60 protein-coding genes and 1 tRNA gene (2 of these 61 cut by a window edge) are annotated in these 54,273 nt (G+C 72.4%); 13 read left to right on the top strand and 48 right to left on the bottom strand.

Translation table 11 applies throughout. From position 1 onward, the window contains the following. From IEX99_RS14290 to IEX99_RS14270, 5 genes are all read right to left on the bottom strand, one after another. Positions 1–222, bottom strand: the 5' end (the start) of a protein-coding gene (locus tag IEX99_RS14290; protein WP_188901398.1) for a hypothetical protein. It extends 354 nt beyond the left edge of the window; the window shows 222 of its 576 coding nt (coding positions 1–222); the start codon lies at positions 220–222; the stop codon falls past the left edge of the window. Further along, positions 223–909 (bottom strand): hypothetical protein, encoded by a 687-nt coding sequence (locus IEX99_RS14285; protein ID WP_188901396.1) that lies wholly within the window; start codon positions 907–909, stop codon positions 223–225. Between the two features lie 5 nt (positions 910–914). Further along, positions 915–3,071: a tape measure protein gene (locus IEX99_RS14280; protein ID WP_188901394.1), complete on the bottom strand. Its 2,157-nt coding sequence runs from the start codon at positions 3,069–3,071 to the stop codon at positions 915–917. Position 3,072: 1 nt separating this feature from the next. Next, complete coding sequence (locus IEX99_RS14275; RefSeq protein ID WP_188901392.1) at positions 3,073–3,222, bottom strand: hypothetical protein; 150 nt, start codon at positions 3,220–3,222, stop codon at positions 3,073–3,075. A 164-nt stretch (positions 3,223–3,386) separates the two neighbouring features. Further along, positions 3,387–3,764 (bottom strand): hypothetical protein, encoded by a 378-nt coding sequence (locus tag IEX99_RS14270; RefSeq protein ID WP_141854903.1) that lies wholly within the window; start codon positions 3,762–3,764, stop codon positions 3,387–3,389. A gap of 71 nt (positions 3,765–3,835) precedes the next feature. Between IEX99_RS14270 and IEX99_RS14265 the strand changes: the two genes are divergently transcribed. Together IEX99_RS14265 and IEX99_RS14260 are read left to right on the top strand one after the other, a co-directional pair. After that, positions 3,836–4,108 carry a type II toxin-antitoxin system ParD family antitoxin gene (locus IEX99_RS14265; protein ID WP_135470735.1) on the top strand — a complete coding sequence of 91 codons (273 nt, stop codon included), beginning with the start codon at positions 3,836–3,838 and terminating at the stop codon, positions 4,106–4,108. Between the two features lie 30 nt (positions 4,109–4,138). Beyond that, positions 4,139–4,465, top strand: coding sequence for a type II toxin-antitoxin system RelE/ParE family toxin (locus IEX99_RS14260; RefSeq protein ID WP_141854901.1), 327 nt, complete (start codon positions 4,139–4,141; stop codon positions 4,463–4,465). Between the two features lie 3 nt (positions 4,466–4,468). Here IEX99_RS14260 and IEX99_RS14255 read toward each other — a convergent pair whose 3' ends face one another. The 16 genes from IEX99_RS14255 to IEX99_RS14185 form a co-directional block, all read right to left on the bottom strand. Next, on the bottom strand, positions 4,469–5,425 hold the full coding sequence (locus IEX99_RS14255) for a phage tail tube protein (RefSeq protein ID WP_188901390.1): 957 nt from the start codon (positions 5,423–5,425) through the stop codon (positions 4,469–4,471). Between the two features lie 34 nt (positions 5,426–5,459). Further along, positions 5,460–5,900 carry a hypothetical protein gene (locus IEX99_RS14250; RefSeq protein WP_229678037.1) on the bottom strand — a complete coding sequence of 147 codons (441 nt, stop codon included), beginning with the start codon at positions 5,898–5,900 and terminating at the stop codon, positions 5,460–5,462. A 2-nt stretch (positions 5,901–5,902) separates the two neighbouring features. Continuing rightward, positions 5,903–6,667 carry a DUF6441 family protein gene (locus IEX99_RS14245; protein ID WP_188901385.1) on the bottom strand — a complete coding sequence of 255 codons (765 nt, stop codon included), beginning with the start codon at positions 6,665–6,667 and terminating at the stop codon, positions 5,903–5,905. Beyond that, positions 6,664–6,984: a phage holin family protein gene (locus tag IEX99_RS14240; protein WP_188901383.1), complete on the bottom strand. Its 321-nt coding sequence runs from the start codon at positions 6,982–6,984 to the stop codon at positions 6,664–6,666. Before IEX99_RS14240 ends, IEX99_RS14245 begins: the two co-directional genes overlap by 4 nt. Positions 6,985–6,997: 13 nt before the next feature. Further along, a complete protein-coding gene (locus IEX99_RS14235; RefSeq protein ID WP_188901382.1) occupies positions 6,998–7,306 on the bottom strand; it encodes a head-tail joining protein in 309 nt (102 codons plus the stop codon). Further along, positions 7,303–7,437: a hypothetical protein gene (locus IEX99_RS22700; protein ID WP_268237492.1), complete on the bottom strand. Its 135-nt coding sequence runs from the start codon at positions 7,435–7,437 to the stop codon at positions 7,303–7,305. The genes IEX99_RS14235 and IEX99_RS22700 overlap by 4 nt, the downstream gene beginning before the upstream one ends. Before the next feature lie 31 nt (positions 7,438–7,468). Beyond that, on the bottom strand, positions 7,469–7,861 hold the full coding sequence (locus IEX99_RS14230) for a hypothetical protein (protein ID WP_188901379.1): 393 nt from the start codon (positions 7,859–7,861) through the stop codon (positions 7,469–7,471). Next, on the bottom strand, positions 7,858–8,256 hold the full coding sequence (locus tag IEX99_RS14225) for a M15 family metallopeptidase (protein ID WP_188901377.1): 399 nt from the start codon (positions 8,254–8,256) through the stop codon (positions 7,858–7,860). Before IEX99_RS14225 ends, IEX99_RS14230 begins: the two co-directional genes overlap by 4 nt. Next, positions 8,256–8,606 carry a DUF2190 family protein gene (locus tag IEX99_RS14220; RefSeq protein ID WP_188901375.1) on the bottom strand — a complete coding sequence of 117 codons (351 nt, stop codon included), beginning with the start codon at positions 8,604–8,606 and terminating at the stop codon, positions 8,256–8,258. The genes IEX99_RS14225 and IEX99_RS14220 overlap by 1 nt, the downstream gene beginning before the upstream one ends. Positions 8,607–8,695: 89 nt before the next feature. Beyond that, entirely contained in the window at positions 8,696–10,777 is a 2,082-nt protein-coding gene (locus IEX99_RS14215) for a prohead protease/major capsid protein fusion protein (protein WP_188901373.1), read from the bottom strand. A 49-nt stretch (positions 10,778–10,826) separates the two neighbouring features. Next, entirely contained in the window at positions 10,827–12,296 is a 1,470-nt protein-coding gene (locus IEX99_RS14210) for a phage portal protein (RefSeq protein ID WP_229678036.1), read from the bottom strand. An 8-nt stretch (positions 12,297–12,304) separates the two neighbouring features. Further along, positions 12,305–12,541: a phage head-tail joining protein gene (locus tag IEX99_RS14205; protein ID WP_188901371.1), complete on the bottom strand. Its 237-nt coding sequence runs from the start codon at positions 12,539–12,541 to the stop codon at positions 12,305–12,307. Next, positions 12,541–13,149, bottom strand: coding sequence for a hypothetical protein (locus IEX99_RS14200; RefSeq protein ID WP_188901369.1), 609 nt, complete (start codon positions 13,147–13,149; stop codon positions 12,541–12,543). The genes IEX99_RS14205 and IEX99_RS14200 overlap by 1 nt, the downstream gene beginning before the upstream one ends. Beyond that, on the bottom strand, positions 13,146–13,499 hold the full coding sequence (locus IEX99_RS14195) for a hypothetical protein (protein ID WP_188901366.1): 354 nt from the start codon (positions 13,497–13,499) through the stop codon (positions 13,146–13,148). Before IEX99_RS14195 ends, IEX99_RS14200 begins: the two co-directional genes overlap by 4 nt. Positions 13,500–13,513: 14 nt before the next feature. Next, positions 13,514–16,564 (bottom strand): terminase gpA endonuclease subunit, encoded by a 3,051-nt coding sequence (locus IEX99_RS14190; RefSeq protein WP_373285201.1) that lies wholly within the window; start codon positions 16,562–16,564, stop codon positions 13,514–13,516. Next, entirely contained in the window at positions 16,564–17,154 is a 591-nt protein-coding gene (locus IEX99_RS14185) for an elements of external origin (RefSeq protein WP_188901364.1), read from the bottom strand. Before IEX99_RS14185 ends, IEX99_RS14190 begins: the two co-directional genes overlap by 1 nt. A 128-nt stretch (positions 17,155–17,282) precedes the next feature. Between IEX99_RS14185 and IEX99_RS14180 the strand changes: the two genes are divergently transcribed. Together IEX99_RS14180 and IEX99_RS14175 are read left to right on the top strand one after the other, a co-directional pair. Continuing rightward, on the top strand, positions 17,283–17,519 hold the full coding sequence (locus IEX99_RS14180) for a hypothetical protein (RefSeq protein ID WP_188901363.1): 237 nt from the start codon (positions 17,283–17,285) through the stop codon (positions 17,517–17,519). Positions 17,520–17,616: 97 nt separating this feature from the next. After that, positions 17,617–18,486, top strand: coding sequence for a DUF3489 domain-containing protein (locus IEX99_RS14175; RefSeq protein ID WP_188901361.1), 870 nt, complete (start codon positions 17,617–17,619; stop codon positions 18,484–18,486). Between the two features lie 19 nt (positions 18,487–18,505). Here IEX99_RS14175 and IEX99_RS14170 read toward each other — a convergent pair whose 3' ends face one another. From IEX99_RS14170 to IEX99_RS14090, 17 genes are all read right to left on the bottom strand, one after another. After that, positions 18,506–19,774, bottom strand: coding sequence for a site-specific DNA-methyltransferase (locus IEX99_RS14170; RefSeq protein ID WP_188901359.1), 1,269 nt, complete (start codon positions 19,772–19,774; stop codon positions 18,506–18,508). Then, positions 19,764–21,251, bottom strand: a complete 1,488-nt coding sequence (locus IEX99_RS14165; protein ID WP_188901357.1) for a site-specific DNA-methyltransferase — start codon at positions 21,249–21,251, stop codon at positions 19,764–19,766. Before IEX99_RS14165 ends, IEX99_RS14170 begins: the two co-directional genes overlap by 11 nt. Positions 21,252–21,543: 292 nt before the next feature. Then, entirely contained in the window at positions 21,544–21,969 is a 426-nt protein-coding gene (locus IEX99_RS14160; RefSeq protein ID WP_188901355.1) for a PIN-like domain-containing protein, read from the bottom strand. After that, the gene (locus IEX99_RS14155; RefSeq protein ID WP_188901352.1) at positions 21,966–22,685 is read right to left on the bottom strand and encodes a hypothetical protein; all 720 of its coding nucleotides are present in this window, start codon (positions 22,683–22,685) and stop codon (positions 21,966–21,968) included. Before IEX99_RS14155 ends, IEX99_RS14160 begins: the two co-directional genes overlap by 4 nt. Positions 22,686–22,762: 77 nt before the next feature. Then, positions 22,763–23,308 carry a DUF6456 domain-containing protein gene (locus IEX99_RS14150; protein ID WP_188901350.1) on the bottom strand — a complete coding sequence of 182 codons (546 nt, stop codon included), beginning with the start codon at positions 23,306–23,308 and terminating at the stop codon, positions 22,763–22,765. Next, the gene (locus tag IEX99_RS14145; RefSeq protein WP_188901348.1) at positions 23,298–23,525 is read right to left on the bottom strand and encodes a hypothetical protein; all 228 of its coding nucleotides are present in this window, start codon (positions 23,523–23,525) and stop codon (positions 23,298–23,300) included. Before IEX99_RS14145 ends, IEX99_RS14150 begins: the two co-directional genes overlap by 11 nt. After that, positions 23,522–24,043: a hypothetical protein gene (locus IEX99_RS14140; protein ID WP_456304529.1), complete on the bottom strand. Its 522-nt coding sequence runs from the start codon at positions 24,041–24,043 to the stop codon at positions 23,522–23,524. The genes IEX99_RS14145 and IEX99_RS14140 overlap by 4 nt, the downstream gene beginning before the upstream one ends. 96 nt (positions 24,044–24,139) lie before the next feature. Beyond that, positions 24,140–26,572, bottom strand: a complete 2,433-nt coding sequence (locus IEX99_RS14135) for a phage/plasmid primase, P4 family (RefSeq protein WP_229678035.1) — start codon at positions 26,570–26,572, stop codon at positions 24,140–24,142. Next, the gene (locus IEX99_RS14130; protein WP_188901346.1) at positions 26,533–27,294 is read right to left on the bottom strand and encodes a hypothetical protein; all 762 of its coding nucleotides are present in this window, start codon (positions 27,292–27,294) and stop codon (positions 26,533–26,535) included. The genes IEX99_RS14135 and IEX99_RS14130 overlap by 40 nt, the downstream gene beginning before the upstream one ends. Then, on the bottom strand, positions 27,294–27,668 hold the full coding sequence (locus IEX99_RS22525) for a DUF6511 domain-containing protein (RefSeq protein WP_229678034.1): 375 nt from the start codon (positions 27,666–27,668) through the stop codon (positions 27,294–27,296). Before IEX99_RS22525 ends, IEX99_RS14130 begins: the two co-directional genes overlap by 1 nt. A gap of 15 nt (positions 27,669–27,683) precedes the next feature. Beyond that, positions 27,684–29,372 carry a DEAD/DEAH box helicase gene (locus IEX99_RS14120; protein WP_188901343.1) on the bottom strand — a complete coding sequence of 563 codons (1,689 nt, stop codon included), beginning with the start codon at positions 29,370–29,372 and terminating at the stop codon, positions 27,684–27,686. Between the two features lie 18 nt (positions 29,373–29,390). Further along, complete coding sequence (locus IEX99_RS14115; RefSeq protein WP_188901342.1) at positions 29,391–30,047, bottom strand: hypothetical protein; 657 nt, start codon at positions 30,045–30,047, stop codon at positions 29,391–29,393. 3 nt (positions 30,048–30,050) lie between these two features. Then, complete coding sequence (locus IEX99_RS14110) at positions 30,051–30,965, bottom strand: ATP-binding protein (protein WP_229678033.1); 915 nt, start codon at positions 30,963–30,965, stop codon at positions 30,051–30,053. Next, positions 30,962–31,261, bottom strand: a complete 300-nt coding sequence (locus IEX99_RS14105; RefSeq protein ID WP_188901340.1) for a hypothetical protein — start codon at positions 31,259–31,261, stop codon at positions 30,962–30,964. Before IEX99_RS14105 ends, IEX99_RS14110 begins: the two co-directional genes overlap by 4 nt. A gap of 149 nt (positions 31,262–31,410) precedes the next feature. After that, a complete protein-coding gene (locus tag IEX99_RS14100; protein ID WP_188901339.1) occupies positions 31,411–31,626 on the bottom strand; it encodes a helix-turn-helix transcriptional regulator in 216 nt (71 codons plus the stop codon). 204 nt (positions 31,627–31,830) lie between these two features. Continuing rightward, positions 31,831–33,633, bottom strand: a complete 1,803-nt coding sequence (locus IEX99_RS14095; RefSeq protein WP_188901337.1) for a 7-cyano-7-deazaguanine synthase — start codon at positions 33,631–33,633, stop codon at positions 31,831–31,833. Between the two features lie 56 nt (positions 33,634–33,689). Further along, positions 33,690–34,478, bottom strand: coding sequence for a hypothetical protein (locus IEX99_RS14090; protein ID WP_188901335.1), 789 nt, complete (start codon positions 34,476–34,478; stop codon positions 33,690–33,692). Between the two features lie 524 nt (positions 34,479–35,002). Between IEX99_RS14090 and IEX99_RS14085 the strand changes: the two genes are divergently transcribed. The 7 genes from IEX99_RS14085 to IEX99_RS14055 all read left to right on the top strand — a co-directional run bounded on the left by IEX99_RS14085 (position 35,003) and on the right by IEX99_RS14055 (position 44,026). Next, entirely contained in the window at positions 35,003–35,509 is a 507-nt protein-coding gene (locus tag IEX99_RS14085; protein WP_188901333.1) for a DUF2924 domain-containing protein, read from the top strand. Continuing rightward, positions 35,506–36,849, top strand: a complete 1,344-nt coding sequence (locus tag IEX99_RS14080; protein ID WP_188901331.1) for a recombinase family protein — start codon at positions 35,506–35,508, stop codon at positions 36,847–36,849. The genes IEX99_RS14085 and IEX99_RS14080 overlap by 4 nt, the downstream gene beginning before the upstream one ends. Beyond that, entirely contained in the window at positions 36,846–37,286 is a 441-nt protein-coding gene (locus IEX99_RS14075) for a hypothetical protein (protein ID WP_188901329.1), read from the top strand. The genes IEX99_RS14080 and IEX99_RS14075 overlap by 4 nt, the downstream gene beginning before the upstream one ends. 90 nt (positions 37,287–37,376) lie before the next feature. Beyond that, a complete protein-coding gene (locus IEX99_RS14070) occupies positions 37,377–39,212 on the top strand; it encodes a type I restriction-modification system subunit M (RefSeq protein WP_188901327.1) in 1,836 nt (611 codons plus the stop codon). Further along, entirely contained in the window at positions 39,209–39,526 is a 318-nt protein-coding gene (locus IEX99_RS14065) for a hypothetical protein (protein ID WP_188901325.1), read from the top strand. The genes IEX99_RS14070 and IEX99_RS14065 overlap by 4 nt, the downstream gene beginning before the upstream one ends. Beyond that, entirely contained in the window at positions 39,523–40,872 is a 1,350-nt protein-coding gene (locus tag IEX99_RS14060; protein WP_188901323.1) for a restriction endonuclease subunit S, read from the top strand. Before IEX99_RS14065 ends, IEX99_RS14060 begins: the two co-directional genes overlap by 4 nt. A gap of 25 nt (positions 40,873–40,897) precedes the next feature. Next, complete coding sequence (locus IEX99_RS14055) at positions 40,898–44,026, top strand: type I restriction endonuclease subunit R (RefSeq protein WP_188901321.1); 3,129 nt, start codon at positions 40,898–40,900, stop codon at positions 44,024–44,026. Positions 44,027–44,290: 264 nt separating this feature from the next. On the opposite strand, the gene IEX99_RS14050 is transcribed toward IEX99_RS14055, so the two are convergent. From IEX99_RS14050 to IEX99_RS14030, 5 genes are all read right to left on the bottom strand, one after another. Then, positions 44,291–44,366: transfer RNA gene (locus IEX99_RS14050), tRNA-Glu, on the bottom strand. Between the two features lie 265 nt (positions 44,367–44,631). Next, a protein-coding gene (locus IEX99_RS14045) for an IS5 family transposase (RefSeq protein ID WP_188901441.1) occupies positions 44,632–45,427 on the bottom strand; the annotation gives its coding sequence in 2 pieces (ribosomal slippage) (positions 44,632–45,079 and positions 45,078–45,427; 798 coding nt in all). A gap of 294 nt (positions 45,428–45,721) precedes the next feature. Beyond that, positions 45,722–46,975, bottom strand: coding sequence for a toxic anion resistance protein (locus IEX99_RS14040; protein WP_229678032.1), 1,254 nt, complete (start codon positions 46,973–46,975; stop codon positions 45,722–45,724). Continuing rightward, a complete protein-coding gene (locus IEX99_RS14035; RefSeq protein ID WP_188901319.1) occupies positions 46,972–47,769 on the bottom strand; it encodes a hypothetical protein in 798 nt (265 codons plus the stop codon). The genes IEX99_RS14040 and IEX99_RS14035 overlap by 4 nt, the downstream gene beginning before the upstream one ends. Further along, positions 47,769–47,966, bottom strand: a complete 198-nt coding sequence (locus IEX99_RS14030) for a hypothetical protein (RefSeq protein ID WP_188901317.1) — start codon at positions 47,964–47,966, stop codon at positions 47,769–47,771. Before IEX99_RS14030 ends, IEX99_RS14035 begins: the two co-directional genes overlap by 1 nt. Before the next feature lie 69 nt (positions 47,967–48,035). Here IEX99_RS14030 and IEX99_RS14025 point away from each other — a divergent pair, with 69 nt between their 5' ends. Both IEX99_RS14025 and IEX99_RS14020 read left to right on the top strand, forming a co-directional pair. Further along, entirely contained in the window at positions 48,036–48,989 is a 954-nt protein-coding gene (locus IEX99_RS14025) for a 3-hydroxyacyl-CoA dehydrogenase (protein WP_188901315.1), read from the top strand. Positions 48,990–49,148: 159 nt separating this feature from the next. Further along, the gene (locus IEX99_RS14020) at positions 49,149–49,739 is read left to right on the top strand and encodes a formyltetrahydrofolate deformylase (protein WP_188901313.1); all 591 of its coding nucleotides are present in this window, start codon (positions 49,149–49,151) and stop codon (positions 49,737–49,739) included. Here IEX99_RS14020 and IEX99_RS14015 read toward each other — a convergent pair. The 5 genes in view from IEX99_RS14015 to IEX99_RS13995 are tightly spaced (at most 9 nt apart) and all read right to left on the bottom strand, a layout consistent with a single transcriptional unit that may run on beyond the window. Further along, positions 49,736–50,620, bottom strand: a complete 885-nt coding sequence (locus IEX99_RS14015) for an ABC transporter permease (RefSeq protein ID WP_188901311.1) — start codon at positions 50,618–50,620, stop codon at positions 49,736–49,738. The genes IEX99_RS14020 and IEX99_RS14015 overlap by 4 nt on opposite strands. Continuing rightward, positions 50,617–51,564 carry an ABC transporter permease gene (locus IEX99_RS14010; RefSeq protein WP_188901309.1) on the bottom strand — a complete coding sequence of 316 codons (948 nt, stop codon included), beginning with the start codon at positions 51,562–51,564 and terminating at the stop codon, positions 50,617–50,619. Before IEX99_RS14010 ends, IEX99_RS14015 begins: the two co-directional genes overlap by 4 nt. 9 nt (positions 51,565–51,573) lie before the next feature. After that, complete coding sequence (locus tag IEX99_RS14005; protein WP_188901307.1) at positions 51,574–53,094, bottom strand: ABC transporter substrate-binding protein; 1,521 nt, start codon at positions 53,092–53,094, stop codon at positions 51,574–51,576. Further along, positions 53,091–54,203 (bottom strand): ABC transporter ATP-binding protein, encoded by a 1,113-nt coding sequence (locus IEX99_RS14000; protein ID WP_188901305.1) that lies wholly within the window; start codon positions 54,201–54,203, stop codon positions 53,091–53,093. Before IEX99_RS14000 ends, IEX99_RS14005 begins: the two co-directional genes overlap by 4 nt. After that, a protein-coding gene (locus IEX99_RS13995) for an ABC transporter ATP-binding protein (protein ID WP_188901303.1) crosses the window boundary here: on the bottom strand, positions 54,200–54,273 show its 3' portion. 922 nt of this gene lie beyond the right edge of the window; the window shows 74 of its 996 coding nt (coding positions 923–996); its start codon lies off the right edge, out of view; its stop codon occupies positions 54,200–54,202. The genes IEX99_RS14000 and IEX99_RS13995 overlap by 4 nt, the downstream gene beginning before the upstream one ends.

Below are 54,273 nucleotides of genomic sequence, written 5' to 3'. Positions count from 1 at the left end.
GGCGCGCAGCTCGACCGTCTCCTCGACCTCGGAGATGGCGCCGATCGCGCCCATCCCCTCGAAGACCATGCCGGCCCAGGAGAGCGGCCCGAGCCCGGTCCAGGCGCGGAAGGGGCCGGAGGCGAAGTCGAGCTCGACCAGCACGACGGGGGCGGCGGTCCGGGCGGTGGCGGCCGCGGCCGCCTGCGGGTGCAGCCGCGGCGTGGCGGTGATGCCGTCCATCTACAGGACTTCCTCGAGGCGGATCGTGATCGCGGTGAAGCGGCCGGGGCGGGTCGGATTGGCCGCCTCGTCGTCGGAGACGAGCCGCATCGGCACGGTGGGCTTGGTCAGCACCAGGGGCTCGGCGATCGACGCCGCGACGCGCAGCGGCGGGCCGATGGGGATGGTGGCGGTGCCGGTGCCGGACGCCACCACGTCCTCCGTGGCGATGTAGAGCCGGCCGTTCAGCCCAAGATAGTCGCCGGCGGCGAGGGCGAGCGCGTTCGGCCACCAGCCCTGGGTCTGGATGGCGAGCGCCCCGCGCGCGGCGCCGGCCGCGAGCGACGGATTGCCGGAGCCGACCACCAGGCCGGTGCCGTCGGTGAAGAGCGTGGCGTCGGAGAAGCTGTAGGGGCCCGAGGGCACCTGGCCCTGGCTCCGGGGATCGCCGGTGCGGTACTCCCGCCGCCAGTCCCAGATCCGCACCGTGTTCAGCGAGCCGGCGAGCGCCGCCAACAGGCCCTCCAGCAGCCCGGCGCGGGCCGGGCTCAGCGGGTCGAAGCTCGCCTCCGCCACCCAGCGTGCGCCCTCGCGCCGCAGCACCTGGGTCGCGCGGGTGACCGGCGAGACGAAGCGGGTGGTGTTGTGCTGCAGGTAGAAGACCAGCCGCGAGGGGCGCAGCACCTCCGGCCAGGCGTACTCGACCATCGCCGCTACCCCCGCACCGTCTCGTAGGCCGCGCCGCCGCGGCGGATGGCGTCCAGCGTCATGGCCGAGGCCTGGTAGGCGATCTGCCCGGCCAGCAGCCGCAGCCGCGCCTCGACGCCGGCATCGGCCCCGCGGGCGTCGATCGCGATGGAGGTGTTGATGGTGGTGCCGCCCGGCGCCACGCCGTTCGGCAGCACCACGCCCGACTGGCGAGGGACGAACCACTCCGGCCCGCGCTCGCCGACGATGTAGGGCTGCCCGGCGGTGACCGGGCCGCCCTCGGCGCGGAACAGTCCGCCAAGCCAGGAACCGATGCCGCTGAACATGCTGTCGAAGGAGAAGCCGGAGAGCGCGGAGGACACGGCGTTACCGAGCGGCTCGGTGATGGTCTTGCGGGCGATGATCCGGGTGATGTCCTGCAGCAGGCCCTGCAGGACCTTGGACAGCTTCTCACCCTTGACCACCGCATCCTCGAAGGCGCTGCTGAAGCTGAGCCCGAGCTCGCGCACCGTCTCGGAGGTCCGCTCGGCGCCCTCCGCGACCCGCCGCTCGGCCCGCTCGAGGTCCTCCAGGGCCCGCTCCGCCTCGCGCTGGATGGTGGCGTCGGGAACCGGACGGCCGATGCGCTCGGACCGGACCACCAGGTCGGAGAGCCGCGCCATCCGGCGCTGGTAGCGCTCATAGGCGGTCTCATTGTCCTGGATCAGCCGCTCGCGCTCGCGCAGCACCTCGTTCACCTCGCGCTCGGCGTCGCGGTTGTCGCGCTGCGCGGCGGCGACGCGGCGGACGGTGCCTTCGAGGCGGCGCAGCGCCTCGTCGCGCTCGCGGGTGGCGAGTGTCTCCAGGCGCTGGCGCTCGGCGGCGTCGATGGCGCCCGCAGCCTCGGCCTCGCGCAGGCGGCGGACGCGCTCCTCGTATTCCCGGTTGATCCGGAAACGGTCGTCGAGGTCGCGGGTGAGCTCCTGCACCTCCTGCGCCGCCCGGCGCCGGCGGGCATCGGCCGCGGCCTGACCGGCGCGCTCCTGCTCCTCCAGGCGGCGGTTGAGCGACTCCCGCTCGGCGGCGTCGATCTCGGCGAGGATGCCGAAATAGCTGCGGCGGAGTTCCTCGAGGCGCTGGGAGCGATCGACGCCGGCCTGCTGCTCGGCAACGCCGACCAGGCCGGGGCGGAGGCTGCCGCGGCGGACCGGGGCGCGCAGGCTGGCGCGGCCGTCCTGCTCGCTCTCCAGCCGGCCGATCTGCGCCGACAGCGCCTCCGCCTGGCGGCGCAGGCCGGCGAGGCGCTCCTCCTCGCTGCGCAGGCCGGCGCCCTGGCGGACGCTGTCCACCGCGCGCGCCGCGGCCGAGAGGGCGCGGGCCAGCGCTATGGACAGGCCGATGGCGCGGTCGAGCTGGCCGAGGAAGCCCTCGGTCGCCGCCGTCAGCTGCCCGAAGGCGCGGCCGAGCGAAAGCGGCGCGCGGTCGAGCTCCGCGCCGAGCCGCTCGGTGGCGCGCAGCAGCGCCGGGAACACCCGCTCGGCGGTGAGCTTGCCCTCGGAGCCGAGTTTGCGCAGTTCGCCGATGGAGACGCCGAGCTCGCGCGCGAGACCCTCGGCCAGCAGCGGCATGGCCTCGAGGATCGAGCGCAGCTCGTCGCCCTGCAGCACGCCCGAGGCCAGCGCCTGGGCGAGCTGGAGGGTGGCGGAGGAGATCTCCTGGGTGGAGGCGCCGGAGACGATGGCCACCCGCTGCAGCCCGCCGACGAGGCGCACCACCTGGTCGGAGGTGGCGCCGATCTCGCGCGCGGCGATCGAGAAGCGCTGGAAGGCGTCGACGCTCTCGGAGACGGCGACGCCGGTGGAGAGGGCGTTGCGGTAGAGGGCCTCGTAGACCTGCCCGGCGCGCGCGACCGAGCCGGTGGCGTTCTGAAGCCGGGAGAGGCCCTGGGTCAGCGTGTCGCCGGCCTGGACCAGGGCGCGGGCGGCGACGGCCACGCCGGCGATCTGGCTGCCGCGGATGGCGAGGTCGAGCAGTTCGAGCGAGCGCGAGGCCCGCTCGGCGCCGCCCTTGATCTGGTCGAGGGAGCGCTGGCCGGTCTCGCCGACCTCGCGCAGCCCCGCCTTGACCCGGGCGGCGTCGTCCAGCGACAGGCGGACCGAGACGCGGCGGGTGGCGTCGGCCATGTCAGGTCGTCTCCCCCTCGCGGCGGGCGGCGCTGCCCTCGGCCATGCCGATGCGGATGGCAAGCAGCAGTTCGGCGGCGGCCCAGCCGGACGCGCCGAGGTCGCGCGCGGCGGCGAGCGCGCCGCCGATATCGAGGCTCAGCCCGCCCATCGTGGCCTCGGCGCAGGCCGTTCCTGCGGCCCATACGGCGGCGCCCTCGACGCTCGCGGGGGCGTGGGCGGCGTAGGGGCAAAGGGCGCCACAGTCGCGCCTAAGGGCCGCGCAACCGCGGCAGTATTCGGACCCGCGCCCGAAGTGCCAGGCGGCGCGGGCCCTTAGCCGTTTCCCTCGGCGGCCACCGCGGCGACCGGCGCGGTGGCGCGATCCCAGAAGGCGGCGGCGATGTCGTCGAGGTCCATCAGCCGCTCCACCGCCTCGGGCGAGAGCGGCAGCGGCTTGCCGGCGGCGTCGCCCACGCCCTCCCAGGCGGTGACGGCGTGGCGGGCCAGCGCCTTGACGAGGAAGGCGAAGGACAGGCCGCGCGCCATGTCGGGGTCGAGGTCCGGATCGGCGATGCGGATCGCGGCCAGCCGGCGCGAAGCGGCGGCCTGGGCTGCGGCCATCACGGCCGTGGTCACCGGCCGGATCTCGACGCGCACGCCGCGCGGCAGGTCGAGCCAGTACGGCTCGATGGGGAGGTCGAGGGTGAGCATGGGCGGTCTCCGGACTTGAAGTGGGCAGCCGCCATGTCAAAGTCTGACATGAAGAGGGACAGGAGGGCGGGATGCCGAATGTCAGCCTGACGCCGGAGCTCGAAGGCTTCGCCGAAGCCTGTGTCGCCTCGGGCCGTTACGGCAACGTCAGCGAAGTGATGCGCGCCGCGCTGCGGCTGCTGCAGGCGCAGGAGGAGAAGCGCGCGGCCTTCGTGCGCATGCTCGAGGCGGCGGAGCGCGAGGCCGACGAGACCGGGTGGTTCGAGGTCGAGCAGGTCGCGGAGGAGATGGACGCGATCATCGCCGAGGCGGAAGCCAGGCGGGCGCGGGAGCAGGCCCGCTGAGCCCGACCGGCAGCCTTCGGGCAACGCCCGATGGGCGGTAAGCGCCCGGCGATCCTCTCGGCGCAGGCGCGTCGTGACCTTGCCGAGGCGGCGGCGTTCATCGCCACCGACAATCCCGCCGCGGCCCGCCGCCTGCGCGAGCAGGTCGTTGCGGCTGCCGTCCGGATCGGGGCCTATCCGCGGATCGGGGTCGTCCGCCCCGCCCTGGCGCCCGAGGAGGTGCGCTTCCTGGTCGTCCCGGACTTCCCCTACGTGATCGTCTATCGGGCGACGGCGACGCCGCCGCGCATCCTGCGGGTCCTGCATGGCGCGCGCGACCTGCAGGAGCTGCTGCGTGACCTGCTCGGCGGCGCGTGATCCTCACGCATACTCGCTCGCCTGCTGCTGGTTCCTGAGCACCACGGTCATCATGCGCGTCGCGGTGGCGTTGAAGGCGGCGCGGAACGCGAAGCTCGCCTCGACGCCGGCCGGCCCCTCGACCGGGGTCTTGGCGAGGGCCAGGTAGACCTCGTGCAGGGTGATGGTCAGGCTGCGGTTGGCGTCGATCATGTATGCGAAGGCGAACTCCGCCGGCTCGTTGTCCTGTGCCTGGGTGAGCAGCGTGGTGTCCGCGAAGCGCGCGGTGATCTGGCCGGTGGCGCGCGCGATGCCGGGGTCCACACCCTCCACCTTGCGGTCGGCGCGGATGGTGCGCACCATCTCCATGCCGTTGGCGTAGGTCAGCCGCGCGCCGGTCACCTGGGCGAGCGCGGCGCCGTTGCGGCTGATCGCCCCCTGCGCCTTGTGGAAGGCGGTGTAGGCGGCGCTGGTCGGCGTGCCGCCCGCGCTCGCGGTGCCGCGCGTCGAGCCCTGCCCCATCAGTCCGAAGGTCGCGGTGGCCGGCCCGCTGGGCGAGAAGTCGATCTCCAGCGTGTCGGCGCGCACCCCGGTGCAGAGATCGTAGGAGGGCACGTCGGGGTAGCCGATCTCGATGCTGTTGGAGGGCAGCGCCGCGGCGCCCGACCCGAAGGTATGGACGAAGTTCGGGCTGGTGCCGGTGGTGGTCGGCGGCCCCAGCAGCAGGCGGAGCCAGTGGCCGATGTTGACGAGGTCCACCGGCACCACCGCCTGGCCCTGGACGGTGACGGTGTCGAGGAAGGGCGCGGCCGGATCGCGGCTGGAGCCCACGCCGATGACGTCGGCGTCGAGCAGCGGCTGCTCGGCGCCGAGGTCGCAGGAGAGGAAGGGCATGCGCCGCCAGTCGCCCGCGGGCGCGGTGCCGTAGGTCGCCTCGGGGATCATGAGCAGGCGGCAATTGGCGCCGATGGCACGGGGCATCGGGGGTCTCCGGGATCAGCGGGAGGGAGAGGCGTCAGGCCAGCGGCGAGCCGGCGACGGTGAAGAACAGCGCGACGGGGACCGAGGCGGCGCGGGCGGCCGCCGCACCCTCGAGCTCGACATCCTCGAAGCCGGGCGCGCCAGGCTGCGCCCATTCCACCGCACCGTCGAGACTGTGGTCGGCGGTGATGGCGGCGGCGAGGTCAACCAGCAGAGCGTCAAGCAGGGCATTGCGAGCCGCGGGCGTCGCTCCGCCGACGATGACCTCGACCTCGGTGCGATGCTCGATGGCCCAGGCAAGCGGCGACAGGATCGCCGTCTCCTCGACGGTCTCGCCATCGCGAATGACGACCAGCCCGCCCGGCGGCAGGCGCTGCGGCACGGTCTCGCCGCGCAGCACCAGCGGGGCGGGACTGCGGGTGGCGAGCGCTGCCGCCAGACAGCTGTGCAGCGCCGTGATCGCGGTCTCACGCATGCTCATGGTGCCTGCCTCCCGCTCTCGCGCTCCCAGGCCGCCACGAAGCGTTCCGGCAGCCGGCGCAGGCCGCGTTCGGCGGCACCCTTCACATCGAGCCGCTTGGCGAGCTTCACCTGCGGGAGCAGGAGAAACATCGGCACCATCCCCCGCGCGAGCATCTCGCGCGCCCAGGCCTCGCGCCCCTTGCGGTTGCCGGTGCCGATCTCGGCGAGACCGCCGGCGATCAGCCGGATGCGGCGGCGCCGTCCGGTCTGCTCGCCCTGACGGGACCCCATCGCGGCGTCGCCGCGATGGGAACCCGATCGTAGCGGCAGGCACCACACGAAGCCCCGCCCAGACCTGAAAGGGCGGAGGAAGCCCTGGCCGGAGGCGACCATCTGCGCCGGCGTCACACGCAGGCCCTTCTCGCCGCGGCCGCGGCGCCCGCGCGCTGCGTTGAAGCCGGTCGGGATGGCGAGGTACGTCCCGCTCCGGGCGCGGATCAGCGCCCCGCGCTCGAAGGCATCGATGACGTTCGGCACCTTGGTCCAAACCAGGCCGGCGGGGCGGAGCGACTGCCCTGAGCGGGGAAAGACCTGCGAGCGCCAGGCATTGGCGATCCCCCGCGCGTTGCCGCCGAAGCTGCTGGTCACCTGCTGGCGGAGCTCCTGCTTGACCTGCTCGGTCTCGGCGCGGATCGCCTGCATCGCCGCGCGCTCGCCGGCGCGGACCTCGGCGGCGAGCACCTGGCGCAGGTCGCCGAGGATGGTGGCAGCGAGCCTCACGGCGTGCCGCCGCCCGGCGGCAGGCTGGTGCGGTGCCGGATGATCGCCACCGCGAGGTCGTGCAGCGCCGCCTGGCCGAGGTAGCCGAACACGAAGGCGAAGAGGAACCGGCCGTACTCGTTGAACTCGAGGAAGCCCCCGAGCGCATAGCCGGCGCTGCCGACCAGGGCGGCGGAGGGCACCTCCCAGGCGAGGCACCAGCCGAAGCGGCGGCGCTCGGGGTTGTTCCAGCGCACGAAGCCCCCGGCGAGGCCGGCCGCGGCGCCGAGCAGCAGGTCGCGCAGCATCTCCAGGAGGCTGAGGGCGTTCTGCGGCATGGCGGGCGGGCTCCTATCGCTGGCAGAGGACGCGCCAGACGGTGCCGGCGGCGTCGCGCTCGGCGTGGCTGACGGTGAGCAGGTCGGGGCCGAGGGCGAAGCGGTCGCCGGCGGCGAGGTCGGGGAGCTGCGCGATGGCGACGGAGAGGATGTCGGTGGCCGAGAGGATTTCGGTGCCGAAGGCATCGGCCACGCGGTCGGGCGAAGACCGCAGGACGCGGACCGCAACTGCAGGGCCGGTGCCGCCCTGCCGGTAGACGGCCTCGGCGCCGAGGTTCGGGTCGGCGACCAGGGCGGCCATCGCGTCGGCGAAGGCGTTCACCGCTGGGCTCCGTCCGCGGCGTTGAGCCGTCGCACCGCCGCGAGGCGCCAGGCGCAATCGGCATGGGCCGCGTCGTAGGCGAGCAGCAGCTCCGCCGCCTGGCCCTGGGTCAGCCACTCCGCGGCCGGCAAGGCCGGCGCCGCGGCGCAGACCAGCAGCGCGTCAGGGAGGCGGAGCGGCAGCAGCCGGATCTCCGGCGCCGCGGCCGGCGCGCAGGCGCTCGACAGCAGCGCGCAGCACAGGGGCAGCGCCGGCGGCATGGCTCGGGTCACGGCGGAGGGCCTCCAGGTCGGCGCCGAGGCGCGCGGCACGGGCGCGGGCGCGCTCGGCCTCGCCGCTCAGTGCGGCGATGTGGCGGGCGTGCTCGGCGGTGGCCTGGGCCAGCGCCGCCGCGTTCGCCTTGGCGGTACGCGTGGCCGTCGCGGCATCGGGGCGGGCGGCGTCGCGCTGGCTGCGGAAGTGCCAGGCGGCCAGCGCCGTCATGGCGAAGGCCGCCGCCAGACCGATCGGCAGCGCATGGCGGCCCAGCAGTGCGAGCATCGCCGCGCCGGTCACGGGTACGCCTTGCGGTCGAGCTCGAAGTGCGGCCCGTCGCGGAAGGCGGTCCAGTCGCCGCCCCAGACGAGCGGCACGCCGACCTCCTTGGCCGCGGCCTTCATGGCGGCACCGAGCTGCTCGTACAGGCCCCAGTCCCAGCGGATCTCGCCCTGCTCCGGCGCGCCGTCGCCGTCGTCCAGCCAGTAGGCCAGGTCGACGGCATGGCCGGTGAGATGCCGGCTGTCCATGGTGCGCGACGCCCCGATCGCGACCAGCCGCGCCTGGCGCTCGCGCGAGCGCAGCCCCTCCGTCACGATGAAGGGCACCGCCTGCCGGGCCCGTTCGACGACGCGCACCAGGTTGCGGTGCACGCCCTCGAGGCGCGCGCGGTCGCGCGGCAGGAGCGCGGCCATTACGTCCCCGAGGCCGGGACGCGCTCCAGCATCACGCGGACCGTGGCGTCGGCGGCGAGCGCGGCGACGGTGCAGAGGCCGACCTGGACGTTGCCGGTGGCGGTGGTGGTGATGCGGCGGTTGGCATCGTCCCAGAACACCCGCGCGCCCTGGGTGATGGCCAGCGCCGGTTCCTTCGGCAGCTCGAACTCGCCGCGGGTCTCGCACTCGACGGAGGCGTTCTGGGCGGCGTCGGTGGCCGCCACCCCGAAGAAGGCGCCGACCAGCAGGCCCTGGCCGGAGAGGATGCCGCCCGCATAGGGCACCACCATCGGGATGGAGCGCGCGTCGGGGCGGAGGCAGTTGCGCATGGGCGGGTCTCCTGGAAGCGCGCAGGGCGCCGACCGGAAGTCCGGCGGCGCCCGGGCGCGAGGCGGATGGGTTGCTGGAGTCGGAGGGATCAGGTCCCCGGGTTGAACCAGGCGCCGCGCCAGTCGATGGCGCCGACGCCGAAGTCGAAGATCACGCTGACCTCGACGCCGTCCGCGCCCTGCACCGGACCGGTGGTGACCTGCGGCCCCTCGGCGCCGTTCAGGTAGCCGTAGACGTAGACCGGCGCCGCAACCGGGTCGGAGAACAGGTACCAGCGGTTGGCCGGGATCAGCGGCTCGACCACCGGCTGCACGAAGCCGGCAAAGACGTTGGCTTTGGCCGTCTCGCTCGCCTGCACGACCACGGTCGCCTGGCGGGCGGCGAGCTCGAGGTTCGGCCCGACCAGCAGCCGCATGGTCTGGCCGATCGAGATCGGCAGGCCGTCGAGCGTGCGCTGCTTCATGATGGCGGCGCGGCCGGCGCCGATGGTCGCGGTGTCGAGCGGCGTTCCGGTGCCGGCCTTGTTGGCCCGCGCGGCGCCGGTCGCGAAGACGGGCGCGCTGCCGGTGGCGAGCGTCGGGCCGTCGCCGTTGGCGCTGTTGAGCAGGTTGTAGGCGGTGGCGTTCTCGAACTCGGCCACCCGCCGCCCAATCATGCTGGCGAAGTCGGTGAAGGCGCCGAGGTCGTCGTTGACCAGCATCTGGCGCGTGACACGCACACGCCGCGCGAAGGTCTGCAGCAGCACGATCTCCTGGCTCTCGGACATGGTGCCGACCTGGATCTCGCCGTTCTCGGCGAGCGGCAGCAGGGTCGGGAAGTCGCCGATGCGGAGGTGGCGGTGCGGCTTGAAGTCCCGAAAATCGCGCCGGAGGAAGATCTGGCGGTAGGTCGGCTGCGCCGGCTGATAGGCGGCGAGCAGCATCTTGTTGGCCGCGGCCGCGAGCAGCAGCGGGAAGTCGGAGCCGGTGTGGAAGGCGCGCTCGGCGAGCAGCGTCGGGTTGCGCGGCGGGTTGCGCTCGCCGCGGCGGGCGAGCAGTTCGCGCAGCATGTCGGATGGGCGCCAGCCGAGGAACTCGGCGTGGCGGCCGTTGCCCTGCGGCTGGTAGCTGGGCATGGCGCGGGCGGCGAGCGCCTCGGCCATGGCGTCGAGGAGCTGCGCCGGATCGTCGTGGCTCGGGCCGGTCTCGGGGCGGGCGGGAATGGACGGGCGCGGGCCCTGGGCGACGAGGGCGTCGAACAGGGCGCGCCGGGCCTGGTCCCCCGTCCAGCCCTGGGCGATGGCCTCGGCGCGGATCGGCGTGATGCGCTCAGGCGGCAGTAGGGCGCGGGCGGCCTCCACCGCGGCGTCGATGCCGGCGATGCGCTCGCGCTCGGCGCGCTGGGCCTCGGCACGAACCGCGTCGAGATTGGGCGCCGGCACGGCCGGTGCGGGTGCGACGCGGGTCGGCTCGGGCGTGGTGGTCACAGTCGGCTCCTGGGGCGGGGTGGGCGGCGCGGACGGCGCCGGGGCGGCTGGGGTCTCCGGCGTCGTCTCGGGCATGGGTGGGTCCTCGTCGGGCAGGGCAGGCTCGATCGCGACGGCGGGCGCGCCCTGCGGCGCCTCACCACGCACACTGGCGTCCCGGTCCACCGGAACGGGCACGACAGAGATCTCGAAGGGCTCCCAATCCACCGCGCGGTGGACGGTCTCGCCGGTCGCGGCGTCGGGCCGCGGCTCGTAGCGGTGCACGCGATAGCCGACGCTCACCGCCCGCAGCGTGCCGTCGGCGATACGCTGCCAGACCGGCTCGACGTCCGCGGCCGTGCTGAACTGCAGGGTGGCATAGCCGCGTCCGCGCTCGAGGCGGGCGGCGGTGACGCGGCCGAGCACGTCGCGTGCGCCGCTGCGGCGGTGGGTGTCGAGCACCGGGGCGCGGCCGGAGCGCAGCGCGTCCATGCGCACCGCGTTCGGCGACATCTCCAGCTCCTCGGTGATCAGGCCGAGGGCCGGGACGAAGTTGCGGGCGCGGGCGCCGGTGGACCACACCACCTCGACGGTGCGCGCGGCACGATCGACGGTGGCAGGCGCGGTGATGGCACGCTGCGCGACGAGCGGAAGGTCCGCTGCGGTGGGCGCAGCAGCAGGCTCCGGCGCGGCATCGCTGCCGCCTGGCTCAGTGGTGTCGATCATGTGGATATCCCTGGGGAAAAGGCCGGGATGATCTGTGGATAGGGCGCGCTCAGCCCTGGCCCGACGCAGGTTCGGTCGGCACGCGCGGTGGCGCAGCCGCGCCGGTGGCGGCGATCTCGACCGCGGCCATCTGGGCGGCGTCCTGCGCCGCGCCGGACTTCGCGACCCGGCGCGGGTCGGTGTCGAGCGCGAGGCCGGCCTCGTCGAGCAGCGCGTTGGCCTCGCGGATCATCTCCACCGCGGCCCGGAAGTCGTAGCCGAAGGCGCCGGCCGCCTCGGGCTGCGGCACGAAGCCGGCCCTGACCTGGGCGATCAGGGCAGTGGTGTCCTTGAGCGGGTCGATCATCTCGTGCGCCGGCGGGACGTGGCTGACGCCGTCCGGCATCTCCGCGCCCCAGAGCCCGAGCAGCGCGCCCTGCCGGTGGAAGCGCTCGGCGATCGAGCGCACCAGCATCGGGATCAGCATGCCGTACTGCACCTGCTCGCAGAGCCGGCGGAATTCGATCTTGCCGGCACGCAGAGAGGAGTAGTTCGCCTGCGTCAGGTCACCGGAGACCTGATCGTAGGTCAGGCCGGCGCCCACCGCCGCCGCCTCCAACGCCCTGCGGGCGAAGGCCGCGTGCGACCCGCCCCCCGAGGGGTTCACCACTTCCACCGATCCCATGCCGCGGCGGTAGAGGATCATGCCGGGCTCGAAGCTCTCGACCGCGCGGCCCTGGGCGTCGCGCAGCAGCCCGGCGGCGGCGCCGGTCAGCGCCTCCTCGCCCTCCTCGGTGACCACTGCGGCGAGGCAGGCCTCGATCTTGGCCTTCATCAGCAGGGCGGCCTCGTAGTCGCCGAGGTCGCGCAGCCGGGTCAGCACCGGCGCCAGCCAGGAGACGTCGCGCAGCTGGCCGGGGCGGCGCTTGCGGTAGACGTGCAGCACGTCGCCCGCCGGGATGCGCACGCTCGCCATGCCGGCGCCGGGCAGCATCCAGGCGCCCGGATGGGTCGGGAACAGCCAGTAGCCGATCGGCTCGCCCGCCTCGCCAAGGGCGATCCCCTGGATGGTCGGCGCGCCCTCCACCATGCCGTTGCGGGCGGTGTCGAGGTGGTCCGCCTCCAGCACCTGCAGGCGCAGGCCGATGGGATTGGCCGACGACGGCGGCGCCGGCAGGAAGCGGACGAAGCATTCCCCGCTCTCGACCACCGCCCGCATGGCCAGCGCCTGCAGGCCGTAGAGGTCGAGCCGCCCCTCGGCGTCGCAGGCGGCGCTCTCCGCCCAGCGCTGCCAGGCGCGGCCATGCGCGTCATCCGGCCAGCGGGTGGTGATGCCGGCGCCGACCGCGTTGCCAGTCCAGAGATCGACGATGCGGCTGGCGTAGGGGTCGTTGCGGACCGCGTCGCGGGCCCGACGCGCCACCGTGGCGGCGGCCATGCCGACCTCGGCATTGGCGCTGCCGCCGGAGGGCGCCCAGGTCGAGGCACGGTGGTCCTGCGCGGCGGCATAGCCGCGGAAGGCCCGCCAGGCTCGGATCATCCGCTCGATCACGCGCCACCCCCGCGCGCGAAGCTGGCGAGCGTGACCGAGGGCCGCCGCGCGGCGCTGTTCTCCGCCCCATGCAGCGCCGCGAGCGCCCGCCCGAGTTCGTCGAGGCTGCGGTACTCGACCGTGCGCCCGTCGAAGGTGACGCGCGTCGTGCCGCCGGTGTAGGCGGCCGCGAGGGTGGCCGCACGGCTGCCCGCCGGCTGCGCCAGCGCCCAGGCCAGGACGGCGGGATCCATCACGCGGCCCGGAGCGTCGGCAGCGGCGCCGCCGCGTTGACCAGATAGGACAGCCCGCTCGGCGGGTTCGGCATGATCGGCACGCCGGCCTGGTGCGTCAGCGGCGCGAAGAACCCGTTCTCGCTCCCCGTCGTGCCGCCGCCGGCGCCGCCGTCCGCCGCGGCGGAGCCGAGCAGCAGGGTGTTCCCTCCGCTGAAGGCCTGGGTGCTGGTGCCGCGCACCGAGGGCGCGCCCGAGAAGCACAGCAGCAGCCACCAGATCCCGGCCGGGATCCAGCGCGGCTGCGCGAAGGGGCAGAGCGCGCTGCCGGCGGAGGTGGTGTCGGCGTCCGCCAGCGGCTCCTCGATCAGCGCGCCCGGCCGCCCGGCACCATTGTCCGCCGCGAGCGCCATACGCAGGAGTCCGGCCGCGCCCGTCGTCACACTGACAGCCGTGGCCGAGAACAGCCCGGGCCGCGCCAGCACGTAGGGCACGCAGTACAGCCGGTTCGCCGTCATCGCGACCGCCCCGCCCACCGCGCGCGCGTGCTGCGAGGCGTAGAACCGGCCCGAGACGTAGGGCAGCATCGCCGGGCTGGGCGGCAGGTGGTGCTGGAACAGCGCGGTCATGCGAGCGGCCGGATGCCGAGGGTGAGAAGGCGCTCCGCCACCTGGTTCACCGGCGCAGCGGCGAGGCCGGAGCGCAGCCGCAACCAGCGCCAGCCGAGCAGCAGGGTGGGCGGCAGGGTGAGCGCGCGGCCGGCGGCGACGGTCAGCACCACCTCGTTGCCGAGGTGGTCGTGGAGGTCCGCCCAGGCGGCGGGCTCGCCCTCGTCCATCGCGCCCTGCAGGGTCAGCGGGGCGTCGGTCCAGGCGGCGGGGAGCAGCAGCAGGCAGACGCCGTAGCCGACGCTGGCGACAGGGCCGCTCAGCGCCTGGCCGGCGGCGATGCTGGTGCGCACGGGCACGATCGCGGTCATGTCTAGCTCCAGGATCAGCGCAGCCAGCGATTGCCGTGCGATGGCAGCCAGCCGCGGGGTCGGGTGGCGACAGGCGCCGGCGCATCCGGCGTCGTGGGTGGCGTCGGCTCCGCCGCCGGCAGCGACAGCGCGTCCGCCAGCCGCGCCCAGCGGCCCTCGCCCCAGCCGTCCATGCCGAGCGCCGCCGCGGCGGCGCGGGCGTAGACCCGGCAGTCCAGGGCTTCGTTGCGCTCCCTGGTCTTGACCCACTCGAGGCGGCGGAAGCCGTTGCGGCCGGCGCGCGCCACCAGCTGCTCGGCCGTGAGCTGGCGGCAGAACTCCTCGCCCGCGGCGTGCACCGGCAGATGCACGTAGCCCGGCGGGAACGGCTCGCCGCTCTCCTCCGTCGGCCGGTCGAGCTTCAGCCAGCCATAGGTCTCCGCCTTGAGGAAGGACGAGCCGACCGGCCAGACCTTGAGCCCGCCGAGCTTGCGCCCCTGCCGCCGCACCTCCGTCGCCGCCGGCTGGCCGACCGCGGCGCGCAGCCCGTCCTGGCCCTTGACCGCGATGGCCCGGCCCGACCCGGCGCGGCGCACGAAGGCGTAGACCTCCGCGGTGGTCATGCCGTCGCCGCTGTCGATCGCCGCCATGGCAATGGGGAGGCGGTGCCCGCTGGCATGCCGCCAGGTCTCGCCCAGCAGCTGCCGCAACTCGTCCCAGACCGCCGCCTCGAACGGGTTCCCCGCCAGCACCCGGTGCTCCACCAGCCAGGACTGCCGGTCCTGCCCCCAGGCCCAGATGCTGGCCTCGAGCCGGTCGCGCTGCACGTCCACGCCGGCGGTCAGCAGCAGCCCGTCGGCGGGGACGCTCCCCACCGGCCAGTGCTCCCGGCGGTCGTAGAGCCGCCGCCAGTCCGGCGCCTCGCCGGCCTCCTGCCAGGTCTCCCCGAGCACGGTGTTGCGGAAGGTCTTGATCGCGCGGTCGTCGCCCTGCGCGGCGAGCCAGAGCCGGGCGATCTCCGACCACGGCATCCAGCCCGGCGGCGAGTAGAGCGCCGAGATGTGGAAGCCGATCGCGTGCGGGTCCGTCGCCGTGGCGGTGGCCCGCCACTCGCCGGCCGCCAGCATCGTCGCCTTGTGCTGCTCACCGATCGGGGCGTCGCAGGCCTCGCAGAGATAGCGCGCAGTGTCGGGCGCCCCCTCGTTCCAGACCAGCCGCTCGAAGCGCAGCCACTGCATCGCCCCGCAGTGCGGGCAGGGCACGAAGTAGCGGCGCTGGTCGGTGGCCAGGTACTCGCGCTCGATGCGCGACAGGCCGGCAATGGTGGGCGTCGAGACCAGCAGCATCTTGCGCCGCCAGCCGAAGGTGCGCGCCCGCGCCTCGGCCAGCGCGATCGGATCCCCTTCGCCCTCGACGTCGCCGGGATAGGCGTCGATCTCGTCGAGGAACAGGAACCGCGCCGACATGGAGCGGAGGCCGACCGCGCTGTTGGCGCCGGTCATCACCAGCTGCCCCCCGGGGAACTCCTTCGAGAGCTGGCGATTGCCGGAATCGCGCGAGCGGGCCGGCGCCACCCGCTCGCGGATCGCCGGCGTCTCCTCGACCAGCGGGTCGATGCGCTGGTCCGAGAAGCGCTTCGCCAGCTCCGTGGTGGGCTGCACCGCCAGCATCGGCCCCGGCGCGTGGTGGATGACGTAGCCGATCCAGTTGTTGCCGCACTCGGTGTTGTGCGTCGGGATCCAGCCTTCGCCGCAAAGATAAAGGTGGCTGGGCGAGTCCACCTCGATGCACCGGACGGGCACACTCTCGACCGGCTCGATGCTGACGATGCGGCGCCGTCGGCTCTTGAGCGGCCGGCCGCGCTCCACCGAACGCATCCGCGCGACCTTGCGAGACAACCGAAACATCGGCTCCTCGCGGTAGGCGGTCCAGGATACGCGCGAATAGCCGAGGCACGCGCGATCGGTGCCGTTGATGACCTTCTGCCTCGAGGCTACCCGGTAGATCGTCGGCTTGTAGCCGAGGCTGCGCAGCAGCTCGACCATGCCCTCGATCAGGCCGGGGTCGGTGTTGCTGAACTCGCAGCGCTTGCCGTCCGGCGAGATGGTGCCGTCCGAGTCCATCAGGCCGCGGATCAGCTCGAGCCGCTGCGCGCGGCTGGCTCGCAGGTAAGCCGCCGGGACATGCTTGTTCTCCAGCACGTCGAGCATGCGCAGCCGCATCGTGAAGCGCGAGCGGTGCTGGATGCGGGCGGGCGTGACGCCGTCGTCCACGAGCCGGAAGGTCGGATCGATGACGATGTTGCCGCAGCGCCCCTTGCGCCACGCCGGCAGCCGGAAAATGGCATCGACCCCGCAGGCGCGCAGATGGTCGGCGACCTCCGCGTCCTCCTCGTGGACGCTGATGTGGTTCATCGTCGCCGAACCGTCGCCGAGCCACACGCCGAGGACGTAGGGATGGATCAGCAGGTCCTGGTCCGGCAGCTCGACGGGCTGACAGCAATCGACCGCGTAGCGCCGCCGCTTGCCCCCGCCGAGCTGCGTCCGCCCGACCATGTCGCGCGTGTGGAGGGTGCGCCGGACGGGACGTTCGGCGTCCGTGAAGTCCCAGACGGGCCAGCGATGGTCACCATCGCAGACGATGCGCGTGCCGTCGTCGAAGGTGACGCCGTAGCAGTCGCGGCCGATCATGATCGGCGACACGCCGGTGACCCGGCACGGGCGTCCGGCTTCGTCGAACAGGGTGTCGCCGACCACGAGCGCGCCCATCGTGGCCCAGCCCTCGGCCGTGGGGATGGCCGTGTCCAGCGCGAGCGGCCCGCCGACCTGGGCCCCCTTCATGAACACCACCCGCCGCGCCGGATGCGCCGGCGACAGCGCGTCCATGATCTCGCGCAGATAGGGCGTGCGCGCGGTGCGCCACGGCCCGGGCTCGGCGGAGCCGCGGCTGCCGAGCACGCGGTGCCGGTCGGCCCACTCCGAGACCAGCAGCGCCGGCTCCGGCGCCATGCCGTCGCGCCAGGCCTGCAGGATCTCGGCGTCACCCTCGAAGCGGCCGAGCTCCTCCAAGAGATGCTCGCCCGCCATCACGACACCTGCACCCGGACATCGTGCCGCGCGGCGAGATGCGCGCGCAGCCGCTGGTCCATCATGGTCTGCAGCCGGTGGGCGTCGACGCCGAGCTCGGCGGCCATCTCGGCGGCGACGCGGGCCGGCCAGGCCAGGATGGCGTCGCGCTCCTCCTTGGCGAGGCGGTGCACCAGCAGCAGGGCGCGGGCCTTGTCGACCAGCCTGCCTCTGCGTTCGTCGAGCCGGAGCCGCCGCTCCTGCGCCTTGAGCACCTCGTTCGCGGTGCGGGCGTCGTGGAAGGTGTTTTGGGCAGCGCGCGGCAGAGGATCGGGCGCGGGCGGCGGGGCCACCACAGGCTGGTGCGGCGACACCATCGGACGCGGTGCTGCCGGAGCCGTTGGCGGCGCGGCCATAGCGGCGGTCTTGCGCGCCGGGTCGCTGCTCTCGGCCAGCCGGGTGCGGACCTTCTCGACGTCCCAGGCGCCGTCCGGTTCGGGCGCGATGCGGCCGGCGCGCTGCGCCTTCTGCAGCGCCGTGTGGGAGACGCCGAGCCGCCGCGCCAGCTCGCGCTGCGAGGCCACGCGGCCCGGCTGCGCGGCGGCGATCATGATGTGATCGAGATCCCTCGAAGAAAGCAATCAACGAAGCGCCGATGGCGCTTGGCTCAGCCCCCGCCGCAGCGCGAATGCTCCGTCACGCGCAGGGGATCGCCCTGCACCGGAGGACGGAGACCACGATGACCGACCGCGCAGCCCGCGCTGCCCGCAACCAGGAGAGGAGCCTCGCGGCCTTCCTGGCGAAGAAGGCGGAGTTCGACGCCCTGCTCGCCGAACTGCAGCAGGCCAGCGCGGACCACTTCGGGGCCGACCCGGAGGCGGTGCTCTGGGGCGAGACCGCCTGGCTCACGGATGCCACCGCGAAGCTGAAGGAGATCGCGGACCAGCACTTCCGGCGGGGCGAGTACGCCCCCTGACGCGAGGCGGCTCCCGCACCGCCCCGACCGGCGCGCGCCGGCGGGGCTCGGGGTGGTAGCACCCGGCTGGTCGGGTGCCGAACCGGAGACCCCGACGATGAAGCTGACCGACACCCAGCGCATCATCCTCAGCCAGGCGAGCCAGCGCCCCGATGGCCTGGCCTACCCGCCCGAGCGGCTGCCGGCCGCGGCGCGGCAGGCGGTCGCCAAGGCGCTGCTGAAGCACGACCTGGTCATCGCGGTGCACCGCCCCGCCCACGATGCGGTCGCCCTCTGGACAGTGGACGGCGACAGCGTCCTGCTCAAGATCGCTGACGAGGGGCTGCGCGCCATCGGCGTCGAGCCGGCCACGCCGGCAGAGGAGGACGAGCAGAGCGAGGCCGCGATCCTGCGCCGCAACGCCGAGCGCCGCGCCACCGCCGAGGCTGCCGCGCCGGTGGCGGACAGGGCGCCGCTCGGTGGGGAGGACACCGCGCCGGAGGATGCTCCCGCGGAGGACGCCGAGACGGCCCAGACCGCGTCCCTGGCGGAAGACCTGGCCCTCCCGGACGAGGCGCTGACCACGCCGCCGGCGCGCCGCATCAGCCTGCGCGACGCCGCGCAGCGGGTGCTGGATGCCTGGGACGATGAGGCCAGCCAGCGCGACCACCTGGCCGACGCCATCGAGGCGCTGCGCGGGATCCTGGTCAGGCCGGGCCGCGAGGCCCGCGATCCGGCCGCACCGCGCAAGCCGCGCGAGGGCACCAAGCAGGCGCAGGTGCTGGCGATGCTCCGCCGCCCGGAGGGCGCCACCGTTGCCCAGATCGCCGAGGCCACCGGCTGGGCGCCGCACACGGTGCGCGGCTTCTTCGCCGGGCTGAAGAAGCGCCAGGGGATCGCGGTCGAGGTGCTGGAGCGGGTCCGCCAGGTCGGCCCGAACAAGGAGGGCGCGAAGGGCTCCTTCACGATCTACCACCTGCCGGGCTGACGCGCGCCAGATACTCGGATCACGCCGCCGTCTGCATGCCGCGGGCGGCGGCGATGTCGTCGAAGACCCGATCCTCCCCGCCCAGCACGGCCGCACGGCCAGTGAATGCCTGCCAGCGCCGCACCGCGACATCGACATAGCGCGGGTCGATCTCCATCGCGAAGCAGACGCGTCCGGTGGTCTCCGCCGCGATGATGGTGCTGCCGCTGCCAGAGAATGGCTCGTAGACCCCGTCCCCGGGCGCGCTGTTGTTGACGATCGGCCGGCGCATACACTCGACCGGCTTCTGCGTGCCGTGCACCGTCGCCGCGTCCTCGTCGCCGCCCGTGCTGATCGGCCAGAGCGTCGCCTGGTCGCGCGCGCCCTGCCAGTGGCCGGTCGCGCCCTTGCGTACCGCGTAGAGGCAGGGCTCGTGCTGCCAATGGTAGTCGCCGCGCCCCAGCACGAAGCGCGACTTCGCCCAGACGATCTGGCTGCGCACCACGAAGCCGGCCGCCTCGAGGCTCTCGATCACGGTGCGCGCATGCACGCCGGCGTGCCAGACATAGGCCACGTCGCCGGGGAACAGCGCCCAGGCCTCGCGCCAGTCGGCGCGGTCGTCGTTGGCCACCTTGCCGGTGCGCATCGTGGCCGAGACGCCGGCCTCCTTCCGCCACTCGGGGTCGTAGTTCACGCCGTAGGGCGGGTCCGTGATCATCAGGTGCGGCCGCGCACCGTCCAGCAGCCGGGCGACGTCGGCCGCGCTGGTGGCGTCGCCGCAGAGCAGCCGGTGCGGCCCCATCAGCCAGAGGTCACCGGGGCGGGTGACCGGGACCGCCGGCGGCTCCGGCGCCGGCGCGTCGGGATCGCCACCGCCCACCGCCGGCGCCTCCGCCGTCGCCTCGGCGAGCAGCCGGTCCAGCGCGGCGCCATCAAAGCCGAGCAGCCCGAGGTCGAACTCCTCCGTGCGCAGCGCGCGCAGCTCGGCGGCGAGCAGCGCCTCGTCCCAGGTCGAGGTCAGCGCCAGCTGGTTGTCCGCCAGCCGATAGGCCCGCGCCTGCGCCTCGGTCAGATGCGACAGGCGGATCGCCGGGACCTCCACGAGGCCGAGCGCCCTGGCGGCCAGGATGCGGCCGTGGCCGGCGATCAGCACACCCGCATCGTCCACCAGCACCGGCACGGTGAAGCCGAACTCGCCGATCGAGGCGGCCAGCTGCGCCACCTGCTCGGGCGGGTGCTGCCGCGCATTCGCCGCATAGGGGACGAGCGAGGCGACCGGCAGCCGCTCCACGCGCAGATCAGGCAGCATGCGCCGCCTCCCCCGCCTGGACGGCGTCGCCCGCACGCGCCGCGGCGACGGCGTCGTAATCGCGCCCGTCGTCGGCCAGCGTCACCGGCAGTGCGGGATGCAGCATCCGCCAGCGGGCAATCGCCAGGTCGACATAGGCAGGAGCAAGCTCGATGGCGCAGACGCGCCGCCCAGTGCGCTGCCCCGCCAGGATGGTCGTGCCGGAGCCGCCGAACGGCTCGAACACGGTGTCGCCCTCGTCCGTGTAGGCGCGCATCAGGAACTCGGGCAGGGCGACGGGGAACACCGCCGGGTGCTCGGTCTCGATCCCCCGCCCCTTATGCCGCGTGATGCGCAGCACGCTGTCGGGGATGCGCATCTCCTGCACGGGCAGGCCGATGTGGGTGTAGGCCTTCACCTCGCCGTCGGCGGCGCGCAGGCCGCTGCCCTTGTTCGGCGTGCCGGCCCATTTGCAGGGGACGATCTTGTTCGCCTGCCGCGCCTCGCGGTTGAAGTGGAAGACCAGCTCGAAGGCCGGCGCGAGGCGGCCGTTCCAGTCCCCCGGCAGGCCGGGCCCCTGGTCCCAGGCGTAGAGGGCGAAGCGCCGCCAGCCCTGCGCCCGCATCCCGTCGAGCCAGCCCTGCCAGTAGGGCTGCCATTCCCCCTCGCGGTGGATCAGGCCGAGGTTCACCAGCACCTGGCCATCGTGGCGGAGCGCGGCGTCGAGATGCTGGAACACGCCCTGCATCAGCGCATCCCAATCCGAGACGCCGCCGGTGGTGTAGTCTCGCTGGTTCCCGTAGGGCGGCGAGGTGAAGAGCAGCGCCGCGCGCTCCGTCTCCATCACGCGGGCGACCGAGGCAGCATGGGTGCTGTCGCCGCAGAGCAGCCGGTGCGCGCCAAGCAGCCAGAGGTCGCCCGGGCGGGTGACCGCCTGGCGCGGCGGCACGGGCTCGGCGTCGGCCGGGTCCTCGGCCGCCTCGCCCTCCCCCACCCCCTCGTCTGGCGGGTTGCCGGTGGCAACCGCCGGGCTGGCAACCGCCCCGTTGCCAGGCTCGGTGGCCACCGCCTCCAGCCCGGCGAGCAGCCGCTCGATCTCCGCGCCGTCGAAGCCGGTCAGCGCCAGGTCGATGCCGCCTGCCTCCCGCAGCTTCGCCACCTCAGCGGCGAGCAGCGCCTCGTCCCAGCCGGCGTTCAGCGCGATGCGGTTGTCGGCCAGCCGATAGGCGGCCTTCTGCGCCTCGGTGAGGCCGGCGCGGACGATCGTCGGGACCGTGGCGAGGCCGAGGGACTGCGCCGCCAGCAGCCGGCCGTGGCCGGCGATGAGCTCGCCGCGCTCGTCCACCAGCACCGGCGCGACGAAGCCGAACTCGAGGATGCTGGCCGCGATCTGCGCCACCTGCTCGGGCGAATGCGTGCGCGCATTGCCGGCATAGGGCAGCAGCGCGGCGACCGCGCGCGCCTCGACGGCGCTCGCGGCCCATGGGGCCTGGGGCATCGGCACCTGCGTGAGGGTGGAACGGAGGGCGCCGCGGCTGGCAACCGGGCGGCGCTGGCAACCTGGAAAACGGGGCTGACGCTAGGAACCTCGCGCGCTTCCGCCCCCCGCATACGCCAGGCCCAGGAAGGACCCTGCGGCTCGCGAGCCACGGTCGCCATCGCCCCGTGGAGTGGCTGTTCAGCCGTGGCGCGCGCGCAATTCAACGAGTGTCCGAAGAGTAGCCCACGCGAGTTTCAGTGGGCAACGCGACATTCTTTCGCTGCGGTTCCTTCTTCTACGTGCGCGCAGATCAGAAGCGTTGCAGCGCCTTCGGCTTCGTCGACCATGGGCACTGCCAGAGCACACCCGGTGCAGACGACGCGACAGCCTCCATCCAGGTCGTCCACCACAACAGCGAATATCGAGCGCGTTCCCACATCGACGCATGGTTCCAGCCCCCTCGGAGAACGATGCCGATGCAGCCGGTGTCAGTGAAGGCAGCACGCTCGTGCTGTCGTGTGCGCATCGATTTGTCGCTGGTGATTAAGGCAGCACGCCTGTGCGTGCCATCGGCAACCTGCTGGATCAGCGGCACGTCAAACGTCCCACGCGCCACGAGGTCGTGGGCGTGAACGACTTCAAGCGGCTCTGTCGAGCCAGCCATCTCGGCTTCTGCGATGAGCTTGACCGCGTGAGCAACTACACGCGGTGTGTTTTCGTCGAACGCAATCCTCACGCGGCCATCGGCAATGGAGCATCAGCACCCAGGGTGAAGCGCACGGCCTGCTGCACGCCGGCCGCATCGGTCCCGTAGAAGGCGGCGACCTTCGCCGCGTTGCCCTTCTCTGCGCGCCAGGCATCGAAGAGCGCCTCGGCGGGTGCTCCACTCGTTGCCTCAACAGGCCTACCGAAAGCGCGCCGTGGATCCACAACGATTCGGTCAAAGCGGCTATCTGGTGTCCAGCGTCGCGGCGTATCCTCCTCGTACTCTACGCTCGCGACAAAGCTGTCGACCACGACATCGTAGATGGCGAAGTTGTCGCCGACGAGATCATAGAGTGCACGATCTCCCGTGGCCTGCTGCGCCTCTGCGAAGATCCGCTTGCCGTCCGTGTGGATGCGCCGCACCGCAAACGGATGGTCGGTGTTCAGCACCCGCCTCGCCGTCTCGGCAGCGGTACGAATTGCCTTCCAGCTGGGGGCGCGTCCCTGGGCCTCGGCTGCGCGCACGAGCCGGCCGAGGAACGCGACTTCAAGAAGATCGAGAAAGCCCAGCGCCAACTCACCAGCACGCAGTTCATGCTGACGACGGAGTACAGGCCCGGCAGGCGCCTTGCCCTTTCGCTGGGCATACCCCAGCAGCCAGCCACGGATCTGGCGCGGCGGCACCCCCGTCAACCGGGCCGCATCCTGCACACTGTAGATTCCAAGCGATGCGGGGATGGCGTTCACACAGTCCTCCTTCCTACCCCCTGACTACCATGCATCCGCTGAAACGTGAATCGATGGCTTCGGGTCCCAGAGGCGCCTCAAATTCGGTGCGGGATCAGACCATAGTGGGCCGCCAGAACGGCCAGTGCAGCGACCAGCATCCCCTGGGCTTGGCTCGCTGGCACGGACCTTCCGCCCCACCCCCGTCGCATGGCCCACTCGCGGACCGAGTACTCGAGGCCGACGACGTGCCAGACGCAGCTACCTGCCGCCCCGCCCTGGCCGCCCAGCACGTCCAGTGCAGCGGCGACTTGGCGACGGGCCTGGACCTGCCGCTCGGTCATCGTTTCGCCCGTCGCGGCCGAAAGGCGGACCAGGGCCGCACCCCGCAGCCCATCCAGCGCAGCCGCACGGAACTGCCGCCGGAATACCGCGCCCGCATCGTGCATTTCCTGGGTGATGGTGCCGTTGGCGAGCATCAGGCCCAGCGTGTCGATGGCACGGCGGTGCAGGACCGGCGTGCCGGTTTCCGGATCGGCCTCGCGCACGGGTTCGGTGAAGTCGCCATGCTGCAGCCGCCACCTGCTCGGCGTGCCGAGGCTCTCCTGCTGGACGCGGGGCTTCTTCCTGCGCTTAGCGGCCATGGCGCGTGCCTCCGTTGCGCGGCCCCCAGCGCCGCATCGCTTCGTTGGTGAGGGCCTGGCGGAGCCGGGGATCGGTGATGTCCTCGAGGCGGAGGGCGACGACGCCCTGCTCGCGCCAGACGCGCCGGCGCATGGCCTCGAGGTCGGCGGCGTTGGCGGGGCTCGGCTCGCGGCCAAGCGGACAGCGCGGGAGCGCCGGCGCGCCGGGCAGCCTCACTGGGCACCGCCCCGGGCGTCGATCGCCCACAGCAGCAGGGCCAGCGCGTCCGCCTCGTTGTCATCGTGCGGGGCGAAGCCGCGGGCCCGCATGGCGGCGATCACCGCCTCCTTCGGCGCATTGCCCTTGCCGGTGGCGAAGCGCTTGATCGTGCCGACCGGAACGCCCTGGTAGGGGACGCCGGCGCCTTCGCACCAGGCGGTCAGATGCGCGAGGAAACCCCCATAGACATGGGCGGCGGTGGTGCCGGCGTGGCGCCGCACCTCCTCGAAGACGACGCTGCCGAGCGGGCCGGCGGAGGCGGCCATGTCGTCGAGCCACCGGCAGAAGCGCAGCCAGCCCATGCCACCGCCCTCGAAGCGGCCGGGCCGGAAGGCGGCGGTGCCGGAGGTGATGCTGCCGTCGGGCAGCCGCACCGCCCAGCCGAGGGTGCTGCCGAGGTCGAGGGCGAGCAGGGTTCGGGTCGGCCTGCTGCCGCCCGTGACGCAAATGACGTTGGCTCCGGAAATCCCCGTCACGTGCGCGCGCACGCGCGCGCGTGGAGCATCAATGGGTGAGTGACGCGTCAATCCGTCACAACCGGTCATCCCTGCCCGGGACGGTGGTGCCATGGGTCAGAACTCCATGCTGTTGGAGGACGGGACGCCCGCGATGGGTTCGCGGAGACGGAGCCCGATGAAGGAGCGGAGCGTGCTGGTGCGATGGGGTGCGAAGCCGCGCGCGATGAGCGTCTGCGAGAAGCGCTTGATCGAGCCGACGAACTCGCCGCTGGCCTCGGCCCACGCCTTCCATGACGCGTAGAGCGCTGCGGTCGCCTCGCAATGCTGGCTGCCACGCTCGCAGCACTCCTCGATCCAGCGCCCGAAGGCGTCCTCGGCCTCGAAGTACTCGTCGGTGGCCGCCAGGACGGTCGCCGGGGGGCGGAGGCCGACCCGCTGCCACTCAAGACAGCCCTGCAGCGCCCAGGCGAGGATGCCGTCGCGCTCGGCCAGCAGCCGCTCCGGCAGCCGCTTGTCGCGCCGGGCGGGAGGGATCGTGATCGTGAACGGCACCATGTGCAGCCGCCGCCGCATCGCCTCGTCGACGTTGCGGATGGAGGGCTTGTGGTTGCCCGCGACCAGCAGCTTGAACTGCGGGGTGAACTCGAAGAAGTCCTGTCGCATGAAGCGCGCGGTGATGCGGTCGCCGCCGGTGAGTGCCTTCAGCTTGCTCTCGGCCCACCGGCTGCCCTGCTCGGTCTCGATCGAGGTGACGATGCGGGCGCCGCGCAGCCCGGCCATGTCGGTCGGGTGGCGATCGCCGGTGGTCGCCATGAACATGTCCATCGGCGCGACCGTGGCGTAATCGCCGAGCAGGGCCGTCAGCGTGTTGGCGAAGACCGACTTGCCGTTCGCGCCGGTGCCGTAGAGGAAGAACAGCGCGTGCTCGGTGGTGACGCCGGTGAGCGCGTAGCCGACCACCCTCCGGAGATAGGCCTGCAGCTCGGCGTCGCCGCCCGTCACCTGAGCGAGGAAGGCGAGCCAGGCCGGGCAGTCGCCGCCCGGCGCGGCGGCGGTGATCCTGGTCATGCCGAGGGCGCGGTCGTGCGGGGCGAGCGCGCCACTGCGCAAATCCACGACGCCCGTCGGGGTGTTGAGCAGCCAGGGGTCGCAGTCCCAGACCTCGGGGGTGGTGGCGTGGCGGCGATCGGCGCGCGCCAGGCGCTCGACGGCGGCGACCGTCGAGGCCTGTGAGAGCTTCGTCCGGACCCTGGCGTTGTTCGCGCGGTTGGCGGCGGCGCGGCAGACGCGGCGGGCCAGATCGAAGGCGCGCAGCGTGCCCTCGCGCTCCCAGCGGCATCCGGTCCAGGTGAGCCAGGCGCCCCAGACCGCGACGTGGCGCCAGTCCTCGCCATGCAGGGCGCTGAACTCGGCGGCGAGCGCGTCCTCGGTGAAGCCGATCGGTAGTAGGCCATCATCGCCGGAGCCGGCACCGCCGCCTTCGTCATGTTCAAGGTCGGCGGCGTCCGGGCCGACGTGGCTCGCCTCTGCCCTGCGCCACAGCCGTTCCGCCTCCCGGCGCAAGCGGTCCTCGGGCCAGGGCGGGGTTATCCGGGCGGCGTTGTAGTCCTGGATCTCCTGCCAGGCCTGGGCCGCGGTGACGAAGCCGTCCTGGCGGCGGCGGATCCAGTAGCCGATGATGCGGGAGAGGGCCTCGAAGCGGGTGACGCCATCGGCGCCGCCCTCGCGCACCTGCTGGCCGAAGAGCTCGGTGACGTCACCGCGGCCGGCGCTCGCGCCGTTGAAGTCCAGCGGGTCATCCCTGCCATCGGACGCCGCCTCGGCCCCGACCCCCGGCAGTGGCGGCATCGCCAGCACCGCCTCGGCGAATTCGGTCAGGTCGCGATCAGGACCGCTGGCGGGGCGGATCGCCACGAGGCGCTTCAGGCCACCTTTCGCGTGGACGGAGCCGGCGACGCGGATCGGCTGGTGCGCCGAGCGGAAGGCCGGATCGCCGCCGACCTTCGCGGCGATCGCGTGGCGCAGCCGGCACACCGTCGCCAGGTCCTCGCCGGTGGCCGGCTCGGTCAGCCGCCAGTAGAGGTGGAGCTTCTCCTGCCCCTCCGGCGTGACGCCGCCCGAGGCGACCTCGAGGCTGGGCGGGCCGAGGTGCTGGAGGAGGTGCGCTCGCTTTGCAGCGATGTCACCGCCGTCCAGGTCGACCAGCACCACCTGCATCTGCGTGACGTGCTCGGCGCTGGCCTGGCCGGGCGCGGCGACCGTGCCGGGGATGACGTAGAGCGCCATGCCCGCCTCGGCGGCCCACTGCGCCTGCACGGCGAGCTTCGCCGGCAGATCGGCATCGGCCGACAGGAAGGGCGTGTGCGGCGCGCGGTCGGGCCCACCCTTCTCGGCCAGCGCGCGGACCGCGACCCAGCCCTCGCACCAGCCGAAGACCATGTCGGCATAGGCCGCGACCATCGCGGGATCGGGGGCGACCGGCATGGGCGGCATCACCTCGGCGGCGCTCACGACCAGCACCGCCTGCGCCAGGGGCAGCGGACGCACTCGAGGTGCTCGGGCTCGCCCGCGACGCGCGGCAGCCACTCGCCGGCGTCGCAGGCCCGCAGGACGCGCACCGCCTTGTCACTGGTGGCCTGGGCCAGCGCCCCGTCGAAGGGCACCAACTCGTGGTAAAGCTCGCTGGTGTCCTTGTTCACCGCGGTGAACAGGGCCGGCGCGTCGGTCAGGCCCATATACGCCTGGTAGAGGGCGATTTGCGCCGCGTAGATCGGCTTGGCCGCGGCGACGCCGCGCCGGACCATCTCCTTCCAGTTCCGGGCGTTGGCCGACTTGCACTCCCACAGCGCCGGCACGGCGACCACGCCCTGCGCCGGTGTGGGGACCGCAACGACCACGCCGTCGATGTGCCCCTGCACGCGCCCGCCGGCGACGGAGAAGCCGAACTGCTCGCCGGCGCGGCTGCGGGTGCGGAGGTCGAAGCCGGCGCGGCGGAGCCAGCCGATGGCGAGGTCCTCGAAGACGTGCCCCACCGCGAAGATCCGCAGCGTCTGGCCCGAGAAGGCGGTCTCCGGGTCGCGGGGGACGTCGAGGAGCTCGTACTGCAGCCGCCGCGCGCAGGGATCGCCGAGCCGGGAGCCGCCGAGGTACTCCCGGCGCGGCCGGGTGCCGTTCTCCGCCACCAGGGCCGCGTCGATCAGCGCGTTGATCGCCTCCGCCGGCGTCGGCGGCTTCGGGCGGTGGTTGAAGTCGAGACCGGGCTCCGCCATCAGAACGGCACCTCCGGCGACGAGGGGGAGGCGGAGGCGCGCATCGCGTCCTGGAAGGCGCCGACCGCGACCTCCGCCAGCGTCAGCACCTGCTGCTCCGAAAGCGCGTTCAGCGCGGTGCTCCAGCCGATCTCGGCCATCACCTCGGCCATCGCGCGCATCGCGGCGCGGAGGGCGGCGCGCTCCTGCTCGGTGAGGTCAACCATGGCGATGCAGCGCCTCGCCAACAGCGTCCACCACGCCTGGCAGGTGATGGAGCAGAATGACGCAGAAGGCCGCGGCGGCTTCGAGGAGATCGGGTCGAACCAGCCGAAGCCGCGCTCCGGCCGCCGGCAGACGGCGCAGAGCGAGCGGGGCGCGGGCGCCAGGGACATGGTCGTGCTCCCCGCTCATGCTGCCCTCGCGATGCCGTTCGGGAAGACCGCGGCCAGGATCTGCTGCCGGTGCCAGAGGAAGTTCAGCCGGCAGTTCGCCGCGTATTTCGACAGGCCGAAGTCCAGCCCCGGATCGGCGTCCCCGGCCTTGACCAGCAGCTCGCGCTGGCGCGGGCTGGCGGGGTGGTTCAGCCACAGCCGGCTCTTGGTGGCGGCGGCGCTGGTCTCCGCCTGGCGCAGGAAGTCGTCGGCCCCGGCCAGGACCTGCGCGCGCTCGCCCACGCCGAGGTGCCGCAGCCGCCCCTGGCGGACCTTGCCGACCGCGTGCCAGTGCCGCTCGCCGTCGAAGAACACCCCGGCCCAGGCGTCGAAGCCGGAGGCGATCATGGCGTGGCCGTCGCCGTGCATGTCCCACCAGCGGAAGGGCGAGCGGTCCAGCAGGTCGATCTCGGTCAGCCCGAAGCGCTGCAGCGGGCGCCTCTCGCGCAGCTTGCGCTGCCAGACGTGGCCGCAGAACGGGCAGGCGACGGTGCCGAGCGGCACTTCCGCCGCGCAGTCCGGGCAGGTCTTGTAGGGCGCCTGACCGGGCCCGGGGTCCTCCTCCTCTGCCAGGGTGCCGTCGTGCTCGATGCAGCCGTGGCGCAGCGCGGCGCCGGCGAAGTCGAGCACGACGCAGTCGGTCTTCACCACGCCGGGGAAGCGCTCCGGGTCCACCTTGCGCAGGCCGCGGCCGATCGCCTGGACGAAGGTGCCGCGGTGGAGCATGGGGCGAAGGACGACGATGCAGCCGACCGGCTGGCTGTCGAAGCCCTCGGTCAGCACCATGCAGTTGGTGATCACCTGCACCTCGCCGCGGTCGAAGCGGGCGAGCAGCGCCGCGCGCTCCTTCGCCGGCATCTCGCCGGTGACGGTCTCGGCGGTGATCCCCGCAGCACGGAAAGCCGCGGCGACCGCCTCGGCATGGGCGACGGTGGCGCAGAAGGCGATGGTGCGGCGGTCGCCGGCGCGTTCGCGCCAGTGCGCCACGACGGCCTCGTTCACCACCGCGCGGTTCAGCACCCTGGCCGCCGCGTCCATGTCGAAGTCGCCGGCGCTGGCGCCCACGCGCTCCAGGTCGTCGGCGACGCCGAGGTCGATGGTGAAGGTGCGCGGCGGCACCAGGATGCCCTGAGCGATCAGCGCCGCGATCGGCAGGTGGAAGGCGACGTTGGAGAAGGTGCGGCGCAGGCTGCGGCCGTCCCCCCGCTCGGGGGTGGCCGAGAGGCCGAGCAGCTTCAGGTTCGGGTTCGCGGCGCGGGCGTCGGCGATGATCGCCTGGTAGCTGTCCGCGGCGGCGCGGTGGCACTCGTCGATGACGAGGTGCGAGACCTGCCCCATGCGGGCGCGCCGCGCGGAGCGGGCCAGGGTCTGCACGCTGCCGAACACCACCTGGCCGGACCAGTCGTCCCGCTCGGCCTTCACCACCGAGGCGGGCAGGCCCGCGACCCGACCGATGGTGGCGCGGTTCTGCTCGATGAGCTCGTCCGTGTGCTGCAGCACGAGGAAGCGGGCGCCGGGCTTTGCCGCCGCCTCCTCGGCGATGTAGAAGCCGGCGACGGCGGTCTTGCCGGCGCCGACCGGCAGGGCGACCAGCGTGTTGCCGTGCGCCGCGGTCTTGGCGCGGGCGGCGGCGACCGCCGCCCGCTGGTAGTCGCGCGGGATCATGGCCGACCTCCCTCCCGCTCAGCGCGCCCAGAAGGGGGGCGCGCCGGCGCCGGCGGCGGTCGCCGCGGGCTGGGGCGGCTGCGCCGCGGCCCAGGGCGGGGCGGCGCTCGCGGCGGCGGCGGGGAGCGCGGGCGGCGTCGCGACGCCCGCCGACGCGCCGCCGCCCATCAGCCGGGCGTACTCGGCGTGCTCGGGGCCGATCGCCGCGGCGACGACGTTGCGCCCCTCGTCCCGCGGGTCCTTCTGGTCCTTCTCGACGCCGACCTTGGCCAGGAACTCGAGGCCGTTCAGGTCGCCGTAGCCGCGGATCGTGCGCGCCGCCCGCGCCCGCTCGGAGGTGTCCTTGGCCTCGACGCCGCGGGCGCTCTCCAGGATGCCGCGGATCAGCGCCCGGCCGCGGTTCGCGTAGGTGTCGTCCGCGCCCTGGCCGCCTTTGCCGCGGATGCCGATGCGGGTGTAGATGCGCCGCCGGGCGTGCGGCCCCTCCAGCACCACGGCCTCGGTGTTGAGGTACTGCGCCTCCGAGGTCCTGCTCTGGGTGAGCCAGCCCTCCGGCCCGGCGCCGCCGGGGCGAATGGTGAGCCGCACCCGGACCAGGGTGCCGGCCGGGAGGAGGTCGAAGGCGGCGGACTGGGCGTCGGCGCCGTTGTAGTCGAGCGGGTTGGTGCCGGACATGGCTCAGCCCTCCTGCGTCGCGTCGGGGGTGGTGTCGGTCGCGGCGGCGGGCGCCGGCGCGGGCGGCGGCGCGAAGTCGAGGCGCGGCCCAGGCAGCGGGCGGCGGATCTTCTCCATCAGCCGGCCGAGGTGCGGCTCCTCGACGGTGTCGAGCCGGCCCGAGCGGTCCTTCGCCAGGTAGCCGTACGGGTTCAGCGTGGTGCAGACGAAGGCGCGGTACGGCCGGCCGTCCTCGGTGCGCAGCTCCGCCATGGTGATCAGCTCGTCGACCACGCCGGGCAGCTCGAGGCCGGTCTTCGTGCCCTCGATCTGCAGCGCGAAGTACGGCCGATTGAAGTCGTCGAGCTTCTTGTCGAGGATGCCGACCAGCCAGACGTTCTTGTCCGGCGTGTGCTGCAGGTGGGTGACCCAGGCGATCATCTCCTGGCCGAGCAGCCCGTAGGCGCCGCGCAGGTCGGGCTTGCCGCTGCGGTCGGAGACCGCCTGCGGCTGGCCCTTGCACCACTGCAGGCAGAGGCGCGAGGCGACGGTGATGCTGTCGACGAAGACCGTCGCGTACTTCGCCAGCGCGGACGGGGCGCCGAAGGCGGCGCAGACGCGGGCAAAGTGCGCGGCGCCGTAGGGCTGGTCGTCGCGCATCGCGGGGTTGGGCCCGCCGATCCAGCAGGCGAGGTCGCGGGCGAGGTCCCAGTCGCGCACGCGGACCTCGTCGCCGGGCCATCCCTGCACGGCGAGCTCGCCCGCCTCGAGGTTCACGAACAGCGTGCTGGCCGCGTCCAGCGTCCAGAGCTGGCTGGTCTTGCCGATGCCCGAGCCGCCGGCGAGCACGCCCTTGATGCCGCGGCGCTCGGCCAGGCGCTGGTCGGCGGTGATGATCCGGAAGCCGCCGGGTGGGCTCTGCGTGAAGGGCGCGCTCACCGGCCGGCCTCCACGCTGCGCAGCGCCGCCTCGACGGCGAGCGCCGTGCCGAGCCCGCCGGCGCGGCGGGCGTGGTCGTGCAGCCGGCGCAGCGCGTCGAGGCGCCGGTAGAGCGCGGCGCTCTCGTCGTTGAGCGCCTGGATGGCGAAGGCGACGTCGTCGACAGTGGCCTGCGCGATCGGCTTGTCGACCGGGCGGCCGAACTCGCCGAAGGCCTCGGTCCCGATGCTGTCGGGCAGCGCCGCCATCCCGTAGGACTGGCGCAGCCGGTCGAGCGGCGTGGTGGTCTTGCACACGGTGAGCGCAACTCCTCTGTCGTCGCGCTCCGCTCTCGCCGTGGATGACGCTGTCGGGCCCCGACGCGGTTCGGAGCGGACCGTCCAGGTATTTCCGCCCGAGGGCGGTGTTGCATTCCCTGGAAGACCCGGCAGGAAGCCGGGTGGGATCAGGCGGCGGGCGCCGCCGTGTCGGCCGCGGCCGCGGCGCCGTCGCGCAGCTGCGCCGCCTCGAACGCCTCGATGTCCTCGAGGCGGTAGACGACGCGGCCGCCGATCTTGAGGAAGCAGGGGCCCTGACCGAGCCAGCGCCAGCGCTCCAGCGTGCGCGGGCTGAGGCACCAGCGGCGCGCCACCTCCGACTGGGTCAGATGCTTGGTCCCCATGGGCCGCTCCGTCATCCTTCGCAGAGACCGGCACGGGCATGCCCCGCCGGTCTTCAGATGCGAGGATTTTCAGGCACTTACGGGGAAACCGATATTCGCGGCTTCGATTTTTCTTGTTACGTCGAGCCGATCGAGAACGGCGGGAAACCGGGCTTAGAGCCCGCTGACTGTTACGTCAGGCCCGTGGCGTTGTGACATCGGCCGCTATCCCCCCTCTCGCCGCGGGGTAGGGGCTCTGATGTCGGCCAGCGAAAGCTCGCAGAGCCTCGGGTTCAGCCGGTAGCCCGCACGCGGGCGGTTCTCGACGAAGCTGTCCTGATCGAGGACGAGGCCAAGCGAGACGGCGAGAGGCTCGATTGCGTCTCTCAGCCGCGTGAGCTGCGTCCGCATGGACTGTTCCGTGATGCCGAGTCGGTCGGCGAGATCGGGGGGGCGCACAAATGGCACCTCGCGCCCTTCCGCCTTCGCGCTCCTGAAGTTCTCCAAGAGTGCCTCGACGATCCGGAAGCTCGCGTCGGTCAGGGTGGTGCCGTCTCGGAACACCACCTGCTTCGCGGACTGGTCGATCGCGAACTCGAACACGGGTGCTGCGAGCCGGTCGATGAAAGCCTTCGCCTGCGAATCGTAGTTGGCTGGCGGCGGCGCTTCGACGCTGTTGCGGGCGAAGGAGATGGATAGGAGTGAAGCCGCCGGGAGCTCGTTCCTGAAGAGCGCTGCCGCGTGCTCCTTCAGACCTGCCGTGATGACCGACTCTACGGCCTTCGCCTGCCGCTGAAAGAGGTTGTAGATCCGGTCGCCGGCCTCGGCTGCCGAGAGGTCTGGAAAGCAGTTGATGGCGGAGACGATTTCCGGGAAGTCGACCAGGAACCGCTCCTTCGAGGTCGCCCCGACCCTCCTGAAAAAAGAGACGTAGCTCACCGCCATACGCAGGTCATCGCTGGCGCTGCGATCCGCTGTCAGGAGATCGACCTTGTAGTTCAACGCGGGCTCATGTTCGCCCAGGCCAGCTGCCAAGACGCCGAAGCGACGGTCGATGCACTGGGAGCAGGCGCCGCAATGCTTGTGCGCTGCCGTCCAACTCCGAGGCCTCGTGCAGCTGTTCGTCAGGGCCAGGAGCTCGGCCATGCCTGCTTCCTGCACGAGCGTCGTGACCTCGCGCTTCGTCAGCCACTGCAACGGATTCGCGATCGTGATGGGCCGGTCTAGGAGCGTCGAGAACAGCTCCTCGAGGCCGCGAAAGACCCGAGGGTGGGTGGTTCGCGTCGCCCTGCCGCCGACGACATCGCCGGCCACCGGTGGATTGATGCTGACGACGCCGTTTTCGTAGAAGGTGAAGCTGTCCTTCCCGGACATGTGCGCAATCACCAGGCCGAGACATGCGAACAGGAATGAGCGGGTTCGCTGTGTGTAGTCGCTGGTCCTGACGTTCTCGTTAGTCACCCAAACGGGTATGTAGGTGATGCGGCGCTCGAGGCCGCGGGCCTTCAGCTCTTCGACAAGCTTCTGCTGTATGCTCCTCACCTTGGTCGACGAAGAATGGCCGACCAAGCAGACAGAACGGTTGCGGAGGACGGCGTCCTGCAGTGCGCCAGCGAATGAGTCGACGCCACCCGAGAACATCGACACTACGTCGTAGTCGGCGGATGCGTCGATGAGGTCGTGGAAGTAGAGGTCACGCGACAGGAAAGGTCGCGTGGCCTTCCGGAATTCGAAGGAGTAGCTGTCGTCGGACAGGAAGCCGAGCGTGTCCGCGAGCAGGCGCTGGACCTCGTCCTGCTGCCAGAGCCCTGGCTCACGCACGGGGATCGTAAAGTGCAAGTTGCGGCGCCAGCTCTCGCCAAAGTTTGCCAGCTGAGCAGTCCCCCGGCTCAGCCGTTGATCCGCACAGTAGATGTAGGCGGCGATCTCCAGCAGATCGACCAGCAGCTCGGGCACGTTCGCGAGCATCGTGCGCGTGATGCAGTCTATGCGCAGATTGACGTTCTTGCCCTTCCCGTGAACGTCCATGGCAATGGCGTCTGGGCGTGACGGCGCTGCCGCTCCGCACTCAATTTGGAACTGTCTCACGACGTACCCTTTCTCTGGGCAAGCTCGATGCGAAGCTTCTCCACCGAGTAGCTGGCGAAACGACGAACATCGTCCTGCGTCAGTGCCTTGCCATCGCGGTAGAAATTCTTGCCCAACCAGTCTCGCGCGAAGGCGCGCATTATGAGGGATGCTTCATCGCAGTGCCGACGGATCGCGCCGTTGAAGGCCTCAACGTCGTTGAGCGACTTCGTCGCCCGCTCCGGGCCGATCATTCGGTGGAGATTCCGGTCGATGAAGTAGTGGATCACACGGTCGACGAACCGCGAGTGGAAGCGCTGCGCCAAGTCCGCGAACGCGTCGGCGCTCCGCAGCGAGGCCACGGAGTGACGCAGGTCCTCGGCCGTGGGCTGCCACAGCACCGGCAGTCGGGGTTGCAGCGCCTCGGCGAGCGCACTCAACGCTGCCTGCCGGGCCATCTCACCCAGATCCGTCGCCCCGCCGGCCGCCCGGCGCTGCACTCGTTCGAGCGCAGAGTCGAACGCCGCGAGCAGCTCGGGGAGCGATCCGGGCGGCCTGCCCTTGAGGCCGAGGGCTGCCAACCCGTCGACAAAGGCACTCGAGCCGGCTGCCTGGGGCAAACGAACGAGCAGCCACAGGGCCTCAATGAAGACCGGGTCCTTCACAGCGTGCCTCAGCGCGTCGCGCCCAACTTCCGTCACCTGGTCGACCAAGTCGGCGGTGGGCGTCCCGCCATCCAGAAGATACCTGACGATCTCCGGGAGCAGGCGATGGGCCGGGAGTTTCCCGAGGCGCTGGTGGCCCATGGCTTACCGCGTCGCGGCGAGCCGATCCGCCGGTGATCGCACCGCCCTACGCGCGAATGCTGCCCGACGCACCAAGCCAGCCTCCATGGACCGCGAATCGCAGCGCGAGGCTGCCCGTCGAAGATGGCGAATCGATTGCCGCTCCGCAATCGAAGGTAGAGGAACGCAGGACCGAGTACTGGGCCGAGCGGCCGGTCTGGTCCCCTCCGCCAGGCAGCTACACGCGTAGCTTCGTTCGGCCGCTTTTGTTTGCGCGCCAGTTCGCTAAGCGATTGATCTGGCTACCAAACGGGCGCGGGATTGCGGTACGCCGGCCTTGCTATGCGGCTTCACTCCAACCCATCGCTCCCGCCCCACCTCCGCGAGGTCTGCGCCATCCTGGCCGCCGGCCTGCTGCGGCTGCGCAGCCGCACTGCCGAGGGAGTGGCGCGCGACGCCGAGCGGGCCCGGGACCGAGGAGAGGTTCGCCTACACTCCACCGCCCGGCAGCGCCGTCATGCCGACCCGACTCGTCGGAGACAGGCATGACCCGCGCGAAGCAGCAGAAGCCGGCGGCGCCCGCCACGCCGCCCACCATCCCCGCCATCCCGAAGCCGGACGTGCCGGCGCGCCTCGCCGCGCTGCCCGGCATGCCGATCGGCGAGCTGAAGGCCGAATGGCGCCGGCTGTTCGGCACCGAGCCGCCGCCCTACAACCGGCGCTTCCTCGAAAGCCGGCTCGCCTACCGCATCCAGGAGCTGGCCTATGGCGGCCTCAAGCGCGAGACGCTGGAGCGCCTCGAGGCCCTGGGCGAGCAGATCGACGGGAAAAACAACACCCTCCGCCGCATCCGCCACGAGCAGCGCCCGATCGCCGGCACCCGGCTGATCCGCGAGTACCAGGGCGTCGAGCACGTGGTGACCGTCACCCGCGACGGCTACGAATGGCAGGGCCGCCCCTACCGGTCGCTCTCGGCCATCGCCCGCGCCATCACCGGCACGCGCTGGAACGGCTGGACCTTCTTCGGGCTGAAGGGGAGGCCAGGGGCATGAGCCGCCGCAAGCTGTCCGACGGCGCCATGCCGCCCTCGGTGAAGAAGCTGCGCTGCGCGGTCTACACCCGCAAGAGCACGGACGAGGGGCTGGACAAGGAGTTCAACACCCTCGATGCCCAGCGCGAGGCCTGCGAGGCCTTCATCGCCTCGCAGCGCGCCGAGGGCTGGGTGCTGGTGCACGACCGCTACGACGACGGCGGCGTGTCGGGCGGCACCCTCGATCGCCCCGCGCTGAAGCGGCTGCTCGCCGACATCGAGGCCGGGCTGGTCGACGTGGTGGTGGTCTACAAGATCGACCGCCTCTCGCGCTCGCTGATGGACTTCGCCAGGCTGGTGCAGACCTTCGACCAGCACGAGGTCACCTTCGTCTCGGTCACGCAGTCCTTCAACACCACCACCAGCATGGGGCGGCTGACGCTCAACATCCTGCTCAGCTTCGCGCAGTTCGAGCGCGAGGTGATCGGCGAGCGGGTGCGCGACAAGATCGCCGCCTCCCGCGCCCGGGGCATGTGGATGGGCGGCCCCGTCCCGCTCGGCTACCGGGTCGAGCACCGCAGGCTGGTGGTGGACGAGGCCGGCGCCGCGACGGTCCGCCGCGTGTTCGAGGGCTTCGCCGAGCTGGGCTCCGCCACCCGGCTGCTGCCGATCCTGCGCGCGGAGGGCCTCGTCACCAAGACCGGCCGGCCCTTCGACAAGGGGGCGGTCTACAAGCTGCTGGTGAACCGCACCTACCTCGGCGAGGCGGTGCACAAGGGGAAATCCTACCCCGGCGAGCACGCCGCCATCATCCCGCGGGATCTGTGGGACCGGGTGCACGCCATCCTGGCCGAGAGCCCGCGCGCCCGCGCCGCGAAGTCCCGCCAGCGGGCGCCGGCGCTGCTGCGCGGCCTGCTGTTCGGGCCGGACGGGCGGGCGATGTCGCCCACCCACACCCGGAAGAAGGGACGGCTCTACCGCTACTACGTCAGCCAGGCCGTGCTGCAGGGCGCCCCCAACGACGCGCCGTATCGCCGCCTGCCGGCCGGGGAGATCGAGGGGCTGGTGATGACGCAGATCCGGGCGCTGCTGTGCCAGCCGGAGGTCGTCGTCGGCACCTGGCGCGCGGCGCGGGCGGAGGCGCCGGACCTGACCGAGGCGGAGGTGCGCGAGGCGCTCGGGCGGCTGGATCCGCTGTGGGACGAGCTGTTTCCCGGCGAGCAGGAGCGGATCGTTCGGCTGCTGGTCGAGCGCGTGACCGTCACCGAGGGCGGGGCGGAGATCCGGCTGAACCTGGGGGGTCTCGCCGGGCTCGCCCGGGACATGGCGGCGCAACAGCCGCGGGAGGCGATTGCAGCATGACCAGCGTGACGGTGGTGGTGCCGATGACCATCCGGCGCCGCGGCGGGCGGAAGCAGATCATCGGGCCGGATGGGGCGCCGGTGCGGGCCGGCGGGGACGCAGCGGGCGTCACGACCACCCGCGGTGACCCGGCGCTGGTGAAGGCGCTGGCCCGGGCATTCCGGTGGCGGCGGATGCTGGAGGAGGGGCGGCATGGGTCGATTCGCGAGCTCGCCGCCGCGGAGAGCGTGGAGCGCAGCGTCGTCGCCCGAACCCTCGGCCTCACCCTGCTCGCACCCGACATCGTGGAAGCCATCCTCGATGGCCGTGAGCCGATCGCCCTCTCCGTCGCATCCTTCCGTCGCGGCCTTCCGGATGCCTGGGAGGTCCAGCGGACCGCGCTGGCCGGCAGGGGCGCGGCGGTGCCGGTCGGCCGCGCAGATCCGGGGCGCGGGTGACAGGGCGGAAGCGCCCGGGCATAGTAACGAACGGTCGAAACCCTCGCGAATGCGTCACGACTAGCCCGGAGCTCCCATAGAGCCTATCGCATGAGCTATGCTGGACTTTCCTCCCTGATCTGGTCCGTCGCCGATCTGCTGCGCGGCGACTACAAGCCTTCCGAATACGGCCGGGTCATCCTGCCCTTCACCGTGCTGCGCCGCCTCGACTGCGTGCTGGCGCCCACCAAGGCCGAGGTGCTGGCGAAGAAGGCGGAGTGCGAGAGGCAGGGCCTGAACCCGGAACCCTTCCTCGCGCGCATCACCGGCGTGCCCTTCGCCAACACTTCGCCCCTCGACCTCGCCCGGCTGATGGGCGACCCGGACCATATCGGGCCGAACCTCGCCGCCTACATCCAGGGCTTCTCGCCCGCCGTCCGTGACATCTTCGAGCGCTTCCGCTTCGCCGAGCAGACCGACCGGCTGCGGAAGGCCGGGCTGCTCTACCAGGTGACCGAGCGCTTTGCCGGCTTCGACTTGAGCCCCGCCGCCGTCAGCAACCACGACATGGGCCTCGCCTTCGAGGAGCTGATCCGCAAGTTCGCCGAGATCTCCAACGAGACCGCCGGCGAGCACTTCACGCCGCGCGACGTCATCAAGCTGATGGTCAACCTGCTGTTCATCGAGGACAGCGAAATCCTCACCCCCGGAACCCCGGCGGTGCGCACCATCTATGACCCCACCGCCGGCACCGGCGGCATGCTCTCCGTCGCAGGCGAGCATCTGCTGGCGCACAACCCGGCCGCGCGGCTGACCATGTTCGGCCAGGAGCTGAACGACGAGAGCTACGCCATCTGCAAGGCGGACATGCTCATCAAGGGCCAGGACGTGCGCAACATCGTCCCCGGCAACACGCTCTCGGACGACGGACACCCGACGCAGAAGTTCGATTACATGCTCTCCAACCCGCCCTTCGGCGTGGAGTGGAAGAAGGTGGAGAAGGAGGTGCGGCGCGAGCACGAGCAGCTGGGCCACGCGGGGCGCTTCGGGCCTGGTCTGCCGCGCATCTCGGACGGCTCGCTCTTGTTCCTGCTGCATCTGCTCTCGAAGATGCGGCCGGCGCAGGAGGGCGGCAGCCGCATCGGCATCGTGCTCAACGGCTCGCCGCTGTTCACCGGCGCGGCGGGGTCGGGCGAGAGCGAGATCCGCCGCCATGTGCTGGAGAACGACCTGGTGGAGGCGATCATCGCGCTGCCCACCGACATGTTCTTCAACACCGGCATCGCCACCTATGTCTGGATCCTGACCAACCACAAGCCCGACCACCGGCGCGGCCTGGTGCAGCTCATCGACGCCTCCTCCTTCTGGCGGAAGATGCGGCGCAATCTCGGCGCCAAGCGCAAGGAGTTGGGGGAGGAGGACATCGCCGCCGTCACCCGCCTGTTCGGCGAGGCGGCGGAGGCCGATCTCGCCACCATCACCGATGCCACCGGCAAAACGACCCGCGTCATTCTGCGCGCGGGCGAGGCGCCGCCGGCCGCGCCGGAAGGCGGGCGCGTCAAGGTCGCCCCGCTCTCGCGCCTCCTCCGCAACGAGGTGTTCGGCTACCGGCAGATCACGGTCGAGCGCCCCTTGCGCGACGAGGCGGGACGCATCGTGCTCGGCACTAAGGGCAAGCAGAGGGGCAAGCCGCTGCCCGACCCGGCGCTGCGCGACACCGAGACCGTCCCCCTCGATCAGGACATTGCCGACTATATGGCGCGCGAGGTGCTGCCGCATGCCCCCGATGCCTGGGTGGACGAGGAGAAGACGAAGATCGGCTACGAGATCCCCTTCAACCGCTTCTTCTACGTGTTCGAAGCCCCGCGGCCGCTGGAGGCGATCGATGCCGAGCTGCGCGAGGTGACGGCGCGCATCAAGGCGATGCTGGAGGATCTCGCGGCATGAGCGGCAGCGAAGGCCCGCCGGCCCCCGGCGTCCTGCTCTATACCACCGAGGATGGGCGCACGCGCCTCGCATGCCGTTTCGAGGCGGACACGCTCTGGCTGACCCAGGCGCAGATGGCGGAGCTGTTCCAAACCAGCGTGCCCAACATCAACATCCATCTGCGGCAGATCTTCGCCGAGGGCGAGCTCGACCCGGCGGCAACCATTAAGTCGTACTTAATGGTTCGCACCGAGGGCGCGCGGCCGTTGGAGGCGGCGGCGACGGCGCTGCCGGAGCGGCGCAAGGCCCGGGCGCGGAAGGACGGCGGCGCATGAGCCTTCCGGCCTATCCGGCCTATCGCGACAGCGGCGTGGCGTGGCTGGGGCCGGTGCCGGCGGGGTGGAGCGTGCGGCGGCTTCGCTTCCTTGCCGACATCAGACCGAGTGGCGTGGACAAGCATAGCCTTGAAGGCGAGTTGCCGGTACGGCTCTGCAACTACGTCGATGTCTATAAGAACGACCGGATCACCGACGCGCTTGCCTTCCTGGAGGCGACGGCAACGCCTGCTGAGATCGAGCGGTTCTCGCTCCGCGCGGGGGACGTGGTCATCACGAAGGATAGCGAGACGCCGGACGATATCGCGGCGGCGGCCCTCGTCGAATCCAGCGCCGCTGGCGTCGTGTGCGGTTATCATCTCGCGTTGCTGCGGCCGGTGTCAGGTGTGATTGATGGGGCGTTCCTGTTCTGGGCCTTCAAGGCCCCGGAGACGCTGGCGCAATGCTCCGTGCGGGCGCAGGGGATCACACGCTTCGGTCTTTCCAGCGGGGCCATCGGTGATGTGTTGGTTCCCCTCCCACCTCCTGCCGAGCAGCGGGCGATTGCGGCCTTCCTCGACCGCGAATGCGGCAAGATTGACGCGCTGGTGGCGGAGCAGGAGCGGCTGATCGCGCTGCTGAAGGAGAAGCGCCAGGCCGTCATCTCCCACGCCGTCACCAAGGGCCTCGACCCCACCGCGCCGATGAAGGACTCCGGCGTGGCGTGGCTGGGGCCGGTGCCGGCGCATTGGGAGGTGCGCCGTCTTGGAACGCTGTTCGTCGAAGCCGCTGATGAGGGAGAGCACGACTTGCCGGTGCTGAGCGTCTCCATCCACGATGGCGTTTCAGACCGCGAACTGCCGGATGAGGAGTTGGAGAGGAAGGTCACACGCAGCGATAACCGGTCGAAGTACAAGAAGGTCCAACCCGGTGATCTCGTATACAACATGATGCGCGCTTGGCAGGGCGGCTTCGGCACGGTGGCGGTGCCCGGAATGGTCAGCCCGGCATATGTCGTTGCGCGGCCCAAGACGTCGACGCGCACCGCGTTTGTCGAACTGCTCCTACGCACCCCATGCGCAGTCGAGGAAATGCGCCGGCATTCGCGTGGTGTGACGGACTTCCGCCTTCGGCTCTACTGGGAGGAGTTCAAGGACATCAAGGTCGTGCTGCCACCACTTGAGGAGCAGAACACGATCCTCGGGTTCATCGAGGCGGAGACGAAGAAACTCGACACCCTCACCACCGAAGCCGAGCGCGCCATCGCGCTGCTGAAGGAACGCCGCGCCGCGCTGATCTCCGCCGCCGTCACCGGCCGGATCGACGTGCGCGGCCTTGTGCCGGCCGAGGAGGCGAAGGCCGCATGAGCCCCCGCCCACCCCGCCGCGCGCCATGACCGACCTCCACCGCGAAGCCCGGCTGGAAGAGGCGATCTGCACCCACCTCGCCGCCCATGGCTGGCTGTACGACCCCGGCGCCGCCGCCCGCCACGACCGCGCCCGCGGCCTCTTCCCCGAGGACCTTCTCGCCTGGGTGCAGCAGACCCAGCCCGAGGCCTGGGAGGCGCTCACCAAGGCGCACGGCCCGGCGGCGGCGACGGCGCTCGCCGACCGGCTGCGCGCCGCGCTCGACCGGCAGGGCACGCTCGATGTGCTGCGCCACGGCCTCGACATGGTGGGGCTGCGCCGGCCCATTCAGCTTGCCCAGTTCCGCCCGGCGCTGGCGATGAACGAGGCGCTCGCCGCCCGCTACGCCGCCAACCGCCTGCGCGTGGTGCGCCAGCTCCGCTACTCGCCGCATCACGAGAACAGCCTCGACCTGGTGCTGTTCCTCAACGGCATCCCCGTCGCCACCGCCGAGCTCAAGTCGGACTACACCCAGCGCGTCGAGGATGCGGTGGACCAGTACCGCTTCGACCGCCCGCCCAGGCTGCCCGGGCGCAACACGCCCGAACCGATCCTCGCCTTTCCCGGCGGGGCGCTGGTGCATTTCGCCGTCTCCAACAGCGAGGTGCGGATGTGCACCCGGCTCGAAGGGGCGGAGAGCCGCTTCCTGCCCTTCAACCGCGGCCATGACGGGGGCGGCGGCAATCCGCCCAACCCGCACGGCGCCCCCACCGCCTATCTGTGGGAGGAGGTGTGGGAGCGCCATTCCTGGCTCGACATCCTCGGCCGCTACCTGGTGCCGGTGAAGGACGAGAAGAAGCGCCTCCAGGGCTGGATCTTCCCGCGCTTCCACCAGCTCGACGCCACGCGGAAGCTGCTGGCGGCGGTGCTGCGGGAGGGTCCCGGCGGGCGCTACCTGATCCAGCACTCGGCAGGCTCGGGCAAGACCAACTCCATCGCCTGGACGGCGCATTTCCTGGCCGACCTGCACGATGCGGCGAACCGCAAGCTGTTCGACACGGTGCTGGTGGTCTCCGACCGCACGGTGCTGGATCGGCAATTGCGCGAGGCGGTGGAGGGCTTCGAGCGCACGCAGGGGGTGGTCGCCACCATCACCGGGGAGGGGGCGAGCAAGAGCCGCGAACTGGCCGAGGCGCTGGCCGCCGGCAAGAAGATCGTCGTCTGCACCATCCAGACCTTCCCCTTCGCGCTGGCCGAGGTGCGGCGGCTCGCGGCGACCCAGGGCAAGCGCTTCGCGGTGATCGCCGACGAGGCGCATTCCTCCCAGGCCGGCCAGGCCGCGGCGAAGCTGAAGGCGACGCTGACGGCCGAGGAGATCGCGGCCCTCGAGGATGGCGGCGAGGTCGATATGGAGGACCTGCTCGCGGCCGAGATGAAGGCCCGTGCGGCGCAGGAGGCGGGCATCAGCTACGTCGCCTTCACCGCGACCCCGAAGGCGAAGACGCTGGAGCTGTTCGGCCGCCGGCCCGACCCCTCGCGCCCCGCGGGCAAGGACAACCTGCCCGCGCCCTTCCACATCTATTCCATGCGCCAGGCGATCGAGGAGGGCTTCATCCTCGACGTGCTGCGCAACTACACCTCCTGGCGCATGGCCTTCCGCCTGACGCATGAGGGGCGCGAGCTGGACGAGCGGGAGGTGGATGCCAGCGAGGCGAAGAAGGGCATCCTGGGCTGGGTGCGGCTGCATCCGCACAACATCGCCGCGCGCGTGCGGATCGTGGTCGAGCATTTCCGGCAGAACGTGGCGCATCTGCTCGGCGGCCGGGCGAAGGCGATGGTGGTGACGGCGAGCCGCAAGGAGGCGGTGCGCTGGAAGACGGCGATGGAGGCCTATATCCGGCAGCGCCGCTACCCGCTCGGCGTGCTGGTCGCCTTCTCCGGCGAGGTCAGCGACCCGGAGACGGGCCCCGAGCCCTTCACCGAGGCGACCATGAACCCCGCCCTGCGCGGGCGCGACATCCGCGAGGCCTTCGCCACGCCCGAGTTCAGCCTGCTGCTGGTGGCGAACAAGTTCCAGACCGGCTTCGATCAACCGCTGCTCTGCGCCATGTATGTGGACAAGCGCCTTTCCGGCATCCAGGCGGTGCAGACGCTCTCGCGCCTCAACCGCGCCTATCCGGGGAAGGACGCCACCTACGTGGTGGACTTCGTGAACGAGCCCGAGGAGATCCTGGCGGCCTTCCGGCAGTACTACGAGACAGCCGAGCTTGCCGATGTCAGCGACCCGCATGTGGTGCTGGATCTGCGCAGCAAGCTCGACGCCCTGGGCCTCTACGACCGCTTCGAGGTGGAGCGCGTGGCCAAGGTGGCGGTGAACCCGAAGGCGACGCAAGCGGAGCTGGATGCCGCCATCGGCCCGGTGAGCAACCGGCTGCTGACGCGCTTCCGGCAGGCGCAGCAGGCCTGGCGGGCCGGGGCGGACGGGACGAAGGCGCGCGAGGCGGCGAAGGCGGAGATGGATGTGCTGCTGCTCTTCAAGCGCGACCTCGGCAGCTATGTCCGGCTGTACGAGTTCCTCGGGCAGATGTTCGACTACGGGAACACCGCGTTCGAGAAGCTCTACCTGTTCGGCAAGCTGCTGCTGCCGCTGCTGGACTACGGGCGGGAGCGGGAGGGGGTGGACCTCTCGGCGCTGCGGCTGACGCATCACCGCATGCGCGATCTCGGCCAGCAGCGGCTGAACCTGGGCGGGGGCGAGGGGGCCGAGGGGCTGAAGCCGCCGACCGAGGTCGGCTCCGGGCAGGTGCAGGACCGGCAGAAGCAGCGGCTGGGCGAGATCATCCGGGCGCTGAACGACCTCTTCGAGGGGGAGCTGACGGAGGGCGACCGGATCGCCTTCGCCGAGAGCGTGCGGTCCAAGCTGATGGAGAGCGCCACCCTGCGCGCCCAGGCGGCGGCGAACACGCGCGAGCAGTTCGGGAACTCGCCGAACCTGCGGGAGGAGCTGCTCAACGCCATTATTGCGACGATGGAGGCGCATGGCAGCATGAGCCGGCAGGCGCTGAACTCGGAGGCGGTGCAGGCCGGGCTGCTGGCGGTGCTGCTCGGTCCGGGAGCGCTGTGGGAGGGGCTGCGGAAGGGGGAGGAGCCGGGGGCTGGTGCCGATCCGCGATAGATTCGGCGTCGGGCAACCTTTGGTGGGGCGTCGGGTTCACCAACTCGCGGTCGGGTGCTGCCTGTCAAGCCCTTGAAGAGGCGAGCGTTCGGGCTGGCGGCATAATCGGGGAAGTCGCCAGGTTCAGAGAAATCCGGCCTGCGAGAGAGGGTTTCGGGAGGCGTTCGAGGACCGCTCGGCGCCAGCCTATGCGCGAGAACCGCGGAAAACCTGTGCCTCACGGCGCGGCCCACCAGCAGGGAGACGATTCGCGGCGCAGGGAGGTGGCGTCCCCAACGGGATTCGAACCCGTGTTACCAGCGTGAAAGGCTGGTGTCCTAGGCCTCTAGACGATGGGGACGTAGGCCTAATCTCCTAAAAATCTTGGCTCATTGCAGTTGGTGCCAGTCGTTTCCAGATGGTATTCAAAGGGAATTTCGGAGGCCTCGGAACTGCACTGAGGAGACGGCGATGGCGCGCACCTGCAAGAACGAGCAGGTCCATACCCTGAGCAATCGCCGCGGGCTAGCCCCCCGCCAGGCACCTTATTGGCGCGATTGGCGCGCTGTCCGCCAGGGTCTCCACGTTGGCTACCGGAAGAAGGCGCTCGGCTCCACCGCCGGCACCTAGGCCGCGTGGACAAACCGGATCCACAGTCGGATGGAGGCGAGTGTCGCGAAGCCGAGGAAGCTCTCTGCGCTCTGGTCGTAGCGCGTTGCGACGCGGCGGCTGTTCTTCAGGCGGTTGAGGAAGCGCTCGATGCGGCTGCGCAGCGCGTAGAGCGGGCGGCTGACGCTGTGCTGGAGATGGCGGTTGCGCTTGGTGGGGATCTCTGGCACGGCGCCGCGGCCGCGCAGATCCTGCCGGATCGGGTCGCTGTCATAGCCATTGTCGCCGAGCATGATGGCGGGATCGCTGTCGCGGGCCTGCATCAGCGCCTCGTAGTGCGAGCAGTCGGCCTCCTGCCCGGCGGTCACGTGCAGGGCGATGGGCAGGCCGAGGGCGTTGGCCCGGATGTGGAGCTTGCTCGTGAGCCCACCTCGCGAGCGGCCAAGACCCTGCCGATGAGTCCCCCCTTCCGCCGGCGGCGCAGCGGTGCGCCCGGATGCTGGTGCTGTCGCTCCTCTGCAGAAGGTCGGCGTCGCCGCCGCCATCGGCCAAGGCTTCGAGCATCACGTCCCACAGGCCCGAGGCGGTCCATCGTCGGAACTGACGGAATACCGAGTTCCAGTTGCCGAACTCGGCCGGCCGGTCACGCCACGGCGCGCCGGTGCGCGCGATCCAGAAGCTGGCGTCCAGCACCCGCCGGCGGTCGCGCGGAGGCCTCCCCCCGAGCGGACTGGCGGACACCACGAAAGGTTCGAAGAAGGACCATTCCTCGTCGGTCAGACGCCCACGGATCAACGCCGATCTCCATGCCAGAGATCAGCTTGGAATCACCTCCGCCCCCGGCTGGGAATCCCCCCAGACGCCAGTTTGTCCACGCCGCCTAGCGTCCTACGACGGCCAGGGCGCGACCGAGCACGACGAGGTCTCGGGCATCGATCACTGGAACCTCGTCCTCGTCAGCGGCGATCTCTGGCCGGCGTGACGAAGCGAGACGCCGGTGCGCGGCCATGCCTCCGGCCCGCAGCACCGGTCAGGGCGACCCGGCCGCCGGCTTCGAAGGCTGCCCCGCCCCCGCCATGCCGCGGCAGGTGCCATGCCTCGCCCGCGTCAGAAGGGCGCGCCGCCCCGCTTGGCACCGCCTGCGGGAGACGCGGTGCGGGCGGCGACGAGGGCGCGGCGGATCTCCTGCTCCGCCTTCTCCAGCTCCTTGTTCGCGGCGGCGCGCTGGGCCTGCGCCTCCTGCGCGATCCGCAGCGAGTCCTCGATCGTCGCGACCAGGGCGGCGTTGGCCCTCTTCACCGCCTCGATGTCGAACACGCCGCGTTCGAGCTGGGTGCGCGCCTCCAGGTTGCCCTGGCGCAGCCGCTCGGCGTTGGCGGTGAGCAGCTCGTTGGTCAGGTCGGTCGCCTCCTTGAGCGTCCGGCCCGCCTCGCGCATGCGGCTGATCGCCAGCGCCTGGGCGAGCTGCTGGCGCCAGAGCGGCACGGTGTTGACGATGACGGACTGGATCTTCGCCGCCAGCGCCTTGTCGTTCTCCTGGATCAGCCGGATCGAGGGCAGCGCCTGCATCGCCACCTGGCGGGTGAGCTTGAGGTCGTGGATGCGCCGCTCCAGCTCGTCGCGCGCGGCGCGGAGGTCGCGCAGGCGCTGCGCGGCGACCGCATCGCCGCTCGCCACCTGCTGCGTCACCTCGGGGATCGCCTCGCGGTCCACGCGGGCGAGGGCGAGCTCGCCTGCGGCGATGTGGTCGCCGAGGGCGTGGAACCACTCGAGCGTCGCGGCATAGAGCCGGTCGAGCTTGACCACGTCCTCGAGCAGCCGCGTGCGGTGGGTGTCGAGGCGGTCGCCGACCGCCTCGACCTGGCCGCGGATGTCCTCGTAGCGCTGGGCGATGCGCGCCGCCTCGGCGCCGGCGCGGCCGAACAGCCGGCCGAACAGGCCGGGCCGCCCGGCGAGTTTGGTCACGTCGAAGCCGCGCAGCGTGGCGAGGAGGTTGGAGAGCGTCTCCCCCGCCTCCCCCGCGTCGCGGTTGCGGGCGCCCTCGAGCATGGCGTCGGCGGCGGCGGAGGCGCGGTTCTGCACCTCGGAGCCGAAGCGGAGGATCGACTCCGGGTTCATGATGTCGAGCCGCGCGGCCAGCGCCTCGATCTCCGGCCGCCGCTCGGGCGGGACCGGCGCCGCCGCCTCGGCGGCGACCGCAGCGGCGGTGACGTCGCGCACCGCGGCGGCGTTCGCGTCCACCGCCACCTGCGCAAGCGTCTCGGCGGTGTCGGCCGAGGGCCGCAGCCTGGCCCCGCGCGCCGTCGCGTCGCCGTCCGGTTCCGCCGGGGATCCCCCGCGAGGCGTCATCCTGTCGCTCATCCGTATCCCTCCTGGCGCAGGCGGTCGGAGAGGACCTGCACCTGAACTTCCAGCGCTTCGGTTTCCTCCTGGCGCAGGCGCTCGCGGAGGTCCCGCGCGGCGCGGCCCAGCTCCTCGAGCAGGGCCGGGAGCCCCTCCGGCGGGATCGCGCCGGCCTCGAGGCGCCGGGTGATGCGCTCCAGCCCGTCCAGGTGCACGTTCAGGAAGCGGCGGGCCCTCGGCAGGCGGTCCGGCCGCGCCGCCAGGTCGTCCAGCACGCCGGCCATGGCGTTGGCGACGCCCTGGATGCGCGTGTCGGACAGGCGTTCGGCCGCATCCCGGATGCGGGCGAGGCGGCCGCGGGCCTCGGCGATCGGGACCGGCTCCGTGGCCGGCTCGGGCGGGGGTGGAGGCGGCTCCGTCTCGACGAAGGCGCCGTCGTAGAGGAGGCGCGTGCCGAACCAGGCGCCGGCGCCCATGATCACGGCCGTCAGCGCCGGCATGCCGGCGGCGAGGCCGGCGGTGAGGCCGGTGGCGATGCCCATGATCACCGCCGCCCTGTTGGTGTCGCCGCGACGACCCCGCCGCAGCGCCGCCACGGCGAGCCAGGGCAGGGCGATGCCGAGCAGCGTGCCGACCAGGTGACGGGGGTCGTGCCGCAGGATCAGCTCCAGCGGCACGTCGAGCCAGAGCGGCAGGGAGAAGGCCGGGAGCAGCAGGCCGCGCCACATGGCGCGCTGGCGCCGGACCTGCTCGGCGAGCCAGGCGCCGTCGAGGCCGGGCGCGGCGGAGGGGGGGCGGGATGGCTCGCGCATCAGTGGAACAGCGCGAGCATGCTGGCGAGCCAGAAGGTCAGGCCGAGCAGCGCCATCCCCCAGAGGCGACGCAGCGGCAGGGGGAAGCTGCCGAGCAGGACGGAACGATCCCGCGCGGTCGCGCGCCGGGCGTCGTGGCGCGCCGCCGTGTCGTTGCGCGGCGCGCCGGCGCGCCGCGCGTCGTTGCGCGTGGTCATGGCGCGTCCTTAGATCGGTCGCGCGGGTGCGAGGATCAACCGGCACGCCGATGACGGAGGCGCAAGGGCATGAGCGGCGAAGCGGCGGCGACGGACCGCATGGCGTTGGTGGGGGCCGGGCTGATCGGGCGCGCCTGGGCGATCGTGTTCGCGCGCGCCGGGCTGCCGGTGGCGCTGTGGGACCCGGCCGAGGGGGTGGCGGCGGCGGCGCTCGGCACGATCCGCGAACGGCTGGCGGACCTGCGCGCCGCCGGGCTGATCGAGGAGGCGCCGGAGCAGGCCGCCGCGCGCGTCACCGTGGCGCCGACGCTGGAGGCGGCGGTCGCGGGCGCGACGCATGTGCAGGAGCAGGGGCCGGAGCGGGTGGAGGTGAAGCGGGAACTGTTCGCGCGGCTGGACGCGCTCTGCCCGCGCGACGTGGTGCTGGCGAGCTCGACCTCCGGCATCCCGGCGAGCGCCTTCACCGAGGGGCTCGCGGGCCGCGCGCGCTGCCTCGTCGCGCATCCGGTGAACCCGCCCTACCTCGTGCCGCTGGTCGAGCTGGTCGGCGCGCCCTGGACCGATCCGGCGGTGGTGGCGCGCACGCGGGCGCTGATGGAGCGCGTCGGGCAGGTGCCGGTGACGGCGTTCCGGGAGACGCGCGGCTTCGTGCTGAACCGCCTGCAGGCCGCGCTGCTGGCGGAGGCGTTCCGGCTCGTGCGCGACGGGGTGATGAGCGTCGAGGACGTGGACCGCTGCGTGCGGGACGGGCTCGGGCTGCGCTGGTCCTTCATGGGGCCGTTCGAGACCATAGACCTGAACGCGCCGGGCGGCGTGGCGGACTACGTCGCGCGGTTCGGGCCGCTGATGGGCGGGATCACGCAGGAGCAGACGCCCTACGACTACGACGCGCCGACGGTGACGCGCGTGGCGGCGGAGCGGCGGGCGGCGCTGCCGCTGGAGCGGATCGAGGAGCGCAGCGCCTGGCGGGACCGCCGGCTGATGGCGCTGCTGGCGCACAAGCGGGGGCAGGCTAGGGGATGAGCCGCGGCGTGCGGCATCGCGCCCCCCTGCGGCGGTTCTGCGCTAATCTGGGGCCGAAGGTCCCGCCGGGGCGGCTTCGCGGATCGCGCGAACCGGCGAGGCCTCGTCCGGCCCACCGAGCGCCCGCCGGGGCCGCGCGGAACCGACGGGGAGGACAGGGTGCAAGAGACTCCGCAACACCGGGACCCCGCGCTTCGCGCGCGCATCCTCGACGCCGCCCTCGCGGTCGCCGCCGAGTCCGGCTGGTACGATCTCCGCCTGCACCTCGTCGCGGAGCGGCTCGGGCTGCCGCTCGCCGCGATCCGCGCCGAGTTCCGCGACGCCGACGCCATCGCCAACGCCTGGTTCGCGCGCGCCCTCGATGCGATGCTCGCCGAGCCGATGCCGGGCTTCGCGGCGCTGCCGCCGAGCGAGCGGATGCGCGTCGTGCTGCTGCGCTGGTTCGACGCGCAGGCGGCGCACCGGCGCGTGGTCGCCTCCATGCTGCGCGCGAAGCTGCATCCCTCGCACCCGCACCACTGGGTGCCGCTCGCCTTCGACCTGTCGCGGCTGATGCACTGGGCGCTGGAGGCGGCGCGGCTCGACGCGCGGGGCCTGGCGCGGCAGGCGGAGGAGGTGGGGCTGACGCTGGTGTTCCTGCAGGCCCTCGCGCTCTGGCTGTGCGACGAGAGCGCGGGCCAGGCGCGGACGCGCGCTTTCCTCGCGCGCAACCTCGGCTGGCTGGACCGTCTGCCGCGCCGGGCGGGCTAGCGCCGCTCCGCGCGCGGATCGAGGGCGTCGCGCAGCCCGTCGCCGACCAGGTTGAAGGCGAGGACGACGAGGAAGATCGCGGCGCCGGGGAAGACCGCGAGCCAGGGCGCGTTCTCCAGGAAGCGCTGCGCGCTGTTCAGCATGCTGCCCCAGGAGGGGGCCGGCGGCTGCTGGCCGAGGCCGAGGAAGGAGAGCGCCGCCTCGGCGATGATCGCCTCGGCGATGGCGAGGGTGGACTGGACGAGCAGCGGCGGGACGATGTTGGGCAGCACGTGCCGCACCGCGATGCGCCAGGCGGGGTTGCCGAGCGCGCGCGCCGCCTCGACCCAGTCGGTGGACTTCGCGTCCAGCGCCATGCCGCGGGCGAGGCGCACGAAGACCGGGCTGAAGGTGATGGCGATGGCGAGCATCGCGTTCTCCAGAGCCGGCCCGAGGAAGGCGGCGAGCGCGATCGCCAGGATCAGGAAGGGCACGGAGAGCATGGCGTCGGCGATGCGCGACAGCACCGCGTCCGCCCAGCCGCCGGCGAAGCCCGCGAGCAGCCCGAACGGCACGCCGATCGCGACCGCGGCCAGCACCGAGACGACGCCGGCCATCAGGCTCGCCCGCGCGCCCCAGATGACGCGGGAGAGCACGTCGCGCCCGTTCTCGTCCGTGCCGAACCAGTGCGCGGCGGAGGGCGCCCGGCGGATCGCGGTCCAGGAGGTCTGCAGCGGGTCGTAGGGCGCGATCCAGGGCGCGAGCAGCGCCGTGGCGACGAACACCACGATCACCGCCAGCCCGAACACCGCGATGCGGTGGCGCAGGAAGCGGCGCAGCGCGCGGCGCGCGGGGCTCTCGCCGCGCTCGACGGAAGCGGGGGCCGCGACGGTAGCGCTCATGCGTGGCGCAGCCGCGGGTTGATCGCCATGTAGAGCAGGTCGGCGACGAGGCTGAGCAGGACGAAGATCAGCGCCGTCGTCAGCACCACGCCCTGCACGACGGGGTAGTCGCGGTTGAACACCGCGTCCACCACCAGCTTGCCGAAGCCCGGGATGGTGAAGATCTGCTCGGTCAGCACCGCGCCGGCGAGGAGGCGGCCGAACTCGATGGTGCCGAGGGTGACGACGGGGATCAGCGCGTTGCGCAGCGCGTGCTTCCAGACGACGACGCGCTCCGGCAGGCCCTTGGCGCGGGCGGTGCGCACGTAGTCCTGGGAGAGGGCCGTCAGCATCGCGGCGCGGGTGTGCCGCATCAGCACGCCGGCGATGTTGGTGCCGAGGACGAAGGCCGGCATGATCGTCGTCGCGATGGACTGCCGGAAGTCCTCGGTCAGCGGCACGTAGCCCGAGGGCGGCAGCCAGCCGAGCTGGACGCTGATGAGCAGGATCAGCATGATCCCGAGCCAGAAATTCGGCGTCGAGATGCCGAACAGCGCCACCGCGTTCGCCGCCCAGTCCGCCGGCCGGTCGCGCCGGACGGCCGAGAGGATACCCATCGGCACGCCGATCAGCGCGCCGATCAGGAAGGCCATGGTGGCGAGCTGCGCGGTGACGGGCAGCTTCTCCAGGATCAGCTCCGCCACCGGCATGCGGATGCGCCAGGAGAATCCGAAATCCCCGGTCAGCACGCTGCCGAGCCAGTGCAGGTACTGCTCGTACAGCGGCCGGTCGAGCCGGAGCTCGGCGCGGATCTGCGCCAGCACCTGCGGGTCGCCCCTCTCCTCCCCGGCGAGGATCAGGGCCGGATCCCCGGGCATGAGCTGCTGCAGCCCGAAGATCAGGAAGGAGAGGACGAGCAGCGTCGGCAGGATCTGCGCAAGCCGGCGCGCGAGCCAGATCCACATGCGGCGGCGCTAGTCGAGCCGCAGGTCCTGCACCCGGATCAGCCCGTCGGGCACCGGCCGGTAGCCCGTCACGCGCGCCGAGTGCGCCATGATGTTCTTGCGGTGCCAGAGGAAGATCCGCGGCCGGTCCTGGCGGACCAGGATCTGCAGGAGCTGCTCGTAGAGCGCCTTGCGCTTCTCCTGGTCGAGCTCCGCCCGCGCCGCGTTCATCAGCCGGTCCGCCTCCGGGTTGGAGTAGCGCCCGTCGTTGTTGCCGCCGCCGGTGACGAAGAAGGAGTAGATGTTGCCGTCCGGGTCCACGCGGCCCGACCAGCCGACGAGCCAGAGCTCGAACTCGCCGCGCTGGGCGGCCTGCAGGCCGGAGGCGAACTCGATCGCCCGCAGCCGGATGTCGAAGCCGGCCTCGCCCGCCATCGCCTGGATCACCTCGCCGACCTGGCGGAGGTCCGGGTTGTTCGGGACCAGCAGCTCGACCGGGAGGGGCGCGGTCGCGCCCGCCTCGCGCAGCAGGGCGCGGGCGCGGGCCACGTCGCGCGGCTCGGGGCGGAGCGAGGCGACATGGTAGGGGTTCGCCGGCGGCAGGGGCTGGACGGTCGGCGTGTACATGCCCCCGTAGACCACCTGCACGATCGCCTGGCGGTCGAGCGCCAGCTCGAGGGCGTGGCGCACGCGCGGGTCGCGGCCGAGCGGGGTGTCGGCGCGCGCGCCGTTGCCGACGTTGATCTGCAGGCTCTGCCAGCCGAGCTCGTCCACCGCGACGAAGCGCAGCCGCCGGTCGCGCCGGATCGCCGGGATGTGCTCCGGCTCCATGCGCTCGGCGAACTCGACGGCGCCGGACTGCAGGTTGGCGAGCCGCACCGTGTTGTCCGGGATCGGCAGGTAGGTGATGCGGTTCAGGTGCACGCGGCCGGCGTCCCAGTACTCCGGGAACCGCTCGACCACGATGCGCTCCTGCGCGACGCGCTCGACGAAGCGGAAGGGGCCGGCGCAGACGGGCCGGGTGCCGAAATTCCGCCCCATCGCCTCGGCGGCCTTCGGCGAGACGATCATGCCCGCGCGGTCGGTGAGCTGCGACAGGAAGGAGGCGGAGGGCTGCCGGAGGCGGATGCGCACGGTGCGCGGGTCCACCACCTCCACCGCCTCCATGTCGTTGATCTCGCTGCGGCGGAAGCTGCCCTGCATGGTCAGGTGCCGGTTCAGCGAGTAGCGCACCGCCTCGGCGTCCATCACCTCGCCGTCGTGGAAGCGCACGCCCTCGCGCAGCGTGATGACCAGCGTCCGCGGGTCCTCCCAGCGGTGCGCGGCGGCGAGCTGGTGGACGAGCTGCAGCCGCTCGTCGATGTCGAACAGCTTGTCGCACAGCGCCGCGTAGACGATGCGGCCGACATAGGTGCGCGAGAGGGTGGGGTCGAGGATGTCCGGGTCCTCGCGCAGCGCCATGCGCAGGTGCTGCTGCTGCGGCTGCGCCTGCGCCGCGCCCGAGAGCAGCGCGGCGCACAGCGCCAGCGCGGCGGCGATCGTCGTCCTCATGCGGAAGCTCCCGACGGTTCCGGTTGTGCCTCGGTCGTGCCGGTCGCCGCCGGCGCCTGCTGCGCCGGGCCGGCCCGGAAGAAGGATTGCAGGCGGCGCAGCCTTTCGCCACCGGTATCCGCCTCGGCCGGCGCGACGGCGGGCGGCAGGCGGTCCTGGAGGTGGCAGGCGGCGCGGTGCGCGGCCCCGCCCGCGAGCTCCGGGTCCAGCTCGCGGCAGAGGGCCTCGGCGAAGGAGCAGCGGGGGTGGAAGCGGCAGCCCGGCGGCGGCGCGATCGGGCTCGGCACGTCGCCCTCGATCGGCGGCGCCGCCGCCCTCCCCTGCCCCGGCACGGCGGCGAGCAGGGCGCGCGTGTAGGGGTGGCGCGGGGCGGCGAAGACCGCCTCGGCCGGCCCCTCCTCGACGATGCGGCCGAGGTACATCACGGCGACGCGATCGGCGACGTGGCGCACCACCGCGAGGTCGTGGCTGATCAGCACGAAGGTCAGGCCGAGGTCGCGGATCAGGTCCTGCAGCAGGTTGATCACCTGCGCCTGCACCGAGACGTCGAGGGCGGAGACCGGCTCGTCGCCGATGACGAGGCGCGGGCCGGAGGCGAGGGCGCGGGCGATGGCGATGCGCTGGCGCTGGCCGCCGGAGAATTCGTGCGGCCAGCGCCGCGCGTGCTCGGGCCGCAGGCCGACGCGCGCGAGCAGCTCCGCCACCCGCTCGCGTTCCTTCGCGCGGGGCACGATGCCGTGCAGGCGGAGCGGCTCCGCCACGGCGTCCTCGACCGTCATGCGCGGGTCGAGGCTGGCGAAGGGGTCCTGGAAGATGAGCTGCATGTCGCGCCGCCTCGCGCGCAGCGCGCGGGGGGAGAGCGCGCCGAGGTCCTCGCCGGCGAAGCGGACCGTGCCGGCGTCGGGCTCGATCAGCCGCAGCGCCAGGCGGCCGAGGGTGGACTTGCCGCAGCCGCTCTCGCCGACGATGGCGAGCACCGAGCCCTCCGGCACGGCGAGCGAGACGCCGTCCACCGCCCGCACCGCGCCGCGGCGGCGGCCGAGCGCGTCGCGCACCGGGAAGTGCTTCACCAGGCCGTCGAGCTCGAGCAGCGGCGCGGCGGTGCTCACGCGGCGGCCTCCAGGATGCGCTCCAGGGGGGCGCGCCAGCAGGCGCTGGCGTGGCCCGGCGCCACCTCGG

It is taken from the genome of Caldovatus sediminis, from assembly GCF_014644455.1.
In the GTDB taxonomy this organism is placed as follows: Bacteria; Pseudomonadota; Alphaproteobacteria; order Acetobacterales; family Acetobacteraceae; genus Caldovatus; species Caldovatus sediminis.
This window is presented reverse-complemented; position numbering and strand designations above follow the sequence as displayed.

Bases quoted from the DNA above. Each gene is read 5' to 3' on its own strand.
- IEX99_RS14210 (WP_229678036.1), bottom strand. From the start codon at position 12,296: ATGATCCGAGCCTGGCGGGCCTTCCGCGGCTATGCCGCCGCGCAGGAC.
- IEX99_RS14205 (WP_188901371.1), bottom strand. From the start codon at position 12,541: ATGGATCCCGCCGTCCTGGCCTGGGCGCTGGCGCAGCCGGCGGGCAGC.
- IEX99_RS14015 (WP_188901311.1), bottom strand. From the start codon at position 50,620: ATGAGCGCTACCGTCGCGGCCCCCGCTTCCGTCGAGCGCGGCGAGAGC.
- IEX99_RS14285 (WP_188901396.1), bottom strand. From the start codon at position 909: ATGGTCGAGTACGCCTGGCCGGAGGTGCTGCGCCCCTCGCGGCTGGTC.
- IEX99_RS14165 (WP_188901357.1), bottom strand. From the start codon at position 21,251: ATGCCCCAGGCCCCATGGGCCGCGAGCGCCGTCGAGGCGCGCGCGGTC.
- IEX99_RS14065 (WP_188901325.1), top strand. From the start codon at position 39,209: ATGAGCGGCAGCGAAGGCCCGCCGGCCCCCGGCGTCCTGCTCTATACC.
- IEX99_RS14275 (WP_188901392.1), bottom strand. From the start codon at position 3,222: ATGGGCGGGCTGAGCCTCGATATCGGCGGCGCGCTCGCCGCCGCGCGC.
- IEX99_RS14120 (WP_188901343.1), bottom strand. From the start codon at position 29,372: ATGATCCCGCGCGACTACCAGCGGGCGGCGGTCGCCGCCGCCCGCGCC.
- IEX99_RS14150 (WP_188901350.1), bottom strand. From the start codon at position 23,308: ATGGCCGCTAAGCGCAGGAAGAAGCCCCGCGTCCAGCAGGAGAGCCTC.
- IEX99_RS14200 (WP_188901369.1), bottom strand. From the start codon at position 13,149: ATGACCGCGCTGTTCCAGCACCACCTGCCGCCCAGCCCGGCGATGCTG.
- IEX99_RS22525 (WP_229678034.1), bottom strand. From the start codon at position 27,668: ATGTCCCTGGCGCCCGCGCCCCGCTCGCTCTGCGCCGTCTGCCGGCGG.
- IEX99_RS14075 (WP_188901329.1), top strand. From the start codon at position 36,846: ATGACCAGCGTGACGGTGGTGGTGCCGATGACCATCCGGCGCCGCGGC.
- IEX99_RS14095 (WP_188901337.1), bottom strand. From the start codon at position 33,633: ATGGACGTTCACGGGAAGGGCAAGAACGTCAATCTGCGCATAGACTGC.
- IEX99_RS14225 (WP_188901377.1), bottom strand. From the start codon at position 8,256: ATGGCCGCGCTCCTGCCGCGCGACCGCGCGCGCCTCGAGGGCGTGCAC.
- IEX99_RS14070 (WP_188901327.1), top strand. From the start codon at position 37,377: ATGAGCTATGCTGGACTTTCCTCCCTGATCTGGTCCGTCGCCGATCTG.
- IEX99_RS14170 (WP_188901359.1), bottom strand. From the start codon at position 19,774: ATGCTGCCTGATCTGCGCGTGGAGCGGCTGCCGGTCGCCTCGCTCGTC.
- IEX99_RS14260 (WP_141854901.1), top strand. From the start codon at position 4,139: ATGGGCGGTAAGCGCCCGGCGATCCTCTCGGCGCAGGCGCGTCGTGAC.
- IEX99_RS14250 (WP_229678037.1), bottom strand. From the start codon at position 5,900: ATGCGTGAGACCGCGATCACGGCGCTGCACAGCTGTCTGGCGGCAGCG.
- IEX99_RS14060 (WP_188901323.1), top strand. From the start codon at position 39,523: ATGAGCCTTCCGGCCTATCCGGCCTATCGCGACAGCGGCGTGGCGTGG.
- IEX99_RS14240 (WP_188901383.1), bottom strand. From the start codon at position 6,984: ATGCCGCAGAACGCCCTCAGCCTCCTGGAGATGCTGCGCGACCTGCTG.
- IEX99_RS14215 (WP_188901373.1), bottom strand. From the start codon at position 10,777: ATGATCGACACCACTGAGCCAGGCGGCAGCGATGCCGCGCCGGAGCCT.
- IEX99_RS14030 (WP_188901317.1), bottom strand. From the start codon at position 47,966: ATGACCACGCGCAACGACGCGCGGCGCGCCGGCGCGCCGCGCAACGAC.
- IEX99_RS14175 (WP_188901361.1), top strand. From the start codon at position 17,617: ATGAAGCTGACCGACACCCAGCGCATCATCCTCAGCCAGGCGAGCCAG.
- IEX99_RS14100 (WP_188901339.1), bottom strand. From the start codon at position 31,626: ATGGGGACCAAGCATCTGACCCAGTCGGAGGTGGCGCGCCGCTGGTGC.
- IEX99_RS14185 (WP_188901364.1), bottom strand. From the start codon at position 17,154: ATGATCGCCGCCGCGCAGCCGGGCCGCGTGGCCTCGCAGCGCGAGCTG.
- IEX99_RS14255 (WP_188901390.1), bottom strand. From the start codon at position 5,425: ATGCCCCGTGCCATCGGCGCCAATTGCCGCCTGCTCATGATCCCCGAG.
- IEX99_RS14035 (WP_188901319.1), bottom strand. From the start codon at position 47,769: ATGCGCGAGCCATCCCGCCCCCCCTCCGCCGCGCCCGGCCTCGACGGC.
- IEX99_RS14270 (WP_141854903.1), bottom strand. From the start codon at position 3,764: ATGCTCACCCTCGACCTCCCCATCGAGCCGTACTGGCTCGACCTGCCG.
- IEX99_RS14090 (WP_188901335.1), bottom strand. From the start codon at position 34,478: ATGGGCCACCAGCGCCTCGGGAAACTCCCGGCCCATCGCCTGCTCCCG.
- IEX99_RS14010 (WP_188901309.1), bottom strand. From the start codon at position 51,564: ATGTGGATCTGGCTCGCGCGCCGGCTTGCGCAGATCCTGCCGACGCTG.
- IEX99_RS14005 (WP_188901307.1), bottom strand. From the start codon at position 53,094: ATGAGGACGACGATCGCCGCCGCGCTGGCGCTGTGCGCCGCGCTGCTC.
- IEX99_RS14085 (WP_188901333.1), top strand. From the start codon at position 35,003: ATGACCCGCGCGAAGCAGCAGAAGCCGGCGGCGCCCGCCACGCCGCCC.
- IEX99_RS14195 (WP_188901366.1), bottom strand. From the start codon at position 13,499: ATGACCGCGATCGTGCCCGTGCGCACCAGCATCGCCGCCGGCCAGGCG.
- IEX99_RS14265 (WP_135470735.1), top strand. From the start codon at position 3,836: ATGCCGAATGTCAGCCTGACGCCGGAGCTCGAAGGCTTCGCCGAAGCC.
- IEX99_RS14130 (WP_188901346.1), bottom strand. From the start codon at position 27,294: ATGGCGGAGCCCGGTCTCGACTTCAACCACCGCCCGAAGCCGCCGACG.
- IEX99_RS14040 (WP_229678032.1), bottom strand. From the start codon at position 46,975: ATGAGCGACAGGATGACGCCTCGCGGGGGATCCCCGGCGGAACCGGAC.
- IEX99_RS14180 (WP_188901363.1), top strand. From the start codon at position 17,283: ATGACCGACCGCGCAGCCCGCGCTGCCCGCAACCAGGAGAGGAGCCTC.
- IEX99_RS14080 (WP_188901331.1), top strand. From the start codon at position 35,506: ATGAGCCGCCGCAAGCTGTCCGACGGCGCCATGCCGCCCTCGGTGAAG.
- IEX99_RS14190 (WP_373285201.1), bottom strand. From the start codon at position 16,564: ATGGCGGGCGAGCATCTCTTGGAGGAGCTCGGCCGCTTCGAGGGTGAC.
- IEX99_RS14220 (WP_188901375.1), bottom strand. From the start codon at position 8,606: ATGCGCAACTGCCTCCGCCCCGACGCGCGCTCCATCCCGATGGTGGTG.
- IEX99_RS14115 (WP_188901342.1), bottom strand. From the start codon at position 30,047: ATGTCCGGCACCAACCCGCTCGACTACAACGGCGCCGACGCCCAGTCC.
- IEX99_RS14055 (WP_188901321.1), top strand. From the start codon at position 40,898: ATGACCGACCTCCACCGCGAAGCCCGGCTGGAAGAGGCGATCTGCACC.
- IEX99_RS14280 (WP_188901394.1), bottom strand. From the start codon at position 3,071: ATGGCCGACGCCACCCGCCGCGTCTCGGTCCGCCTGTCGCTGGACGAC.
- IEX99_RS14025 (WP_188901315.1), top strand. From the start codon at position 48,036: ATGAGCGGCGAAGCGGCGGCGACGGACCGCATGGCGTTGGTGGGGGCC.